Source organism: Pseudomonas sp. FFUP_PS_473, assembly GCF_002858665.1.
GTDB lineage: Bacteria > Pseudomonadota > Gammaproteobacteria > Pseudomonadales > Pseudomonadaceae > Aquipseudomonas > Aquipseudomonas defluvii.
In genome coordinates, this window is sequence record NZ_PJQQ01000026.1 from 1 (window position 1) to 56,024 (window position 56,024).

Annotated in this window: 54 protein-coding genes (1 of these 54 running past the window's edge); 28 read left to right on the forward strand and 26 right to left on the reverse strand. The window is 61.9% G+C overall.

Translation table 11 applies throughout. The features are described 5' to 3' along the window. Positions 1-262: 262 nt before the first annotated feature. Genes CYD26_RS17515 through CYD26_RS17525 form a run of 3 tightly spaced genes read left to right on the forward strand, consistent with a single transcriptional unit; the run spans position 263 to position 4,115 of the window. Positions 263-1,327, forward strand: a complete 1,065-nt coding sequence (locus CYD26_RS17515) for a putative 2-aminoethylphosphonate ABC transporter ATP-binding protein (RefSeq protein ID WP_065757990.1) — start codon at positions 263-265, stop codon at positions 1,325-1,327. 1 nt (position 1,328) lies between these two features. After that, positions 1,329-3,053: a putative 2-aminoethylphosphonate ABC transporter permease subunit gene (locus CYD26_RS17520; protein ID WP_065757989.1), complete on the forward strand. Its 1,725-nt coding sequence runs from the start codon at positions 1,329-1,331 to the stop codon at positions 3,051-3,053. A 36-nt stretch (positions 3,054-3,089) separates the two neighbouring features. Beyond that, positions 3,090-4,115, forward strand: a complete 1,026-nt coding sequence (locus CYD26_RS17525; RefSeq protein WP_099773314.1) for a putative 2-aminoethylphosphonate ABC transporter substrate-binding protein — start codon at positions 3,090-3,092, stop codon at positions 4,113-4,115. A gap of 10 nt (positions 4,116-4,125) precedes the next feature. Here the strand turns inward: CYD26_RS17525 and CYD26_RS17530 are convergent, their stop codons facing one another. Then, the gene (locus CYD26_RS17530; protein ID WP_065757987.1) at positions 4,126-5,490 is read right to left on the reverse strand and encodes a GTPase/DUF3482 domain-containing protein; all 1,365 of its coding nucleotides are present in this window, start codon (positions 5,488-5,490) and stop codon (positions 4,126-4,128) included. Next, positions 5,483-6,874 (reverse strand): DUF2868 domain-containing protein, encoded by a 1,392-nt coding sequence (locus CYD26_RS17535; protein ID WP_102053203.1) that lies wholly within the window; start codon positions 6,872-6,874, stop codon positions 5,483-5,485. Before CYD26_RS17535 ends, CYD26_RS17530 begins: the two co-directional genes overlap by 8 nt. Positions 6,875-6,937: 63 nt before the next feature. On the opposite strand from CYD26_RS17535, the gene CYD26_RS17540 reads away from it, so the two are divergent. Continuing rightward, positions 6,938-7,459, forward strand: a complete 522-nt coding sequence (locus CYD26_RS17540; protein WP_099773317.1) for a dihydrofolate reductase — start codon at positions 6,938-6,940, stop codon at positions 7,457-7,459. Between the two features lie 15 nt (positions 7,460-7,474). On the opposite strand, the gene CYD26_RS17545 is transcribed toward CYD26_RS17540, so the two are convergent. After that, positions 7,475-8,866: an L-cystine transporter gene (locus tag CYD26_RS17545; protein ID WP_099773318.1), complete on the reverse strand. Its 1,392-nt coding sequence runs from the start codon at positions 8,864-8,866 to the stop codon at positions 7,475-7,477. A 453-nt stretch (positions 8,867-9,319) separates the two neighbouring features. Here CYD26_RS17545 and CYD26_RS17555 point away from each other — a divergent pair, with 453 nt between their 5' ends. Next, on the forward strand, positions 9,320-9,640 hold the full coding sequence (locus tag CYD26_RS17555) for a DUF3077 domain-containing protein (protein WP_065757983.1): 321 nt from the start codon (positions 9,320-9,322) through the stop codon (positions 9,638-9,640). A gap of 130 nt (positions 9,641-9,770) precedes the next feature. Here CYD26_RS17555 and rpoH read toward each other — a convergent pair whose 3' ends face one another. From rpoH to ftsY, 4 genes are all read right to left on the reverse strand, one after another. Further along, positions 9,771-10,625: an RNA polymerase sigma factor RpoH gene (gene rpoH / locus CYD26_RS17560; protein WP_065757982.1), complete on the reverse strand. Its 855-nt coding sequence runs from the start codon at positions 10,623-10,625 to the stop codon at positions 9,771-9,773. A gap of 113 nt (positions 10,626-10,738) precedes the next feature. Further along, positions 10,739-11,767 (reverse strand): permease-like cell division protein FtsX, encoded by a 1,029-nt coding sequence (gene ftsX, locus CYD26_RS17565; protein ID WP_065757981.1) that lies wholly within the window; start codon positions 11,765-11,767, stop codon positions 10,739-10,741. Next, positions 11,764-12,435 (reverse strand): cell division ATP-binding protein FtsE, encoded by a 672-nt coding sequence (ftsE, locus tag CYD26_RS17570; RefSeq protein WP_065757980.1) that lies wholly within the window; start codon positions 12,433-12,435, stop codon positions 11,764-11,766. The genes ftsX and ftsE overlap by 4 nt, the downstream gene beginning before the upstream one ends. Next, a complete protein-coding gene (ftsY, locus tag CYD26_RS17575) occupies positions 12,432-13,862 on the reverse strand; it encodes a signal recognition particle-docking protein FtsY (protein WP_102053205.1) in 1,431 nt (476 codons plus the stop codon). The genes ftsE and ftsY overlap by 4 nt, the downstream gene beginning before the upstream one ends. Before the next feature lie 230 nt (positions 13,863-14,092). Here ftsY and CYD26_RS17580 point away from each other — a divergent pair, with 230 nt between their 5' ends. From CYD26_RS17580 to CYD26_RS17605, 6 genes are all read left to right on the forward strand, one after another. Then, positions 14,093-15,448 carry a pitrilysin family protein gene (locus CYD26_RS17580; RefSeq protein WP_065758165.1) on the forward strand — a complete coding sequence of 452 codons (1,356 nt, stop codon included), beginning with the start codon at positions 14,093-14,095 and terminating at the stop codon, positions 15,446-15,448. Beyond that, positions 15,441-16,937 carry a pitrilysin family protein gene (locus CYD26_RS17585; protein WP_102053206.1) on the forward strand — a complete coding sequence of 499 codons (1,497 nt, stop codon included), beginning with the start codon at positions 15,441-15,443 and terminating at the stop codon, positions 16,935-16,937. Before CYD26_RS17580 ends, CYD26_RS17585 begins: the two co-directional genes overlap by 8 nt. Further along, entirely contained in the window at positions 16,937-17,530 is a 594-nt protein-coding gene (gene rsmD, locus CYD26_RS17590) for a 16S rRNA (guanine(966)-N(2))-methyltransferase RsmD (RefSeq protein WP_065758167.1), read from the forward strand. Before CYD26_RS17585 ends, rsmD begins: the two co-directional genes overlap by 1 nt. Before the next feature lie 119 nt (positions 17,531-17,649). Further along, complete coding sequence (locus CYD26_RS17595; RefSeq protein ID WP_102053207.1) at positions 17,650-19,002, forward strand: pitrilysin family protein; 1,353 nt, start codon at positions 17,650-17,652, stop codon at positions 19,000-19,002. Further along, the gene (locus CYD26_RS17600) at positions 18,995-20,428 is read left to right on the forward strand and encodes a pitrilysin family protein (protein ID WP_102053208.1); all 1,434 of its coding nucleotides are present in this window, start codon (positions 18,995-18,997) and stop codon (positions 20,426-20,428) included. Before CYD26_RS17595 ends, CYD26_RS17600 begins: the two co-directional genes overlap by 8 nt. A 59-nt stretch (positions 20,429-20,487) precedes the next feature. Continuing rightward, on the forward strand, positions 20,488-21,486 hold the full coding sequence (locus tag CYD26_RS17605) for a hydrolase (RefSeq protein WP_065758170.1): 999 nt from the start codon (positions 20,488-20,490) through the stop codon (positions 21,484-21,486). Here the strand turns inward: CYD26_RS17605 and CYD26_RS17610 are convergent. Next, the gene (locus CYD26_RS17610) at positions 21,483-22,337 is read right to left on the reverse strand and encodes a sulfurtransferase (protein WP_065758171.1); all 855 of its coding nucleotides are present in this window, start codon (positions 22,335-22,337) and stop codon (positions 21,483-21,485) included. The genes CYD26_RS17605 and CYD26_RS17610 overlap by 4 nt on opposite strands. 51 nt (positions 22,338-22,388) lie before the next feature. After that, positions 22,389-23,054, reverse strand: coding sequence for a TetR/AcrR family transcriptional regulator (locus CYD26_RS17615; RefSeq protein ID WP_065758172.1), 666 nt, complete (start codon positions 23,052-23,054; stop codon positions 22,389-22,391). Positions 23,055-23,208: 154 nt separating this feature from the next. Between CYD26_RS17615 and CYD26_RS17620 the strand changes: the two genes are divergently transcribed. The 6 genes from CYD26_RS17620 (at position 23,209) to ggt (ending at position 29,456) form a co-directional block, all read left to right on the forward strand. Continuing rightward, entirely contained in the window at positions 23,209-24,645 is a 1,437-nt protein-coding gene (locus tag CYD26_RS17620; protein WP_102053209.1) for a coniferyl aldehyde dehydrogenase, read from the forward strand. A gap of 59 nt (positions 24,646-24,704) precedes the next feature. Beyond that, positions 24,705-25,196 (forward strand): twin-arginine translocation pathway signal protein, encoded by a 492-nt coding sequence (locus CYD26_RS17625; RefSeq protein ID WP_102053225.1) that lies wholly within the window; start codon positions 24,705-24,707, stop codon positions 25,194-25,196. A gap of 22 nt (positions 25,197-25,218) precedes the next feature. Further along, positions 25,219-26,817 carry a GMC family oxidoreductase gene (locus tag CYD26_RS17630; protein WP_102053210.1) on the forward strand — a complete coding sequence of 533 codons (1,599 nt, stop codon included), beginning with the start codon at positions 25,219-25,221 and terminating at the stop codon, positions 26,815-26,817. Between the two features lie 112 nt (positions 26,818-26,929). Then, the gene (gene coaD, locus CYD26_RS17635) at positions 26,930-27,409 is read left to right on the forward strand and encodes a pantetheine-phosphate adenylyltransferase (protein WP_065758175.1); all 480 of its coding nucleotides are present in this window, start codon (positions 26,930-26,932) and stop codon (positions 27,407-27,409) included. A 107-nt stretch (positions 27,410-27,516) separates the two neighbouring features. Continuing rightward, positions 27,517-27,768, forward strand: a complete 252-nt coding sequence (locus CYD26_RS17640) for a YfhL family 4Fe-4S dicluster ferredoxin (RefSeq protein WP_065758176.1) — start codon at positions 27,517-27,519, stop codon at positions 27,766-27,768. Continuing rightward, entirely contained in the window at positions 27,768-29,456 is a 1,689-nt protein-coding gene (ggt, locus tag CYD26_RS17645; protein ID WP_102053211.1) for a gamma-glutamyltransferase, read from the forward strand. The genes CYD26_RS17640 and ggt overlap by 1 nt, the downstream gene beginning before the upstream one ends. A gap of 6 nt (positions 29,457-29,462) precedes the next feature. On the opposite strand, the gene mutM is transcribed toward ggt, so the two are convergent. Together mutM and CYD26_RS17655 are read right to left on the reverse strand one after the other, a co-directional pair. Beyond that, on the reverse strand, positions 29,463-30,275 hold the full coding sequence (mutM, locus tag CYD26_RS17650; RefSeq protein ID WP_102053212.1) for a bifunctional DNA-formamidopyrimidine glycosylase/DNA-(apurinic or apyrimidinic site) lyase: 813 nt from the start codon (positions 30,273-30,275) through the stop codon (positions 29,463-29,465). A gap of 3 nt (positions 30,276-30,278) precedes the next feature. Then, on the reverse strand, positions 30,279-31,145 hold the full coding sequence (locus tag CYD26_RS17655; protein ID WP_102053213.1) for an HDOD domain-containing protein: 867 nt from the start codon (positions 31,143-31,145) through the stop codon (positions 30,279-30,281). Between the two features lie 181 nt (positions 31,146-31,326). Here CYD26_RS17655 and CYD26_RS17660 point away from each other — a divergent pair, with 181 nt between their 5' ends. Next, the gene (locus CYD26_RS17660) at positions 31,327-32,523 is read left to right on the forward strand and encodes a class I SAM-dependent rRNA methyltransferase (RefSeq protein WP_102053214.1); all 1,197 of its coding nucleotides are present in this window, start codon (positions 31,327-31,329) and stop codon (positions 32,521-32,523) included. Positions 32,524-32,562: 39 nt separating this feature from the next. On the opposite strand, the gene CYD26_RS17665 is transcribed toward CYD26_RS17660, so the two are convergent. Beyond that, positions 32,563-34,179, reverse strand: coding sequence for a DUF4153 domain-containing protein (locus tag CYD26_RS17665; RefSeq protein WP_256588044.1), 1,617 nt, complete (start codon positions 34,177-34,179; stop codon positions 32,563-32,565). Between the two features lie 372 nt (positions 34,180-34,551). On the opposite strand from CYD26_RS17665, the gene ilvD reads away from it, so the two are divergent. Further along, complete coding sequence (gene ilvD / locus CYD26_RS17670; RefSeq protein ID WP_065758182.1) at positions 34,552-36,393, forward strand: dihydroxy-acid dehydratase; 1,842 nt, start codon at positions 34,552-34,554, stop codon at positions 36,391-36,393. A gap of 149 nt (positions 36,394-36,542) precedes the next feature. Here the strand turns inward: ilvD and mtgA are convergent, their stop codons facing one another. Then, positions 36,543-37,265 carry a monofunctional biosynthetic peptidoglycan transglycosylase gene (gene mtgA, locus CYD26_RS17675; protein WP_065758183.1) on the reverse strand — a complete coding sequence of 241 codons (723 nt, stop codon included), beginning with the start codon at positions 37,263-37,265 and terminating at the stop codon, positions 36,543-36,545. An 84-nt stretch (positions 37,266-37,349) separates the two neighbouring features. On the opposite strand from mtgA, the gene CYD26_RS17680 reads away from it, so the two are divergent. The 4 genes from CYD26_RS17680 (at position 37,350) to trmB (ending at position 39,602) form a co-directional block, all read left to right on the forward strand. Continuing rightward, positions 37,350-37,721, forward strand: a complete 372-nt coding sequence (locus CYD26_RS17680) for a DUF423 domain-containing protein (protein WP_065758184.1) — start codon at positions 37,350-37,352, stop codon at positions 37,719-37,721. 103 nt (positions 37,722-37,824) lie between these two features. Next, positions 37,825-38,025: a sulfur carrier protein ThiS gene (thiS, locus tag CYD26_RS17685; RefSeq protein WP_065758231.1), complete on the forward strand. Its 201-nt coding sequence runs from the start codon at positions 37,825-37,827 to the stop codon at positions 38,023-38,025. A 50-nt stretch (positions 38,026-38,075) separates the two neighbouring features. Further along, positions 38,076-38,870: a thiazole synthase gene (locus CYD26_RS17690; protein ID WP_065758185.1), complete on the forward strand. Its 795-nt coding sequence runs from the start codon at positions 38,076-38,078 to the stop codon at positions 38,868-38,870. A gap of 9 nt (positions 38,871-38,879) precedes the next feature. After that, a complete protein-coding gene (gene trmB, locus CYD26_RS17695) occupies positions 38,880-39,602 on the forward strand; it encodes a tRNA (guanosine(46)-N7)-methyltransferase TrmB (protein ID WP_102053216.1) in 723 nt (240 codons plus the stop codon). Between the two features lie 36 nt (positions 39,603-39,638). On the opposite strand, the gene CYD26_RS17700 is transcribed toward trmB, so the two are convergent. From CYD26_RS17700 to CYD26_RS17740, 9 genes are all read right to left on the reverse strand, one after another. Next, positions 39,639-39,962, reverse strand: coding sequence for a DUF3392 domain-containing protein (locus tag CYD26_RS17700; RefSeq protein ID WP_065758187.1), 324 nt, complete (start codon positions 39,960-39,962; stop codon positions 39,639-39,641). Positions 39,963-39,971: 9 nt separating this feature from the next. Beyond that, positions 39,972-41,186, reverse strand: a complete 1,215-nt coding sequence (gene hemW / locus CYD26_RS17705) for a radical SAM family heme chaperone HemW (protein ID WP_065758188.1) — start codon at positions 41,184-41,186, stop codon at positions 39,972-39,974. Beyond that, complete coding sequence (rdgB, locus tag CYD26_RS17710) at positions 41,183-41,779, reverse strand: RdgB/HAM1 family non-canonical purine NTP pyrophosphatase (protein WP_065758189.1); 597 nt, start codon at positions 41,777-41,779, stop codon at positions 41,183-41,185. The genes hemW and rdgB overlap by 4 nt, the downstream gene beginning before the upstream one ends. Beyond that, entirely contained in the window at positions 41,776-42,210 is a 435-nt protein-coding gene (locus CYD26_RS17715) for a DUF4426 domain-containing protein (protein ID WP_065758190.1), read from the reverse strand. The genes rdgB and CYD26_RS17715 overlap by 4 nt, the downstream gene beginning before the upstream one ends. Positions 42,211-42,236: 26 nt before the next feature. Then, the gene (gene metW, locus CYD26_RS17720) at positions 42,237-42,857 is read right to left on the reverse strand and encodes a methionine biosynthesis protein MetW (protein WP_065758191.1); all 621 of its coding nucleotides are present in this window, start codon (positions 42,855-42,857) and stop codon (positions 42,237-42,239) included. Between the two features lie 7 nt (positions 42,858-42,864). Next, entirely contained in the window at positions 42,865-44,004 is a 1,140-nt protein-coding gene (locus tag CYD26_RS17725) for a homoserine O-acetyltransferase (protein ID WP_065758192.1), read from the reverse strand. 152 nt (positions 44,005-44,156) lie between these two features. Beyond that, positions 44,157-44,747 carry a YggT family protein gene (locus CYD26_RS17730; protein ID WP_065758193.1) on the reverse strand — a complete coding sequence of 197 codons (591 nt, stop codon included), beginning with the start codon at positions 44,745-44,747 and terminating at the stop codon, positions 44,157-44,159. 10 nt (positions 44,748-44,757) lie between these two features. After that, positions 44,758-45,576 (reverse strand): pyrroline-5-carboxylate reductase, encoded by an 819-nt coding sequence (gene proC, locus CYD26_RS17735; RefSeq protein WP_099773330.1) that lies wholly within the window; start codon positions 45,574-45,576, stop codon positions 44,758-44,760. Positions 45,577-45,612: 36 nt separating this feature from the next. Beyond that, the gene (locus tag CYD26_RS17740; protein WP_099773331.1) at positions 45,613-46,299 is read right to left on the reverse strand and encodes a YggS family pyridoxal phosphate-dependent enzyme; all 687 of its coding nucleotides are present in this window, start codon (positions 46,297-46,299) and stop codon (positions 45,613-45,615) included. Positions 46,300-46,364: 65 nt separating this feature from the next. Here CYD26_RS17740 and CYD26_RS17745 point away from each other — a divergent pair, with 65 nt between their 5' ends. Beyond that, positions 46,365-47,399, forward strand: a complete 1,035-nt coding sequence (locus CYD26_RS17745; RefSeq protein ID WP_102053217.1) for a type IV pilus twitching motility protein PilT — start codon at positions 46,365-46,367, stop codon at positions 47,397-47,399. Here CYD26_RS17745 and CYD26_RS17750 read toward each other — a convergent pair. Then, positions 47,396-48,019, reverse strand: a complete 624-nt coding sequence (locus CYD26_RS17750; protein WP_065758197.1) for a C40 family peptidase — start codon at positions 48,017-48,019, stop codon at positions 47,396-47,398. The genes CYD26_RS17745 and CYD26_RS17750 overlap by 4 nt on opposite strands. A 155-nt stretch (positions 48,020-48,174) precedes the next feature. On the opposite strand from CYD26_RS17750, the gene CYD26_RS17755 reads away from it, so the two are divergent. Beyond that, a complete protein-coding gene (locus CYD26_RS17755; RefSeq protein WP_065758198.1) occupies positions 48,175-48,594 on the forward strand; it encodes a TM2 domain-containing protein in 420 nt (139 codons plus the stop codon). A 21-nt stretch (positions 48,595-48,615) separates the two neighbouring features. Here CYD26_RS17755 and CYD26_RS17760 read toward each other — a convergent pair whose 3' ends face one another. The 3 genes from CYD26_RS17760 to CYD26_RS17770 form a co-directional block, all read right to left on the reverse strand. Beyond that, entirely contained in the window at positions 48,616-49,311 is a 696-nt protein-coding gene (locus tag CYD26_RS17760; protein ID WP_065758199.1) for an SPOR domain-containing protein, read from the reverse strand. Between the two features lies 1 nt (position 49,312). Next, on the reverse strand, positions 49,313-51,049 hold the full coding sequence (gene argS, locus CYD26_RS17765; RefSeq protein WP_065758200.1) for an arginine--tRNA ligase: 1,737 nt from the start codon (positions 51,047-51,049) through the stop codon (positions 49,313-49,315). A gap of 165 nt (positions 51,050-51,214) precedes the next feature. Beyond that, positions 51,215-53,434 (reverse strand): primosomal protein N', encoded by a 2,220-nt coding sequence (locus CYD26_RS17770; RefSeq protein WP_102053218.1) that lies wholly within the window; start codon positions 53,432-53,434, stop codon positions 51,215-51,217. Positions 53,435-53,601: 167 nt separating this feature from the next. Between CYD26_RS17770 and rpmE the strand changes: the two genes are divergently transcribed. The 3 genes from rpmE to CYD26_RS17785 form a co-directional block, all read left to right on the forward strand. Next, the gene (rpmE, locus tag CYD26_RS17775; RefSeq protein ID WP_065758202.1) at positions 53,602-53,817 is read left to right on the forward strand and encodes a 50S ribosomal protein L31; all 216 of its coding nucleotides are present in this window, start codon (positions 53,602-53,604) and stop codon (positions 53,815-53,817) included. A gap of 35 nt (positions 53,818-53,852) precedes the next feature. After that, positions 53,853-54,641: a thermonuclease family protein gene (locus tag CYD26_RS17780; RefSeq protein ID WP_065758232.1), complete on the forward strand. Its 789-nt coding sequence runs from the start codon at positions 53,853-53,855 to the stop codon at positions 54,639-54,641. Between the two features lie 180 nt (positions 54,642-54,821). Next, positions 54,822-56,024: the 5' portion of a malic enzyme-like NAD(P)-binding protein gene (locus CYD26_RS17785; protein WP_065758203.1), read on the forward strand. The gene runs 66 nt beyond the window's last position; the window shows 1,203 of its 1,269 coding nt (coding positions 1-1,203); the start codon lies at positions 54,822-54,824; its stop codon lies off the right edge, out of view.

Below are 56,024 nucleotides of genomic sequence, written 5' to 3' on the forward strand. Positions count from 1 at the left end.
TCGCATCGGAACATCCTCTGATATGGGCGCCATCATAGCGCCCGATCAAAGTGTCCAAAATCATTAGGCCAGTTCAGGCTTGCCCGCGATGCAGGCGCTGCGCACCCACGGGCACCCCGCCGCTGCAAAAGGTGCGGCTTTGCTGGCAATGGCAGTTAACCCAAATCTGCCTATACCACTATCGGTAGCTTTTGCCTGGGCGCCACAGAAGCTTCGCATTCGCCTCCTAGCATGACCCTCATCTGCTCGGTGAGGCCCTGCCATGAACAACCCACTCGTAAACCCTGGCGCACAGATGAAGGTGCGCGGCATCCACAAACGCTTCGGTGCTTTCACGGCACTGCAAGATGTATCCCTGGATATCGCCGCAGGCGAACTGGTCTGCCTGCTTGGCCCTTCCGGGTGTGGCAAGACCACGTTGCTGCGTTGCATCGCCGGGTTGGAGCGTCAGGACCGTGGCACGCTGTACATCGGTGATCGTGACATCTCCGACCTGCCACCGCAGGCGCGGGACTACGGCATTCTGTTCCAGTCCTATGCGCTGTTTCCCAACCTCACGGTCGAAGCCAACATTGCCTATGGCCTGAGCGGTAGTGGCCGTGATGAAGTGCGCCAGCGTGTCGCGCAGATGCTGGAGCTGGTTGGCCTGTCGGGCAGCGAGAAAAAGTACCCCGGCCAACTCTCTGGCGGGCAGCAGCAGCGCGTTGCCTTGGCGCGTGCCCTGGCGCCAGCCCCCTCACTGTTGCTGCTCGATGAACCAATGTCGGCGCTCGACGCCCGTGTGCGTGAGCACTTGTGCAGCGAGCTACGCCAACTGCAGCGTCAGCTTGGCATCACCACCCTGATGGTGACTCACAATCAGGACGAGGCCATGCTGATGGCCGACCGCATTGCCGTGATGAACAACGGGCAGGTTGAGCAGTACGCCTCCCCGCAGGCGATTTATGACAAACCGGCCACTCCGTTTGTGGCCGAGTTCGTCGGCCAGGGTAACTGGCTGCCGTTCCAGCGCAGCAGCGACAGCCATGCGCAGGTCGGTTCGATGAACATGCGCCTCGACCAAGGCGCTAGCCAGGCCCGCAGCGGTCGGTTGTTCTGCCGCCCCGAGGCGATCAGTGTCAACCCGCCGACCCACGAAGAAAACCTGTTCCCGGCCCGGGTGCGGGAGATCACGTTCCTCGGCAACCGCTGCCGCATGAGCTTTGAGTTCAACGAACTGCCTGGCCATCCGCTGTTGGCGGAAGTCGCGCCGGAGGCCATGCCGCGCCTGGGTTCACAGGACATCTGGGTCGCCCTGCCACCGCGCAGCTTGCAGGTGTTTGCCTGAGATGGCTGCGCCAATCGCACTGCCGGGCGCTCAGGCGTCCCGCACTCAATCGGCCCGCATCGCACGGGGTGATCGCCTGTTCGTGGTCGGCGGTAAGGTGGTGTTGCTGCTGCTGTTGACCGTCGCTGTCCTGCTGCCGCTGCTTGCTATCTTCTGGCGTGGTTTCAGCAGCGAGGCCGGGCAGGGCGGTGGCCTGACGGCGGCCATTGAGCTGGTGACCAGCGCCAATTTCCATTGGTTGCTGGGCAACAGTCTCAAGGTATCGCTGAGTGTGGCAGCCATCGTCGTGCCCGTGGCCTACCTGTTCGCCTATGCCCTGCAGCGCACGCTGATTCCGGGCAAGTCGATCTGGCGCGGGATTTCGCTGTTGCCACTGCTGGCGCCGTCGATGTTGCCTGCCATTGCGCTGGTCTACCTGTTCGGTAACCAGGGGCTGCTGCGCGGTCTGCTCAACGACAACATCTACGGTTTCTGGGGCATTGTCCTTGGCGAGGCGATCTACACCTTTCCTCATGCCCTGATGATCCTGCTGTCGGCACTGTCGCTGGCCGATGCACGGTTGTTCGATGCAGCCTCCAGTATGGGCGCAGGCCCTTGGCGGGCGTTCCACAGCATTACCTGGCCTGCAACCCGGCAGGCGGTCTTCGCTGCATTCTGCCTGGTATTCACCCTGACCATCACGGACTTCGGTGTGCCGGTCGTGGTGGGCGGCGACTATCAGGTGTTGGCGCTGGAAGCCTACAAGGCGGTAGTGGGGCAGCAGCAGTTCGGTCGCGGCGCACTGATCGGTATGGTGCTGTTGCTGCCAGCGCTGTTCAGCTTCGCGGTCGATGCCTGGTTGCGCCGCCGTCAGGGCGATGCAATGAGTGGCCGGGCACAGGTGTTCCTGCCGGCGCCATCGCGGCAGCGCGATGGCTGGTTCCTGGCGCTGGTACTGCTGGTGTGCGCGATTCTGTTGCTGGTGGTAGGTATGGCGGTTTACTCGTCGCTGGTGAAGTTCTGGCCTTACAACCTGTCGCTTTCGCTGAAGCACTACCAGTTCGACGACACCGCCGGTGGCGGCTGGCTCGCTTATCGCAACAGCCTGACCATGGCCCTGGGTGTGGCACTGATTGGCAGTGTGGTGATCTTCACCGGTGCCTACCTGATGGAGAAAACCCGCGGCCAACGCAGCCTGAACCTGCTGCTGCGCCTGCTCAGCTTTGTGCCGATGGCTGTGCCGGGGCTGGTGCTGGGTCTGGGCTATGTCTTCTTCTTCAACTTGAGCGGCAACCCGTTGCATGTGTTCTACGGCAGCATGACGCTGCTGGTGGTGTGCACCATTGCACATTATTTGACCACCGCTCAGATGACCGCGACCACCGCACTGCGCCAACTCGACGGCGAGTTCGAGGCCGCCGCACTGTCGCTCAAGGCGCCGCTGTACCGGCATTTCCTGCGGGTGACTGTGCCGATCTGCCTGCCCGCACTGCTGGACATCATTCGCTACCTGTTCGTCTCGGCGATGACCACGGTGTCAGCGGCGATCTTCCTCTACAGCCCCGACACCATCCTCGCCGCCGTCGCTGTGTTGAACATGGACGATGCCGGCAACGTCGGCGGCGCGGCGGCCATGTCCACCCTGATTCTGCTGACCAGCGCGGCCGTCTCGTTGCTGCTGGCCTGGGCCTCGCGCGGCCTGCTGCAACGCTCCCAAGCCTGGCGCCAGCGTGCGCCAGGCCACTGATCACCCTCTAACCTGTACCGCTCAAGGAACCGCACCATGTTCAAGCCACTTGCTCTTGCCGCTGCCGTCCTCACTGCCATGACTGTGCAGGCCCAGGCCGCTACGACTCAACTGACGGTGTACACCGCACTGGAGGCCGAGCAGTTGAAGACCTACAAACAGGCCTTCGAGAAGGCCAACCCGGATATCGAGATCAAATGGGTACGTGACTCCACCGGCATCATTACCGCCAAGCTGCTGGCGGAAAAGGATCGCCCGCAAGCCGATGCGGTCTGGGGCCTGGCGGCCTCCAGCCTGGCGGTTCTTGACCAGCAGGGCATGCTGCAGCACTACGCCCCCAAAGACCTGGAAAAGATCGGTGGCAACTACCGCGACGCGGCCAATCCACCGGCCTGGGTTGGCATGGACGTCTGGGCGGCGACCATCTGCTTCAACACCATCGAGGCCGAGAAGCAGGGCCTGAGCAAGCCTCTGAGCTGGCAGGACCTGACCAAGCCGGAATACAAGGGCAAGATCGTCATGCCGAACCCTGCGTCCTCCGGCACTGGCTTCCTGGACGTCAGCGCCTGGTTGCAGACCTTTGGTGAACCACAGGGCTGGGCGTACATGGATGCTCTGCACCAGAACATCGGCCAGTACGTTCACTCCGGTTCCAAACCCTGCAAGTTGGCCGCGGCCGGTGAATTCCCGATTGGTATTTCCTTCGAGTACCCGGCGGTTCAGCTCAAGCGCCAAGGTGCGCCGTTGGACATCGTCTTGCCAAAAGAAGGCCTGGGCTGGGAGATCGAGGCTACTGCCGTACTCAAGGGCAGCCAGCATGAAGCAGCCGCCAAGCGCTTGGCCGACTTCTCCGCCAGCCCGGCGGCGATGGAGTTGTACAAGGAAAACTTCGCCGTGCTGGCTCAGCCGGGCATCGCCAAGCCGCAGACCGAACTGCCAGCCGACTATGAACAGCGCCTGATCAAGAACGACTTCGCCTGGGCCTCGAAAAACCGTGACGGTATCCTGGCTGAATGGCGCAAGCGCTATGACGGCAAGTCGGAAAAGGTGGCGCAGCAGTAAGTGACAGGGCCTACAGCTCTTGCACCAAGGCTTCAAGCTGCTCCAGGCGCTCTGCCTGGCTCAGCCGCGCCCCCGCATTGAGCGATGACCACTGCGGGTGCGCCCGAGCCTTGTTGAGGGCTTCGGGTAGCTTGCCGTCACGCCAGCTGTTGTCCTGTGGTGTGCCCAGTGTGATGCGCGCCTGTGCTGCGTGCCCACGGTGGTCCAATGCCTGGGCCAGCTGGCGCTGACGCAAGGCCAGCAGGCGTAACACACCATCGTCCACTGTCAGTTCACGTTGCCCTTTGAGCTTGCCCAGCAAGCGCGAGCCATAGTTGCGTGCGGTCTGCAGCGCGCCGCCGGCAATGGCGCCAGCCAATGCTGCCGCGCCCAGGGTCAGGCCACCTACCAGCAAGTCAACGCCCGCACCTGCGGCAGCCCCTGCCGCCACGCCGCTACCCAGGCGAACACCCAGCAGCTTGAGGGTTTCCGGGTTGAACAGGTCATCGCCCCAGCGTCCGTCGAGCAACGGCAGGTCCTCGGCGCTGGCATCCTGGCTGCGGAACGCATAGAGCTTGAGCAAGGCGTCGACGCAACGTTGTTCACGTTGGCGTATGGTCTGGCGCAACTGCTCGATAGCCGCCGCCTCCTGTGCGGGGTCTGCCACTACACTGCGGCGACAGGCTGCGCAGTCGAGCAGCAATTCGGCGATCAGTTGGCGGGCGCTGTGACGACGCGCTTCGCGCTGCGCCTGTTGGTCGTCGATCAAGCGCTGCAGGGCCGGGCGGGCACTTTCCAGCAGAATGCCAAGGCTCTCATAAAGCCTGCGTTCGCCATCTTCCGGTGGGGCCACGCTATCGAAGCGCACCAGCGCATGCAGCCCCAAACGGGCCAGCGCTTCGCGCCAGTCCGGTTCACGATGGTTGCTGCTGGCGACGAAATTGAGCACCGGCAGCAGCGGTTTACCGCAGCCTGCCAACACCTCCAGTTCATCGCGGTATTTGGCCAGCACCGGCTCGCGGGCATCGATCACGTATAGCCCGGCATCGCTGGCCAGTAACTGGCGCAGCACCTTGGCTTCCTGTTCAAAACGCTGGTGGGCTTCGCTGCCCTGCAGAAAGCGCTCCAGTCGTGCCGGGCCGTCGAGGCGTTCGCCGGGCCGCTCCAGGCGTTCGAGGTAGTCGAGCAGGGCGATGGCGTCTTCCAGGCCCGGTGTGTCGTAAAGCTCCAGCAGGGGCTCGCCCGCCACCGACAACCGTGCGCCTTCCACGTGGCGGGTGGTGCTGGGCCGGTGTGACACTTCACCAAACCCCACATCGCGGGTGAGGGTGCGCAGCAGCGAGGTCTTGCCGACGTTGGTGTGGCCGACCACGGCCAGCTTCAAGGGCTCAGTCATGGCCATGCTCCAGCCAGTGCAAGGGCGCCGTGTCGGCGAACCTCAGGTCAAGTTTTTCCAGCGCCTGATGCCAGTCGCCCAGTCGCTCGCTGTCCAGTGCTTGCCCAGGCGGCGCTTGCATCAGCCAGATCCGCGTGGCCCCGGCGCTGCGCGCCAGTTCGGCGATCAACGCCAGGCTGCCACGGTCCGGCGAGCGGCGTGGGTCGCAGGCTATCGCCAAGCGTGCAGGGGGGAAGCGGCTCAGTTGCTCCAGCAGCCGGTTGCGCGACTCGCGGCTGTCGAGGATGCCGGCATCCACGACGCTGGCGGGTAGTGCGGGTGGCCACGGGCGCTGGTCGTCCAGCTCAAGGCCCACCAGCAGGGCGCCTGCGCTGTGTTCCGCGTCGGCCAGACGAGTGACCTCTGGCATGGCCGCGGGTTCTGGGTCGTTGATCCCCAAGCGTTCGCTACTGGGCATCAGGGCCTCACGCAGGGTGCTGTAGCCGGGCAGTTGCAGGTCCAGGCTCAGGTGCTGACGGCCGCGTCGCCAGCGCCACAGGCAGGTCGCGGCCAGCAGCAGGCGCGGCAGCAGGCCGTAGACCACCAGCACGCCCAGCAACCAGCCGGCCCACGCCTGACGGGCCAGTTCCAGCACCGGCTGGCTGACGCCGCTGGCGCGGATCATGGCCACGTCCGGTACGCTGAAACCCAGCAGTGCCGGCAAGGCACCGAGTGCCTGGGTCAGGTCAATGAAGGTCTGGTCGCCGAGGATGGTGGTCTCCCAGACAAAGCCATAACGGCGGGTTGCCAGCAGTACCAGCAGCACCAGCAGGGCGCTGCCCAGTGCCAATAGCCAGAGGCCGTTGACCAGTGCCCCGAGCAGCCAGCGGTTGAGCCGCTGGCGTTGCAACAACAGCAGTAAGGCCGGCGCCAGATGCACCGCCTGCGCGTCACGGGCGAGCTTTTCGCTCAGCCATAGCCACACACGGCCCAGGCTTGCACCTTGCTCGCCAGCCAGGGAAAAGCTCATGGCCCAGCTCAGCAACAGCAGCAGGTTGACCCCGAGCAGGCTGCCCACGGCCCAGAACACATTCACCGGTCGCTGGCCGTCGCCCAGCGCGGCAAAGGCCAAACCGGCACCGCTCAGCACAGCCACCGCCAGCAGCACCAGCAGTGCCAGTCGCGCGCCCTGTTTCCAGTGCAGCAGCGCGGCACGCATGCCGTCACGTTCAGCCAGCCAGAGCGCACGGTTTTCGATCCGCGTTGCGAGGTCGCCCCCCAGTTGGCGGGCACGGCGATTAGCCTCCTGATCGTCCAGAGGGCCGGCGTGTTCTTCGCGCAAGCGTACCGCTTCGGTAAGCCAGCGTTTGTCCAGGTCTGTCAGTCCAGTCACGCAAAAGTCCATTGATCACGTCAGTCCAGAGCATAACCCAGGCGTGGCACAGCGGGCTTTGCTATCCTCGCCGACATGAAAACATCACTTCCCCTCAGCCTGATCGCGGCGCTCGCCGAGAACCGTGTGATCGGCATCGACAACCGCATGCCCTGGCACCTGCCGGGGGATTTCAAGTACTTCAAGGCCACCACCTTGGGCAAGCCGATCATCATGGGTCGCAAGACCTGGGATTCGCTCGGTCGACCATTGCCGGGGCGGCTCAATCTGGTGGTCAGCCGCCAGCCCGGGCTGACACTGGAAGGTGCCGAGGTGTTCGATTCGCTGGAGGCGGCCATCGCCCGTGCCGACGCCTGGGCGCGTGAGCAAGGTGTGGACGAGCTGATGCTGATCGGCGGTGCGCAGCTCTACACCCAAGCGCTGGCGCGTGGTCTGGCAGATCGCTTGTACCTGACCCGGGTCGAGTTGAGCCCGGAAGGGGACGCCTGGTTCCCTGAGTTTGATGCTGCGCACTGGCGCTTGGCATCCACCCAGGAAAACCCGGCCAATGAACAGACCCCGGCGTATCACTTCGAGGTCTGGGAGAAGGCCTTGTAGGCGCTGACGCCCAACTCAGGTATTTGACAGCGCCGCGTGTTCATCCGCTGCCAGCAGTGCCTTGTCGGTCTGCTGCATCATCTGGCTGGTAATCACGCCCGCTGTCATTGAGCCACTGACGTTCAGCGCTGTGCGGCCCATGTCGATCAGCGGTTCTACGGAAATCAGCAGCGCCACCAGTTCCACAGGCAAGCCCATCGCTGGCAGCACGATCAGTGCGGCGAAGGTAGCCCCGCCCCCAACGCCCGCCACACCGGCCGAACTCAGGGTCACAATCGCTACCAAGGTTGCGATCCACAGAGGGTCGAGCGGGTTGATGCCCACTGCAGGCGCAACCATTACCGCCAGCATTGCCGGGTACAGGCCGGCACAGCCGTTCTGGCCAATGGTGGCGCCGAACGAGGCAGCGAAGCTGGCAATCGACTGCGGCACGCCCAGGCGCTGGGTTTGCGCTTCGATATTCAGCGGAATACTGGCTGCACTGGAGCGGCTGGTGAAGGCGAAGGTCAGCACCGGCCAGACCTTGCGCAAGAAGCGCAGCGGGTTGATGCCGCTCAGCGACAGCAACAGGCCATGCACCACGAACATCAGCCCCAGGCCGATGTAGGACACCACCACAAAGCTACCCAGTTTGAGGATGTCGTCCAGGTTCGAGCTGGCCACCACCTTGGTCATCAGTGCGAGCACGCCGTAGGGGGTCAGCTTCATCACCAGGCGAACCAGGCGCATCACCCAGGCTTGCAGGGTGTCGATGGCCGCCAGGGCACGGTTGCCTTTCTCTGCATCGTCCTTGAGCAGCTGCAGCGCGGCCACGCCGAGGAAGGCCGCGAAGATCACCACACTGATGATCGAGGTTGGCTTGGCCCGGGCTAGATCACCCACCGGGTTCTGCGGGATGAACGACAGCAGCAATTGCGGGATATTCAGGTCGGCGACCTTACCGGCGTAATCGCTCTGGATGGCCTGCATGCGCGCCATTTCCTGAGTGCCGGCGACCAGCCCTTCAGCACTCAGACCGAACAGGTTGGTCAGCACGATGCCGATCAGCGCGGCAATGGCCGTGGTGAACAGCAGGGTGCCGATGGTCAGGAAGCTGATCCGGCCCAGTGACGAGGCGTTGTGCAAACGGGCCACAGCGCTGAGGATCGACGCGAAGATCAGCGGCATGACGATCATCTGCAGCAACTGCACATAGCCGTTACCGACCAGATCGAGCCAACTGAGGGTGGCCTTGAGCACCGGGTGGCCGGCGCCATAAATGGCATGCAGAGCGGTTCCGAACAGTACGCCGAGGATCAGGCCCGCGAGGACCTTCTTCGCCAGGCTCCAGGTGCTGTTACGGGTTTGTGCCAGGCCTAGCAGCAATGCGAGGAACGCCAGCAGGTTAAGGGTTAACGGCAGATTCATTGAAGCTCCAGAACAAAGCAGGGGCATCGCTTCTGTGTGCGATTGCGAACAGAAATGCTAACAGCATGAAAACTGACGAATTTATATCGAAATGGAATTTGCTTAGTTGTTTTTGGAATAAAAAGTGTTGCGAAGCGTTGAAGCGCTAGTTAACCGGTGTCACGGGCTACTGTAATTCTAGAATTTAGGAACTATCCTACGAGCGCTGTCGAACTCGAAAGGTTGTTCGGGGGGAATCGTGAGATTACTTTCGTTCAGTCGCCGCTCCATCGGCGATCGGGCGTGAGAACCCGCGAGTTTTCGTGTAGCAGCGTCTTTATGGTAGCTGTGCGCGGGCAGGCTTATGCCTGGCCGGTCTCCAAACTCGCCGGTTTCTCACCCCGCGCATGGCTGCCACCCATTCTGTGAGAAGGAGGGGTGGTCAGCTTCAATAATGAGTTTGGAGGCTGCACCATGAAAAAAATCGTCCCCGATCCGCCGCCCGCCCTTGGCACCACTGCCGCCATCCCTTTTGGCACCTGCCAGTCCAGTCATCCTCCGATGTTCAGCGTTTGCAGCGGTGTCCAGGCCGAAGACGCGCTGGTTCATGCGACCCTATTGCTGCGTGGTATCCGTGACGTTACCGACTACTACTGTCAGCACCATGCCGAAGAAACCGGGCGTGGGATGTTGTGGTCGGTGCTGCATTCGGCGGAAATGGCCAAGGCATTGGTTGAAGGCGTATTGGATGGGATGCCGGTGTCGTCGGCAGGGCCGGCGCCTACGTCAACGTAGCTAGCGCATGATTCTGCAGGGCAGTCGGTTCGCGGCGCCTGTATCGCAGGCAAGCCTGACTTCCACTGGATTGCACAAGGCGGTGTGGGAGTTGGCTTGCCAACGATGGGTTTGGGCCGCTAAGGCGGTCTCAGGCGACGATCAGCGCCTTGACCTTGTTCATCGCGTTTTTCTCCAGCTGGCGAATACGCTCAGCCGACACGCTGTATTTCTCAGCCAGGTCATGCAGGGTGGCCTTTTCCTCGGCCAGCCAGCGCTGGTAGAGAATGTCGCGGCTACGCTCATCCAGGCCTTGCAGGGCTTCGTGCAGGTTGCTGGTGGAGTTGTCGCTCCAGTCGGCATCCTCAAGCTGACGGGCCGGGTCGTAACGGTGGTCTTCCAGGTAGTTGGCTGGAGACTGGAAGGCGCTGTCGTCGTCCGCTTCAGCGGCTGGGTCGAAGGCCATGTCCTGACCAGTCAGGCGGCTTTCCATCTCGCGGACTTCACGCGGCTCTACACCCAGGCTTTCGGCTACACGATGCACTTCATCGTTGTTCAGCCAGGCCAGACGTTTCTTTTGGCTGCGCAGGTTGAAGAACAGCTTGCGCTGAGCCTTGGTGGTCGCGACTTTGACGATCCGCCAGTTACGCAGGATGAATTCGTGGATCTCGGCCTTGATCCAGTGCACGGCGAACGACACCAGACGAACGCCCATTTCCGGATTGAAGCGTTTGACCGCCTTCATCAGGCCAACGTTACCTTCCTGGATCAGGTCAGCCTGGGCCAGCCCGTAACCCGAGTAACTGCGGGCGATATGCACGACAAAACGCAGGTGGGCGAGCACCATTTGCCGAGCCGCCTCAAGATCCTGCTGGTAGTAGAGACTCTCGGCCAGTTCACGCTCCTGCTCGACGGTCAGCAAAGGGATGCTGTTGACCGTGTGTACGTAGGCCTCCAGGTTTGCACCGGGGACCAGGGCATAAGCAGGTTGCAACGAAGTGGTCATACGAAAAAACCTCCGACTCACTGAATTCGTGCCCGTGGGCACTGCCAACATTGACCGGGGAACCCAGAACAAGTTCCCCCAAACGCTACGTCAATGCAGGCAAAAAGACACTTTTATCGCGGTGCGAGCTCGCTCAAGTGACGAGCGACCGCAATCCAAGCACCGATATACCCTAACAACACTGCACCAAGCAAGAGCGATAGACCATCGGCTGGCGGCACACCTGCCAGTGCGAAATCGCTACCGTAGAGGCCAGAAAGCCCGATCACCGCATCATTCAGCCAGTTCAAGCCAAATGCCAGCACGCCCCAGGACAGTACACCTGCGCCAAATCCGTAGAGTGCGCCCATGTACAGGAACGGTCGACGGACATAGCTATCGGTACCGCCGACCAGCTTGATGACTTCAATTTCGATGCGGCGGTTCTCGATATGCAGACGAATGGTGTTACCAATTACCAGCAGCAACGCCGAGACCAGCAGCACGGTCAGACCGAACACAAAGCGGTCACCCAGCTTCAGGATCGCTGCCAGGCGCTCGACCCAGACCAGGTCCAGTTGGGCCAGTTCAACCCGTGGCAGTTCGGCCAGACGCTGACGCAAGGCCTCGAGCGCCGGTTTGTCGACTTCTTTGGGGGTGACCACGATTACACCGGGTAACGGGTTTTCGGGCAGCTCGCGCAGGGCTTCGCCCAGGCCGGACTGCTTCTGAAACTCGTTGAGGGCTTGATCACGGCTGACAAACTCTGCCTCGGCGACACCCGCAATGCCTTTGATCTGGTCGCGCAAGGCTTCGCCGTCACGGCTGCTGGCGTCCAGCTTCAGGTACAAAGAGATTTGCGCTGCGCGCTGCCAGGAGCCGCCGAGCCGCTCGACATTGCTCAGCAGCAATGACAGGCCCATGGGCAGACTCAGGGCGACGGCCATCACCAGGCAGGTGAAGAAGCTACCAATCGGTTGTTTGCCCAGGCGACGCAGGCTGTCGAGCAGGCTCGAGCGGTGGCTTTCCAGCCACGCATGCAGCAGGGTGCCGAAGTCCGGGCCGTCATCGTCGTCGTTGCCGCGTTTTTTCTTCTCCGGGGCAGGGTCGGCCGGTTTCGGTGCCACCCGCTCGGAAACCTTGGGACTACGTGTTGCACTCATTGCCCGGCCTCCCCATCGCCGATCAGACGGCCGCGCTGCAAGGTCAGCATGCGGTGACGCATGCGTGCGATCAGTGCCAGGTCGTGGCTGGCGATCAGCACGCTGGTGCCCAGGCGGTTGATGTCTTCGAAAACACCCATGATCTCTGCCGCCAGGCGTGGGTCAAGGTTACCGGTCGGTTCGTCAGCCAGCAGCAAGGCCGGGCGGTGAACGATGGCCCGGGCGATACCGACGCGCTGCTGTTGCCCTGTGGACAAGTCGCCGGGGTACAGCTCGGCTTTGTCCGACAAGGCCACGCGTTCAAGTGCGGAGTCGACCCGCTTGGCCACCTCGACCTTGGACAGGCCAAGAATCTGCAGCGGCAGGGCGACGTTGTTGAACACGGTGCGGTCGAACAGCAACTGGTGGTTCTGGAACACTACGCCAATCTGGCGGCGTAAGAACGGGATCTGTGCGTTGCTGATCTGCCCCAGGTCCTGGCCAGCCAGCAGCAACTTGCCGCTGGTCGGACGTTCCATGGCCAGCAGCAGGCGCAGCAAGGTGCTCTTGCCGGCGCCGGAATGGCCGGTGACGAACAGGAATTCGCCCCGACGTACCCGAAAACTCAATTCATGCAGGCCAACGTGACCATTCGGATAGCGTTTGGCGACCTGTTCGAATCGGATCATGGATGCTCCCGCTCGGCAAACAGTGCTTTCACAAAGGGTTCGGCCTCGAAGGTCCGCAGATCGTCGATGCCTTCGCCCACACCAATGTAACGAATTGGCAAGCCAAACTGCTTGGCCAGGGCGAAGATCACCCCGCCTTTGGCGGTGCCGTCGAGTTTGGTCAATGCCAGGCCGGTCAGCTCAACGCTCTGGTTGAAGTGCTTGGCCTGATTGATGGCGTTCTGCCCGGTGCCGGCGTCCAGCACCAGCAGGACTTCGTGTGGGGCAGCCGCATCGAGTTTGCCCATTACCCGACGGACCTTCTTGAGTTCTTCCATCAGGTTGTCTTTGGTATGCAGGCGGCCTGCGGTGTCGGCGATCAGCACGTCGATACCGCGGGCTTTCGCGGCCTGCAGTGCGTCAAAGATGACCGAGGCCGAGTCGGCGCCGGTGTGCTGGGCAATGACCGGGATATTGTTGCGCTCACCCCACACCTGCAACTGCTCGACGGCGGCGGCACGGAAGGTGTCGCCTGCTGCCAGCATGACTTTCTTGCCTTCAAGCTGCAGTTTCTTCGCCAGTTTGCCGATGGTGGTGGTCTTGCCCGCGCCATTGACACCGACGACCAGAATCACGAAAGGCGTGCTCTGCGACTGGATGCGCAACGGTTGTTCAACAGGCTTGAGCAGGTCGGCCAGTTCGCCTTGCAGCGATTTATACAGGGCATCGCTGTCCGCCAACTGCTTGCGCGCGACCTTCTGGGTCAGGCTCTGGATGATTACCGATGTGGCTTCAACGCCGACGTCGGCGGTCAGCAGACGGGTTTCGATTTCGTCGAGCAAGTCGTCGTCGATAGCCTTCTTGCCCAGGAACAGGCTGGCCATGCCTTCGCCGATGCTGGCGCTGGTTTTCGACAGGCCTTGCTTGAGGCGGGCAAAGAAACCGGTTTTGGTTTCTTCGGTACGCTCTGGTGCCGGCTCGACTGGTGCAGCCACAGGCGCAGGTGGCGCTGCCTGAGTGATCGGCGCAGTTACGACCGGCGCAGGTGCAGGTTCGGCGGCTGGCGCAGGCGCTGCAACCACCGGCGGGGTCGATTCGAGCGGCGCAACCGGTGCATCGCGATGGGGAATCGGGGGCGGCGAATGCGGCTCGAGGTCAGCCATCAGTGCCACCGGTTCCTCTGGAACCGGCAAGGTCAACCCGGCAGGCGGTGTTGCCGGGGCCGCAGCGGGGGCAACCTCTGCAACAGGCGTTGCGGGTGTCGGGGCCGAAACAGGGGCGACGTTGATCGCCGGCTCGGCGACGGTTGGCGCGACCTGCTCAGGTACATCCTGGGCGGGCGGCTGTGGCTGTTCGACAACCGGCTGCTTCTTGCGCAGCCAACCGAACAGGCCCTTCTTTTCACCGGCCGGGGCCGGGTTCTTTTTGTCGTCGTTGGAACCAAACATGGAAGACGGCTATCTCAGGGTAGCGATGCGCCACTGTGGCGCCTCAAAAAATTCTTTCAACGCAGAACAGACTATGTTTAAACCGGCTTGTTCATGCGCACATTTTGTCGAGAAGCCTTCGGGCTTGAACCCCGACAGGCATGGTCGTCTGGCAACCGGATCAGTATCCTAGCACCTCCTCGCCCGCAGACGCTAAGACCAAGCGGGCAGTCCTACAGGTTGAACAACGAATGAATGCTCTAGCCCGCCGTGCCACTGGCCTGCTGCTCAGCACAGTTATTCTGCCGTTCGCGGCCTTTGCCGCCGATCCGCAGCCCACTCACGAGTTCACCCTCGACAACGGCCTCAAAGTGGTCGTGCGCGAGGACCACCGCGCGCCCGTGGTGGTTTCGCAGGTCTGGTACAAGGTGGGCTCCAGCTATGAGACGCCGGGGCAGACCGGTTTGTCCCATGCCTTGGAGCACATGATGTTCAAGGGCAGCGAGAAACTTGGCCCTGGCGAAGCTTCTCGCATCCTGCGTGACCTGGGCGCCGAAGAAAACGCCTTCACCAGCGATGACTACACCGCCTATTACCAGGTGCTGGCCCGCGACCGTTTGCCGGTGGCCTTTGAGCTGGAAGCCGACCGCATGGCCAGCCTGCGCCTGCCTGCCGACGAATTCAGCCGTGAAATCGAAGTCATCAAGGAAGAGCGCCGCCTGCGCACCGACGATCAGCCGACTGCCAAGGCGTACGAGCGGTTTAACGCGATGGCTTACCCGGCCAGTGGCTACCACACACCGACCATCGGCTGGATGGCCGACCTTGAGCGCATGACCGTCGAAGACCTGCGCCATTGGTATCAGTCCTGGTATGTGCCGAACAACGCCACCTTGGTCGTGGTCGGCGACGTCACCCCGGACGAGGTCAAAACCCTCGCCCAGCGCTTTTTTGGTGGTATTCCCAAGCGTCCGGTGCCCTCGGCCAAGCTTCCGCTGGAACTGGCCGAGCCTGGCCTGCGCCAGCTGACGCTGCATGTGCGCACCCAGTTGCCGAGCCTGATCTACGGCTTCAACGTACCGAGCCTGGCAACCGCCAAGGACCCGCGTACCGTACACGCCCTGCGCCTGATCTCGGCCCTGCTTGATGGGGGCTACAGCGCCCGCCTGTCTACCCGCCTCGAGCGTGAGCAGGAACTGGTTTCCGGGGCGTCTACCAACTACGACGCCTTTGCCCGTGGTGACAGCCTGTTCGTGATTTCGGCCACGCCCAATACCCAGAAGAACAAGACCCTGGCCGACGTCGAGGCCGGTATCTGGAAGCTGCTCGAAGAGCTGAAGACCACGCCGCCGTCGGCTGAAGAGCTTGAGCGTGTTCGAGCCCAAGTGATCGCTGGGTTGGTCTACAACCGCGACTCTATCAGCAGCCAGGCCACCACCATTGGCCAGTTGGAGACGGTTGGCCTGTCCTGGAAGTTGATCGACAACGAACTGGACGAGCTGAAAAACGTGACCCCGGCTGACATCCAGAAGGCCGCGAGCACCTACTTCACCCGCGAGCGCCTGAGCATCGCCCACGTATTGCCCGAGGAAAAGGCTCATGAGTGAGCGCACGACTCCCCGTTACACCCTGATGGGCCTGGGTATCCTGCTGGCGGTGGCACTGCTGGCATTCTTCCTGGCCCGCCCTGCCCAGTCCGATAACGCTGCAGTCGCAGAACAACCGGCGGCAAAGCCAAGCAATACCTTGCAGTCGCTGGCTGAGCTCGACGACAAGGCGCCGAGTCGCCGCCAACTGGATATCCAGACCTGGAACACCGCTGAGGGCGCCAAGGTGCTGTTCGTCGAAGCCCGCGAGCTGCCGATGTTCGACCTGCGCCTGACTTTCGCTGCAGGCAGTAGCCAGGATGGCGATGCCCCTGGCTTGGCGACCCTGACCAATGCCATGCTCAATGAAGGCGTTGCCGGCAAGGACGTCAGTGCCATTGCCGAAGGTTTCGAAGGCTTGGGGGCCGATTTCGGTAACGGCGCCTACCGCGACATGGCTGTTGCCACTTTGCGTAGCCTGAGCAGCACGAGCAAGCGTGAGCCTGCGCTCAAACTGTTCGCTGAGGTGGTCGGCAAGCCGACGTTCCCGAGCGATGCACTGGCGCGAATCAAGAACCAGTTGCTGGCGGGTTTCGAGTACCAGAAACAGAACCCCGGCAAACTGGCGAGCCAGCAACTGTTCGAACGCCTCTATGGCAGCCACCCCTACGCTCACCCGAGCGATGGCAATGCCAAGAGCATTACCCCGATTACCGTCGAACAACTGCGTGCTTTCCATGCCAAGGCCTACGCCGCAGGTAACGTCGTGATCGCACTGGTGGGTGACCTGAGCCGCGAAGACGCCGAAAAGATCGCTGCCCAGGTATCTGCCGCGCTGCCTAAAGGCCCGGCACTGGCCAAAGTCGCCGAGCCGAGCGAGCCCACGCCGGGCGCCAGCCATATCGACTTCCCGTCCAAGCAGACCCACCTGCTGCTCGCCCAATTGGGCATCGACCGCAACGATCCGGATTATGCCGCGCTGATGCTGGGTAACCAGATCCTGGGTGGCGGTACATTCGGCACGCGGCTGATGAGCGAAGTACGGGAAAAACGCGGCCTGACCTACGGGGTGTACTCCGGGTTCACGCCGATGCAGGCACGTGGGCCGTTCCTGATCAACCTGCAGACCCGCGCCGAACTCAGCGAGGGCACCCTGAAACTGGTTCAGGACATTCTGCGTGACTACCTGAAAACCGGCCCTACCCAGCAAGAGCTGGACGACGCCAAGCGTGAGTTGGCCGGCAGCTTCCCGCTGTCCAATGCCAGCAACGCCAGTATCGTTGGCCAACTGGGCGCTATCGGCTTCTACAACCTGCCGCTGACCTACCTGGAAGACTACATGCAGCAGTCCCAGAGCCTGACCACCGAGCAGGTCAAGGCGGCGCTGAACAAGCACCTGGTGGCTGACAAGATGGTCATCGTTACGGCGGGGCCGAGTGTGCCGCAAAAGCCGTTGCCACCCCCTACAAACAAACCCGCCGAGCAACCGCTCGGTGTTCCGGAGCATTAATGGCCAGTCCATCCGCAAAACCGGCCCGTGCCCACAATGGCCAGGGCCAACTGCGCATCATTGGCGGCGAATGGCGTAGCCGTCGTCTGAATTTCCCCGACGGCCCAGGCTTGCGCCCGACCCCGGACCGGGTGCGAGAAACCCTGTTCAACTGGCTGGCTGCCTACATCGAAGGCGCGCGTGTGCTGGATGCTTTCAGTGGCAGCGGGGCGTTGTACCTTGAGGCGTTGTCGCGCGGTGCCGCCTCTGCGGTAGCGCTGGACAACAATCCGGCTGCGATTGCCAGCCTCAAGCAGAACCTGGAACTCCTGCGTTGCTCGCTTGGCCAGGTGATCCAGAGTGACGCCCAGCGTTACCTGCAGGGCGAGCCAGGTGCTCCCTTTGATGTGGTGTTTCTCGATCCGCCGTTTCACCAGGACCTGCTGAGCACGACCTGCAGCCTGCTTGAAGAGCGCCAATGGCTGGCGCCACGCGCGTGGATCTACACCGAGAGTGAGACCGCGCCGTCGAGCCTGCACATGCCCGGCAACTGGCGGTTGCACCGGGAGAAAAAGGCCGGCCAGGTGCACTACGCGTTGTGGCAGCGCAGCTGATCGCACATCAGGCCCGCCGCTCGGCGGGCCTGACACCTCAATAACTATCTACACCCATCCCCTTTGGCAGAACACAGAAGCTACTCCGGCAATTGATGCCACTTTATGGAGTACTTCCCATGATCAAAAAAACCTTGCGATGGGCGCTCGCCTGTCTTGCCCCCGGCCTGCCGCTATTGGCAACGGCCAGTGAACCCGCCCCCTTGCAGCACTTCACCCTCGACAATGGCCTGCAGGTTATTTTGCGAGAAGATCGCCGTGCCCCTCTCGTTGAATCGCAGCTGTGGTACCACGTCGGCTCCAGCTACGAATACCCCGGCCAATCGGGATTGTCCCATGCACTGGAACACTTGATGTTCGAGGGCAGCAGCAAAATCGGCCCCGGCCAGATTGCAAAGATATTCGGCCGCATCGGGGCCACGGAAAACGCCTTCACTACACATGACGCCACGGTTTTTCACCAGACCTTGCCCAGCGACCGGCTTGCAATCGCCCTGGAGGCAGCCGCTGACGCGATGGAAACTGCGCGTTTGGGCGCAACGGAATATGCGCGTGAGATCGAGGTAGTAAAGGCTGAGCGCCGCCGCCGCGTGGACAACGCGCCGATCATGTTGGCTCAGGAACGGGTCCAGGCCCACGCCTATGCACAGAGCAGCTACCGGACGCCGACAATTGGTTGGGCAAACGACCTTGAACAGATGCGCGTCGAGGAGCTGCGGCAGTGGTATCGCGACTGGTATGTCCCCAACAACGCCACCCTTGTGGTGGTGGGTGACGTAAACCTTGAAACGCTTAAACCCTTGGTTGAGCGCTATTTCGGCGCCATTGCGCGCCGAGACACTCCGGTGAAGAAAGTGCCTCGCGAGCAGGGTAGCGTGGGCGAGCGTCGCCTGGACCTGCGCCTGCCCCAGTTGGAGCCTGGCCTGATACTGGCCTTTAACGTCCCCAGTGCTGCAACGGCTGAAGCGCCTCATCTGCCCCTGGCATTGCGCCTGATTCCTCAGATACTCACGGAAGGCTTCAGTTCACGCATGAACGCCCAACTGATCCGTCATGAAAAAATGCTGTCCTATGTACAGTCTTCCTACGAGCCCTACCGGCGCGGCGACACACTGCTGACGCTGGATGCGTTCCCAAACCCGACCACCCAGCCCGCATTGGCTGACGTCGAAATGCGGATCTGGGAAATGCTCGAAGCACTCAAGTCCACGCCACCTACAGCAGCCGAACTGGCACGTGCCAAAGCGCGTTTGATCGCTTCGCAGGTGTATGTCCGCGACGAATTGGGTGCACAGGCCGACGCCATCGGCGAGTTCGTCGGCAGCGGTTTACCGCTGACCTACCTCAACGACGAAATCCAGGCACTGCAAGCTGTCACCGCCGAGGATGTTCAGCACGCCGCCCAAAGCCTGTTGACGCGTGAGCGTTTGACCATTGCCCATCTGCAGGCCAAGGAGGCCGACCATGAATAACCTCAAGGCACGTATGCGTCATGGCGTATTAAGCGTTGCGCTCTTCACCCTGATGAGCTCTACCGCCGCAACAGCAACGGACGAACTGTTCGGTGGGCTTACCTCGCCTCATGAGATTGATCTGCTCAGCCACCCCGAGATAAAGCAGGACATTCAGACCTGGCGTACCGATGCAGGCACTCAGGTGCTATTCGTGCATTCGCCTGGCCTGCCCATGTTTGATCTGGTGCTGAAGATTGATGCCGGTGGCGTCCGGGATGGCGACACGCCCGGGTTATCAGCGCTTACCGTGAGCATGCTCAACGAAGGAACCAAGGACTACAACACCGACGAAATTGCCGAACTGTTCGAGCGGCACGGCGCTAAGTTCTCGACCCGTTACGAAGCGGACTCGGTCTCTGTTTCGCTGCGCAGCCTGAGCGCTGCCGAGCACCGTATACCGCTGGTTGAGCTGTTCGCCGAGGTGGTTGGCAAGCCCGCACTGGGCGCCACTCAGTTGCAGCGGTTGAAAGGGGAGATGCTCAATCAGTTGAACGATGACAACAATTGGATGCCGTTTTTCCTGAAGAACGAGTTATATGCCCAGCTCTTTCGTGGCCACCCCTACGCCCAGCCGTCAGGGGGCACGCCAGAGGGTATTGCAGCGGTTACCCGCGAAGCCTTGCACAGGTTTCACAGCCAGACCTACACCCCCCAGAACATGGTCATTTCACTGATCGGTGATCTGGCGCTGGAGGAGGCCAAGGCCATTGCCGAAACCGTTAGCCAGGCGCTGCCCGAGGGGCCGGCTCAACCTCCGATTGCCAGTACGCCAGAAGCTGAGCCTGAGGTTCTGCATTTTGAGCGCCCGAATGCACAAACCGATGTCATGCTGGCATTTCCGAGCGTCACGCTAGACGACCCGGATTACGTTGCCATGGAGATTGCCAGTATTTTATTGGGCAACCATCCCAACGCACGTCTGACGAATGAACTGCGCCATAAACGTGGGCTGACCTATGGTGTTGTGGCCACGTTCATGCCGTTCAAGGCTGGCGGGTCGTTGCAGATCAAATGGGATGTAGAGCCTCGCTACAACGAGGCTTCTCAAGCGTTGGTCAGTGAGATGCTGGAGACATTCCTGCGTAACGGCCCCACCCAGGAAGAGCTGGACCTGGCCAGACAGCTATTTCGTAGCGAAGCGCTCAACTCAATTTCGGTCAACGCCCTCGCGGTGCGGAAAATTTCTGCCATAGGCTTCAACGGTAGGCCGCTTGATTACATTCAGCGGCAACAGGAAGAGGCTTTCGCCTTGACGCCAGAGGCTGTCAGGCTTGCCGTAAATCGCAACTTAGACCTTAAGAAGTCGGTGTTCATCAGTGTTGGTCCCGAGGTGCCTCAGGAGCCGTTGCCCGAGCTATTGTTGATTACACAAGCCGACGAATAGTGGCGGTACAACGATTATGGTTTGTGGCAACTTAGTTGACGCCAGAAGAGGAATCGACGTTGCCCCAGAGCCTCAATACACCCGTATTTCGCCCAGCCCCCGGGCTGGGCAACCCCCATCTGCAAACCTTGTGGGGGCCGCTATGGCGCAAGCTCGCCCAGCCGTCACGCAGCCGTGAGCGACTTTGGTTAAAGGACGGTGATTTTCTCGACCTGGACTGGTACGGCCCGCACCGCATTGATGCTCCCCAGGTACTGCTGCTACATGGCCTGACGGGGTCCTCATCATCGCCCTATATCCTCGGCTTGCAGCAGGCACTCGCGGAGCAGGGCTGGGGCAGTGTTGCGGTGAACTGGCGAGGCTGTTCAGGCGAGCCGAACCTGTTGCCGCGCAGCTACCACTCTGGCGCCAGCGAGGACCTGGCCGAAGTCATTACTCATGTGCAGGTTCAACGTCCCGTCGCACCGCTCTACGCTGTCGGTTACTCCTTGGGTGGCAACATACTGCTCAAGTACCTTGGGGAAACCGGCACGTCCTGCCCTTTGCAAGCCGCCGTGGCGGTTTCGGTACCGTTTCGCCTGGATCAGTGTGCCGACCGAATTGGCCAGGGCTTTTCGCGGGTGTATCAAGCCCATTTCATGCGCGCGATGCGGGCTTACGTGAAAGACAAGCAGCGGCATTTCCAGCGCCACGGCCATCAGGAGGGGTTGTCGGCTATCGAGCGCCTGGGGTCACTGGAGCATTTGCGCACGTTCTGGGATTTTGACGGCAAGGTCACTGCGCCGCTGAACGGCTTTGCCGACGCCCATGACTATTACCGGCGTTCATCGAGCCGTTACTTTCTCGGGGAGAATCGGACGCCAACGCTGATCATCCAGTCCAGCGATGACCCCTTCGTGTTTCGCCACAGCCTGCCGGGTAACAACGAGCTGTCGACGCAGACCACTCTGGAACTGCATGCCCACGGTGGGCATGTCGGTTTTATCGACGGGAGCCTGCGCCACCCCGGCTATTACCTGGAGCGGCGCATTCCGCAGTGGTTGGCCAGCGGTGCTTAATCGCCGGTGGCGACAGCGTTTTGCGGGTCGGTAATCCACTCGCTCCAGGAGCCGGCGTACAGCGTTGCCAGCGGGTAACCGGCCAGGCACAGGGCAAACAGGTTATGGCAGGCGGTCACGCCTGAACCGCAATAGGCCACCAGGTTTTCTGGCTGACGCGCGCCCAGAACAGCAGCAAAGCGTTGGCGCAACTGCTCGGCCGGCAGGAAACGGCCATCAGCGCCCAGGTTATCGGTGAAGGCTGCGCATTGGGCGCCCGGGATATGCCCTGCGACCGGGTCGATAGGTTCTACTTCGCCACGGAAACGCGGCAAGGCACGGGCATCAAGCAAGGTCAGTTCCGGTGAACCCAGACGTTTGTTCAGTTGCTGCGCCGAAACCAGCATGGCCTGATCCGGTTTGCCGGAAAAATGTCCTTCTCGTTTTTCTGCGGGGTCCAGGCTCAACGGCAACCCTGCGGCGTGCCAGGCCTTGAGCCCGCCGTCGAGCACGTAGACGCCACTGCGCTTGCCCAGCCAGGCCAACAGCCACCAGGCTCGCGCGGCAAAGGCGCCCGGGCCATCGTCATAAAGCACGACGTCACTGTCGTTATCCACGCCCCAGCTTTGCAGGCGTTCAATCAACCGCCCTGGCTGGGGGAGCGGGTGACGTCCACTCACGCCCTTGACCACCGGGCCGCTAAGGTCGCGCTCCAGATCGGCGAAATGCGCACCGGCGATATGCCCTCCGGCATAACTGCGCTGACCGTAATCGACATCGTCCAGGGCAAAGCGGCAATCGAGCACCACCAGCTTTGGCTGTTCGAGCCGTTCGGCCAGTTGCTCAGGGCTCATCAGTTGCGCGAGGGGCATGACCATCTCCTTATTGTTCAAACTAGGGGTGAGTAGCAAAGGCTGGGGGCGTCACTGCTCCAGTGCCTTGTTCAGCGAAACGTAGAATTCTTCACACAGGGCATCCACTGCCGGGCGCGCCTGGGCGGTGACGAAGCCCAGCTCAAGTACCAGCACCTGATAAACGCCACGCTTGAACGCTTCCTCACTCAGGTGCGCGGAATGCTCGCGGGTCGTGCAGAGAAACCGCACCCAGGAGGTCAGCACGATCCAGGCGTTGAGCGTCAGCGACTCGATCTGTACGGCGTCCATCGCAACGATGCCGGCTTCGACGAAACCGCGATAGATCGCCTGCCCCTGCAGCAGGCAGCGTTGAGAAAAGCGGCGGTAACGCGAGGCCAGTTCCTGATCGCTGTCGAGCAGGTGCTCAAGGTCGCGGTGCAGGAAGCGATAGTTCCACATCGCGGCCAGCAATTCCTTGAGGTAGAAGCGCTTGTCTTCCACGGTCGCCATCCGCCCTTCGGGCGGGCGCAGGAAGCTGTCCACCTGTTCTTCGTACTGCGTGAACAATACGGCGATGATTTCCTGCTTGTTGGCAAAGTGGTAGTACAGGTTTCCGGGCGAAATCTCCATGTGAGCGGCGATGTGGTTGGTACTCACACTGCGCTCGCCTTGCTGGTTGAACAGCTCCAGGCTGTTCTGCACGATGCGTTCGCGGGTATTGATTCGTGGGGCCATGGGTCAGCTCCCAAAACATGAGCTTGAATGATTAGGCCCATCTTACGGTTTATCGACCGCAGGATGTACCCGGCCAGAGGCTTTTAAAATTGGTACAACAGTGCAATATTAGAGCATTAGCTCTATTCATATTGCCCCTGTCGTGGAGCACTGCATGACCGTCGACACTGCCAGTACGCTACCGCTAGCCACTGCACTTGATGCAATGAACGCGACCTTTGCCGCTCAACGACAGGCCTTTGCCGGTAACCCGATGCCGCCTGCGGCCCAGCGTCGGCAGTGGTTGAAGCACCTGCGCCTGGCGCTGTTGGAGCATCAGGACGAACTGGTCGAGGCGATTGGCTGCGATTTTTCCACGCGCAGTGCCGATGAAACCCTGCTGGCCGAACTGATGCCCAGTGTTCAGGGCCTGCGCCATGCCGAGCGACACCTGCAGCGTTGGATGAAAGCGGTTCGGCGCCCGGTCGGCCTGGCGTTCCAGCCTGCCCGTGCGCGGGTGGAGTACCAGCCATTGGGCGTAGTCGGGGTGATCGTGCCCTGGAACTACCCGCTGTTTCTTGCCATAGGCCCGCTGACCGGTGCTCTGGCAGCCGGCAACCGGGTGATGCTCAAGCTTAGCGAAGCCACGCCGGCCACTGGCGAACGGCTCAAAGGCCTGCTGCAGAAGGTCTTTCCCGATGACCTGGTCAGTGTGGTGTTGGGCGAGGCCGAGGTTGGCGAGGCGTTCTCACACTTACCGTTCGACCACCTGCTGTTCACGGGCGCGACCTCCATCGGGCGCAAGGTCATGCAGGCCGCCGCACAGAACCTGACCCCCGTGACGCTGGAACTTGGGGGTAAATCCCCGGCGATCGTCTCGGCGGATGTACCACTGGAGGCTGCAGCCGAACGGATTGCTTTTGGCAAAACCCTGAATGCCGGGCAAACCTGTGTTGCCCCGGACTATGTACTGGTGCCTGAACAGCGCTTGGCCGGGTTTGTCGACGCCTACCGCAAGGCGGTACAGCGGTTCTATCCACAGATCGCAGGTAACCCGGACTACAGCGCCATCATCAACCCGCGCCAGTTGGCCAGGCTCAACGACTACCTCAGCGATGCGCGCGACAAGGGCGCGCAGGTGCTTGACCTGTACCCCGGCGAGCACAGCGAGGGCCGGCAGTTGGCACCTCACGTGCTGCTGCAGGTCAACGACGACATGCGGGTCATGCAGGACGAAATCTTCGGCCCGCTGTTGCCCGTTGTGCCCTATCGCCAGCTTGACGATGCCCTGGCCTACGTCAATCAGCGGCCTCGCCCGCTGGCGCTGTATTACTTCGGCTATAACCGCCGAGAACAGCAGCGTGTGCTGGAGCAGACGCACTCCGGTGGGGTGTGCCTGAACGACACCCTGTTGCATGTTGCTCAGGATGACCTGCCGTTTGGTGGCGTCGGCCCTTCTGGCATGGGCCATTACCACGGGCATGATGGTTTCCTGACCTTCAGCAAGGCCAAGGCAGTGCTGGTCAAGCAGCGATTGAATGCGGCGCGGCTGATCTACCCGCCTTATGGCAAGGCCCTGCAAAAGCTGGTGTACAAACTGTTCATCCGTTAATTCGGCGATCACCTCCAGGCCCAATAACAATGACGACATGCCTGCCTGACCTGCACACACTGAACCGGCGCAGCCTGCTCAAGCTGGGGCTCGGCGCCACCGCGCTGTTTGCCACGGTTGGGCTGGGTGGTTGCACACCGGCGCCGTCGGCCAAGGGCTTGCAGGTACTGCGCGACAGCGACCTGCCAATGCTGCGGGCGCTGATTCCCGTGGTTCTGGAAGGCACGGCTGCAGTGCACACGGTGGAGGCGGTGCTGCGCAGCCTGGATGACAAGCTCGCCTACCTCTCCCCAGCCATGCTGAAACTGACCCGGCAGCTACTCGATGTGCTCAGCCTGCCCCTGACCCGAGGCCCGCTCACCGGCGTATGGGGCGCGTGGGACCAGGCGAGTAGCGAGCAGATCCATGCCTTTCTGAAACGATGGCAGCACAGCACCTTCAACCTGCTACGCATGGGGCATGGCTCGCTGCTTCAACTGTTACAGATGGCGTGGTACAGCCTGCCCGATGCGTGGGCCGACTGTGGCTACCCCGGCCCGCCGAAAATCTGACCCCCTTATCCAGAGCACCGACATGCCCGTACCCGATCTGTTCCGCGAAGGCCTGGCCCGCGGCTGGAAGACCTACGACGGTTCGACACTGAGCCATGATCTGACGCTGGAAGCCGATGTGGCCATCATCGGCAGCGGTGCCGGCGGCGCTACCACTGCCGAGTTGCTCAGCGCCGCCGGGCTCAAGGTGCTGCTGATCGAAGAGGGGCCGTTGAAGACCAGTAGCGACTTTCACCTGCTCGAAGACCAGGCCTATGCCAACCTCTATCAGGAGGGCATCGGCCGCATGAGCAAGGACGGCGCCATTACCATCCTGCAAGGCCGGGCGGTCGGTGGCACGACGCTGATCAACTGGACCTCAAGTTTTCGCACGCCGGCGCAAACCCTGGACCACTGGGCCACCGAGCACGGGGTCAAAGGCCACAGTGCCGAAGCACTGGCGCCATGGTTCGAACGCATGGAAAAGCGCCTTGGCATTGAGCCCTGGGCCATGCCGCCGAATGCCAACAATGAGGTGCTGCGCCGCGGCTGTGAGCAGTTGGGTTACGCCTGGAAGGTCATTCCTCGCAATGTGCGTGGCTGCTGGAACCTGGGCTATTGCGGTATGGGGTGCCCGGTCAACGCCAAGCAGTCGATGCTGGTCACCAGTATTCCGGCGACGCTGGAGCGCGGCGGCGAGCTGCTGTACCTGGCCCGTGCCGAGCGGCTGGTGCATAACGGCGAACGTATCGCACAGTTGGAGTGTGTGGCCATGGACAGCCGCTGCGTTTCGCCCACGGGCCGGCGCATCACCATCAAGGCGCAGCACTATGTGCTGGCCGGTGGCGGTATCAACAGCCCGGCCTTGTTGTTGCGCTCCGATGCGCCAGACCCACATCAACGTCTTGGCAAACGCACCTTCTTGCACCTGGTCAATTTCAGCGCCGCGCAGTTCAAGGACACAGTGAACCCGTTTTACGGCGCCCCTCAGTCGATCTACTCCGACCATTTTCAATGGCGTGACGGCGTTACCGGGCCAATGGCCTACAAGCTGGAGGTGCCGCCCCTGCACCCGGCGCTGGCCAGTACCCTGCTAGGTCACTTTGGTCGCGAGAATGCCCTGCGCATGGCGCAACTGCCGAACACCCATGTCATGCTGGCACTCATGCGTGACGGCTTCCATCCACAGAGTGTCGGTGGCGAGGTGTCGCTGCGTGATGATGGTTCACCCGTGCTCGACTATTCGATATCCGATTACACCTGGGATGGCCTGCGTCGCGCCTTCCACAGCATGGCCGAGATCCAGTTCGCCGCTGGGGCCGAGGCGGTGCTGCCGCTGCACAGTGACGCGCATTACGTGAAAAGCCTGGCCGAAGCCCGGCTGATGATCGACGGCCTGAACCTCGAACGCTTTCTTGTCCGCTTGGGCAGCGCCCATGTCATGGGTGGCTGCGCCATGGGTGAAGACCCGCGCCAGGCGGTGTGCAATAGCCTTGGCCAGCATCATCAGTTGGCCAATCTGTCGATTCACGACGGCTCGTTGTTCCCTACCAGCATTGGCGCCAACCCACAGTTATCGGTGTATGGCCTGAGCGCCAGGCTCAGTGATGCCTTGGCCAAGCGCCTGTCGAAAGGCGGGTGACAAGCCTTATTCATGCTGTCTATAGTGCCATCAGCCTGTGCATGCGACTTGGCCGACTGCAGAGGCTGCGCTACCATCCGACTCCCCAACGCACTCCTGCCAGGACGACGCGATGAACCGAGTGTTGTACCCAGGGACATTCGACCCTATTACCAAGGGCCATGGCGATCTGGTCGAACGCGCCTCGCGCCTGTTCGACCACGTGATTATCGCGGTTGCCGCCAGTCCCAAGAAGAACCCGCTGTTCCCACTGGAACAACGGGTCGAGTTGGCGCGCGAGGTCACCCGTCATCTGCCCAATGTCGAAGTCATCGGCTTCTCCACGCTGCTGGCGCATTTTGCCAAGGAGCAGCAAGCCAATGTCTTCCTGCGAGGTTTGCGCGCAGTGTCCGACTTCGAGTACGAGTTCCAGCTGGCGAACATGAACCGCCAATTGGCCCCGGATGTCGAGAGCCTGTTCCTGACGCCCTCCGAACGCTATTCGTTTATCTCCTCCACCTTGGTGCGTGAAATCGCAGCCTTGGGTGGAGACATCAGCAAGTTCGTTCATCCAGCGGTGGCCGACGCCCTGACCCAACGCTTCAAGAAGTGATTCTTCCGGCCTGAACCGAGCGCCCGCGTGCATCGCGGGCGCTAATGCGGCACAATTACGCCATTGGTTTTCACATGCCAGGGCCAGATGCCCAGGCCGGAGTCCCCATGTCCCTGATCATCACCGACGACTGCATCAACTGCGACGTCTGCGAACCCGAGTGCCCGAACGCCGCTATTTCCCAGGGCGAAGAGATCTACGTGATCGACCCGAACCTGTGCACCCAGTGCGTCGGTCACTACGACGAACCGCAATGCCAACAGGTTTGCCCGGTTGACTGCATCCCGCTGGATGAAGCCCACCCGGAAACCCATGAAGAACTGATGATCAAGTACCGCAAGATCACCGGCAAGGCCTGATGCCCGGTAGCGCCGCGCTTCGCTCACTGTTGCTTGGCGCCGCGCTGGCGCTGTGTGCCACGCAGGCCTTGGCCGACGGCCCGGGGCGTGCGGCGATTGCCAGCCCGCACCCGGAAGCCACGGCAGCCGCCCGGGAAATGCTGGAGCAAGGCGGTAACGCGTTCGATGCGGCAATTGCCGTGAGTGCCGCCCTGGCGGTGGTTGAGCCTTATGGTTCTGGGCTGGGTGGCGGTGGGTTCTTCCTGCTGCGCCAACCCGGCTCACCGGCCCGCTATCAGTTCATCGATGCCCGCGAGCGTGCGCCGGGCAAGGCCACCGCGACCCTGTACCTCAAGGACGGCAAGGTTCAACCGGGCCTGTCGATCAATGGGCCGCTGGCTGCCGCTATTCCAGGCCTGCCTGCCGCGCTGGCCGACCTCGCTGCCAACTACGGCAGGCTGCCGCTAACCCGCTCGCTGGCGCCGGCCATTCGCCTGGCCAATCAGGGTTTTGCTGTCGACCGGGTTTACCGCGACCGTGCCCAGATGCGCCTGGCTGCCCTGCGTGACGACCCGGAAAGTGCGCGCTTGTTCTTGAAAGACGGTGACGTCCCGGCGTTGGGTACGTTCATCCGCCAGCCTGAACTGGCCGTCACCCTGACACGCTTGGCCGAGCAGGGTCATGACGGCTTCTATGCCGGCGCCACGGCCAAGGCACTGCTCAGTGGCGTGCAGGGTGCAGGCGGTATCTGGCGCCAGGACGACCTGAACGACTACCGCGTCGTTCACCGTGAACCGTTGCGCTACCCGCTGGCCGAGCACCGCGAGCTGATCAGCGCACCACCGCCGTCTGCCGGTGGTGTGGCCCTGGCACAGAGCCTGGCCATGCTTCAGCGCCTGCCCTGGCAGAGCGCCGACAGCGTACAGCGCAGTCATTACGTGCTTGAAGTGCTGCGCCGCGCCTACCGAGACCGTGGCCTGCTGGGCGATCCAGATTACGTCAGTAGCCCGATCCCCCAGTTGCTTTCGCGCGGTTACCTGCAGGGGTTGGCCGATGGCATTGATACCTACAAGGCGACCCCCAGTGCCGATTTGCCGCCAGCGCCGGCCTGGCGCGAAGGCGACCACACCACTCATTTCGCGGTGATCGACGCCGAAGGCAATGCGGTAGCGGCTACCTTGTCGGTCAACCTGCCGTTTGGTGCCGCTTACAGTGCCCCAGGTACGGGTGTGGTGCTGAACAATGAAATGGACGACTTTGCAGCAGACCCCAACGGCAGCAACAGCTACGGGCTGGCCGGCAGCCAGGCCAATGCGGTAGCCGCTGGCAAGCGCCCGCTGTCGAGCATGAGCCCCACGTTTATCGAGAGCCCCAGCCAGTTCGCCGCCTTTGGTACGCCTGGCGGTAGCCGCATTCCGAGCATGGTGCTGTTATCGGTCATGGCGTTTCTTGATGGCCGCCCCGTGGCCACGTGGCCAGCGGTACCGCGCTACCACCACCAGTACCTGCCGGACGTGGTCGAACACGAGCCGGGGGCGTTCAGTGCCGAGCAGCAGCGCGAGTTGCAGGCGCGTGGTTACACGCTCAAGGACGTGGGCCGCGCCTATGGCAATCAACAGGTGCTGTTCTGGGACAAGGCCGGGCATACCCTGGAGGCGGCCAGCGATCCACGCGGGCTGGGCACCTCCGAGGTATTCAGCCCGCGCTGAGGCGGCTCAGCTCTGGCAGCGTGGGCAGTACACGCTGGCGCGCTGCCCGAGGCGTACTTCTCGCAAGGTGCTGCCACACACCTTGCACGGTTCTTCCCCGCGCCCGTAAACGAACAGTTCCTGCTGGAAATAGCCAGGCTGGCCGTCGCCACCGATAAAGTCACGCAAGGTGGTACCGCCACGTTCGATGGCACTGGCCAGGATTCGTTTTATTTCGATAGCCAGTTTCAGGTAGCGCGCCCGGGAAATGCTCCCCGCTTCGCGTCGAGGGTCAATGCCGGCGGCAAACAACGCCTCGGTCGCATAGATATTGCCGACGCCCACCACCACCGCGTTGTCCATGATGAATGGCTTGACCGCCATCGAGCGTCCCCGCGATAGCTGGAACAGGCGCTCACCGTCAAACAGATCGGTCAGCGGCTCAGGCCCCAGCTTGATCAGCAGTTCATGGTGCAGCGGGTCGAGGCTCCAGAGCATCGCACCAAAGCGCCGGGGGTCGGTGTAACGCAGTGCCAGCCCAGACTCCAGCTCGATGTCCACGTGCTCGTGCTTGAGCGCTGGAAGGCCGATTTCTACCAGCCGCAGGTTGCCGGACATGCCCAGGTGACTGATCAATGTACCGACTTCGGCGTTGATCAGCAGGTACTTGGCCCGCCGTTCGACGCTGACGATACGCTGGCCGGAGAGGCGAACATCAAGGTCTTCGGGGATCGGCCAGCGCAGGCGCCGGTCACGCACGATCACCCGTTTGACCCGCTGACCTTCCAGATAGGGTGCGATCCCGCGTCGTGTTGTTTCGACCTCTGGCAATTCAGGCATCGATCAATGCCCACCCAGGTCGCGGATGGTTTGCTTGAGGTTTTCGAAGTCGTACTCAGGCAAGCCGACGTAATCGAGCACCAGATGGCTGATGGTGTTCCACTCATGGTCTTCGCTCTGGCCACCCAGCACCCGGTGCGAAGCGCAAATATGCTCGGCCATCTTCAGGATCGACAGCAGGTTCTTCAACTGGCTGTTACGCGCCGATTCATCACTGAATACCGCCAGGGCGTTGTGATGATTGGCAATGGCATTGCTCAGGTGTTCCGGCAGGCGCCACGACTTTGCGGTGTAGTAGCCGACCACGGCATGGTTGGTGTTGAACACCTGGTTTTCGGTATCGACCACCCGCTGGCCGGGCCCGGCGCTGGCGTAGGCGTCTTCGACCACGCTCATGTACTCAGGGAAACGCTTGAGCATCAGCGGGATGCCACAGTCGTGGAACAGCCCCAGGGCATAGGCCTCGTCCACCGCTTGTGAGCCCAAGCGCTTGGCCAGGGTCATGCAGGTCATGGCCACGTCCTGGGCGTTGTCCCAGAAACGGGTCAAGGTGACGATGGTTTCATCGCTCATCTCGCCCTTGATCGACTGCGCATTGATCAGGTTGATGATCGAACGGCTACCGAGCAGATTCACCGCGCGCTGAATCGAAGCGATCTTGTTGGTCAGGCCGAAATGCGCTGAGTTGACCAGCTTGAGCAGTGCCCCAGAAAGCCCCGGGTCCTGGGAAATCAGCTTGGCGATCATCTCCAGGTCTGGATCAGGCATGTACTGCTCCATTTGCAGATCAACCATGATTTGCGGCTGGGGCGGTACACTGATGCCCTGCAGGGCCTGCTGAATCTGTTCGGAGGAGAGCTCTTGGGACATAAGTACACACTCGGGGCTGAGCGGCGATTTTAACCTTGCCCTGCGCCCAAGGAACACCGGCAGATGGCGCAATTGCAACTAATTGCCACCTCGGTTCACCACTTGGCGGCTATTTATCCTCGGCCACGCGTTGAACCTCGTCGACGCGTTATACTCCCGCTCTTTTTTCCGGAGCGACGTCATGTCCCTGCCCAGCCTTCGCCTCAAAGCCAACGCCGACCGCCGCCTGCGCGCCGGCCATCTATGGGTTTACAGCAACGAAATCGACGTCGCCGCGACCCCGCTGCATGGCTTCAAGGCCGGTGATCAGGCCGTGCTGGAAGCCGCGGGCGGTAAAGCCCTTGGCATCGTCGCGATGAGCCCGAACAACCTGATCTGTGCTCGCCTGCTGTCGCGTGATGCCAAGCTGCCGCTGGACAAGTCGCTGCTGGTGCACCGCCTGAATGTGGCCCTGTCGCTGCGTGAGCGCCTGTTCGACAAGCCTTACTACCGCTTGGTCTACGGTGATTCCGACCTGCTGCCGGGCCTGGTGGTCGACCGTTTCGGCGACATTCTGGTCGTGCAACTGGCTTCGGCCACCATGGAACTACACCGCGACGACATCCTTGCTGCGCTAATCCAGGTGCTCAAGCCAAGTGGCATCCTGTTCAAGAACGACTCCGCTGCACGTGATGCCGAAGGGCTGAATCGCTATGTGGAAACCGCATTCGGCCTGGTGCCCGAGTGGGTTGCACTGGAAGAAAACGGCGTGAAGTTCGAAGCGCCGGTGATGGAAGGCCAGAAAACCGGCTGGTTCTATGACCACCGCATGAACCGTGCGCGCCTGGCGCCGTACGTCAAAGGCAAGCGTGTTCTCGACCTGTTCAGCTACATCGGTGGCTGGGGCGTGCAGGCCGGTGCCTTTGGCGCCAGCGAAGTGTTCTGCGTCGACGCTTCGGGCTTCGCCCTGGACGGCGTTGAGCGTAACGCTGCACTCAACGGTATTGCCGAGAAGGTCACTTGCGTCGAAGGTGACGTATTTGAAGCACTGAAAGAACTGAAAGCTGCCGAAGAGCGTTTCGACGTGATCGTGGCCGACCCACCGGCGTTCATCAAGCGCAAGAAAGACCTGAAGAACGGCGAGGGCGCCTATCGTCGCCTGAACGAGCAAGCCATACGCCTGCTCACCAAGGACGGCATCCTGGTCAGCGCGTCGTGCTCGATGCACCTGCCTGAAGACGACCTGCAGAACATTCTGCTGACCAGCGCCCGCCACCTGGACCGCAACATCCAGTTGCTGGAGCGTGGCGGCCAGGGCCCGGATCACCCGGTACACCCGGCGATTCCGGAAACCCGCTACATCAAGAGCCTGACCTGCCGTTTGCTGCCTAACAGCTAACATGCGGTGCCGGTGTTGGGCTGCTCGGCAGCCCAACACCTAGTCGTGCGTTGGCACTGCGCTCAGTTCCACACCGTCGATGTTGAACGTGTTAAAGCGTGGTTTGACCGGCTTTAGCGCACCCTGGCGGATCAACTCAATCACGCGCGCCGGGTCGTCCTGCCCCTCCAGGTCTGCAGCCGCTCGCCACTCGCCGTGCTCATCACGCTCCAGAATGTAAGCCTTGAACGCCCATTCCTCCTTGGACACGAGCAGCACCTCGTTGCGACCGTCGTCGTTCAGGTCCATGGCGTGCAGTACGCAACCAGCCCCCTGGCAATGCATGCCGATGAACGCGCCTTTCAGCATCGTCTCGACACCGTCCTCGGTATTGCCGATCCACTCGATTTTCAAGGCGTTATCACGGCCGTCAAATTCTGCCGAGTTCGAGCGGTAGGTCGGCTCTTTCAAAATCTCACGCAGCTGCTCGCGCCTTTGAGCGTCCAGAATCTGCCCGCGGTCCGCTTCGGCCGTGAGCCATTCGAGCTGCTCGATTCCAGGCGCACCAAGCCGGTAGCGCAGGGTCCAGGCATCGAAGTCCGCCACCGCTGTACGCCCACTGAGCAGGCGTTGTACCTGGTGCTTTGCGCTCCAGGTTTCGGGGCTCACCAGTGGTGTATGCACCAGTACCAACACCACACAGCCGAACAGGGCAATGAGCGGGTTGCTGGTACGCAGATGCCCCAGCCACACCGACTGCCGGCGAACAACCGCCCACACCGCCGCAAGGCTATACAGCAGCGCGACCAGCAGCAGTGGGATCGCCATGAAACGCTGTGGCGTCAGGCCGTATTGCTCAATGCGCAGCCAGGTCGAGTAGCCTGCCAGTACGACCAGCACCGGCAAGCAGAGCAGGGACAACTCCACCAAAAGCCGCAAGCCTCTGGCGTATGGTGCGCTGTCGTGACCGTCCTGGAACACACCATTGACCAGAAACAGGTTAAGCCCCACCAGGCACAGCAGGATCAGGGTCGAAGAACCGGTATCCCAGACAGGTTGCAGGCCACTGAATGGCAAGGTCAGGATGAACAGCACGGTCATCAGTGCTCCGAATGGCAGCAGGAAGCGGCACACCGCCAGAAGCACGCCACGCAGCAGCCCAATGACCGTCTCTTTCTCGCGGCCTATGCGCATGCCGAGGGAAAACACCAGTGTCAGGGCGATCGCGAGGAACAGCGGTGACTCGAGCACCGCCTTGACCTGCGGCACGCCCAGCATCTTGAACAGCGCACCACATAACAGCACCAGCAGCATCACCACCATGATCAGCTGCTGGGCGAGGAGCACGATGAAAATGTTGTTCCAGGCATGCCTGAACAGGTCTTCATAGCGTGGCCAGCGGCCTTCACGGGTTGGCCAACTGGCGATGAAGGCGCAGCCGATGTAGCCCAGCAGGCTCGCGCAGACCACCCAGGACCCTTGCAACCACTGCGAGCCGTTGTCGGAAAAGACCCAGCCGCTGATCGCCGTCATCACCAATGTCATCAGTGCAACCAGTACCCAGGTGCCGCGCTGCAGCACTGAACGCCCGAGCAGTTGCAGGTTGATCCCGCCGACGGTAGCCAGTGTCACCAGCATGGTGCTGATCCAGGGGATCTCCAGCCAAAGTGCGCTCAAGAGCAACAGCCCCTGAAGGGCGCCAACGAGCAGATAAAAATATAACGAAGGGGATAACGCGGGCATGCCAAGTCCTTTTGCCGGGGGAGCTGCGAAGGGCGGCAGTCTAACCAAGTGCCGCCAGATTTTCCCCTTGGAGGCACCGCTGACGCACCAACCCGCTATAGCGCCATTCCTTCCCGCGGCCAGCCGTGTAGAATCGGCCTATTCATCGCCAGTCATCCCCGGCGGGTTTATGAGCTCTGGCCGAGCGCACGGCGATCCCGCGGCGTTCTCGGCTTCATCCGCACCAGCGGCCACCTGCCTTCGGTGCAAAGGACAAGAGACGCTCACTCCCCTTTTTGTTACCTGCTTAGCCGCCAGGAGTGCTCCATGCCAGATTACCGCTCGAAAACGTCCACCCACGGCCGCAACATGGCCGGCGCACGCGCCCTGTGGCGCGCCACGGGTATGAAAGACGACGATTTCAAGAAACCGATCATCGCCATTGCCAACTCGTTCACCCAGTTCGTACCGGGCCACGTCCACCTCAAGGACCTCGGCCAACTGGTCGCCCGTGAGATTGAACGCGCCGGTGGCGTGGCCAAGGAATTCAACACCATCGCGGTCGATGATGGCATCGCCATGGGCCATGACGGCATGCTCTACTCGCTGCCAAGCCGCGAGATCATCGCCGACTCGGTCGAGTACATGGTCAACGCTCACTGCGCTGACGCCATTGTCTGCATCTCCAACTGCGACAAGATCACCCCCGGCATGCTGATGGCCGCCCTGCGCCTGAACATCCCGGTGATCTTCGTTTCCGGCGGCCCGATGGAAGCCGGCAAGACCAAGCTGGCCAGCCACGGCCTGGACCTGGTCGACGCCATGGTCATCGCAGCCGACTCCTCGGCCTCCGATGAAAAGGTCGCCGAGTATGAGCGCAGCGCCTGCCCGACCTGTGGTTCCTGCTCCGGCATGTTCACCGCCAACTCGATGAACTGCCTGACCGAAGCCCTGGGCCTGGCCCTGCCGGGCAACGGCTCGACCCTGGCCACCCACAGCGACCGCGAACAACTGTTCTTGCAGGCTGGCCGGACCATCGTCGAGCTGTGCAAGCGTTACTACGGCGAGAACGATCAGAGCGTTCTGCCGCGCAATATCGCCAGCTTCAAGGCGTTCGAGAACGCCATGACCCTGGACATCGCCATGGGTGGGTCGACCAACACCATCCTGCACCTGCTGGCCGCGGCTCAGGAAGCCGAAATCGACTTCGACCTGCGCGACATCGATCGCCTGTCGCGCAAAGTGCCGCAGTTGTGCAAAGTGGCGCCGAACATCCAGAAGTACCACATGGAAGATGTGCACCGCGCCGGTGGCATCATCAGCATCCTCGGTGAACTGGCCCGTGGTGGCCTGTTGCATACCGACCTGCCGACCGTACACAGCAAGACCATGGCCGATGCCATCGCCAAGTGGGACATCACCCAGAGCGATGACCCCGAGGTGCATACCTTCTTCCGCGCGGGCCCGGCCGGCATTCCGACCCAGACCGCCTTCAGCCAGTCGACCCGTTGGGAAACCCTCGACGCCGACCGCGAAAACGGCTGCATTCGCAGCGTTGAGCACGCCTACTCGCAAGAAGGCGGTCTTGCTGTGCTTTACGGCAACATCGCCCTGGACGGCTGCGTGGTGAAAACTGCCGGCGTCGATGAGTCGATCCACGTGTTCGAAGGCAACGCGAAGATCTTCGAAAGCCAGGACAGCGCGGTACGCGGCATCCTCGCGGACGAAGTGAAGGAAGGTGACATCGTCATCATCCGTTACGAAGGTCCGAAAGGCGGCCCGGGCATGCAAGAGATGCTCTACCCGACCTCGTACCTGAAGTCCAAAGGCCTGGGCAAGGCTTGCGCGCTGCTGACCGACGGTCGTTTCTCTGGCGGTACCTCGGGCCTGTCGATTGGCCATGCTTCGCCAGAAGCGGCAGCCGGTGGTGCAATTGGCCTGGTACGTGATGGCGATAAAGTGCTGATCGACATCCCGAACCGCTCGATCAACCTGCTGGTGGACGACGCCGAACTGGCTGCACGCCGGGTTGAGCAGGACAAGAAAGGCTGGAAACCGGTTGAAGTGCGCCCACGTAAAGTGACCACTGCGCTGAAAGCCTACGCCCTGCTGGCCACCAGCGCCGACAAGGGTGCGGTACGCAACAAGGCCCTGCTCGACGGGCTGTAAGGCGCTGCGCCAAGCCCTACAAACAAAGCCCCTGACCGAAAGGCCAGGGGCTTTTGTTTTTCAGGCGTTTGCTCAATAGGGCGACCTGTACTGCATGGCCTTGTTCACATCGTGTGGCAACTGGCTTGCCCGTGATACAGGGCAGCGGCTTACTGATTCCAGGGCGCCGCACGTCGGCTGTCGAGCAAGCTCAGGTAACTGCTGCCGCCCAACTGGCGCATTTGCTGGCGTATCCAGCTGGCACGTCGCGCGACGTAGCTGCTGGGGTGGCTGGCGCTCCATTTGCGTGGGCTGGGCAGCACGGCAGCGAGCAGGCTGGCCTGTTGCTGGGACAGGTTACGGGCGTTGACACCGAAGTGGTGTCGGGCGGCGGCCTGTGCGCCAAACACCCCGTCATCCCATTCAGCGCTGTTGAGGTACACCTCAAGGATGCGCTCTTTCGACCAAAACACTTCGATCAGCGCCGTGAACCAGGCTTCCAGCCCCTTGCGCAACCAACTGCGCCCCGACCAGAGAAACAGGTTCTTCGCCACCTGCTGGCTCAGCGTACTGGCCCCGCGGATGCTGCCACCACGTTCGTTGTGGGCCAGCGCGGCCTGGATTGCCGTGAAATCGAAGCCCCAATGCTCAGGGAATTTCTGATCTTCTCCGGCGATCACCGCCACTTTCAGATCGTCAGAGATCTGTTCCCAGGGTTGCCAGTCGCGCTGCAGGTCTATCGGTTGGCCGTTGAACCAGGAGGCAACCTTGCGCTCGACCATCAGTGCAGTGCCCGGTGGCGGCACCCAGCGAAAGAGCAGCACCAGCAGGGCACTGCCGGCCGCGAACCAGAGCAGGGCACGAGTGAGGCGACGCAGTAGGGATGACAGCATAGGAGAGATGGCTTGGCCGAACCGATGGAGCGGGCCATTATACAGACCCTCTGCCTCGCCATGGTCCTGACTGGGAGTTGTCTTATGCTTCGTAGTTTCTTGTTGCTCGCTGCCTTTTTCGGTTTTACCGGTGTCGCCCTTGGCGCCTTTGCCGCGCACGGCCTGAAAGCACGCTTGAGCAGTGAGTACCTGGCGATCTTTCAAACCGGGGTCACGTATCAACTGATTCACACCCTGGCCCTGCTGGCGGTAGCGTTGCTTGCCACGCAGCTCCCCGGGCGCCTGGTGGGCTGGGCCGGCGGCCTGTTCAGCCTGGGTATCGTGCTGTTCTCTGGCAGCCTGTACCTGCTGACACTCACCGGCGTCGGCAAGTTGGGCATCATCACGCCACTGGGCGGTGTGGCGTTCCTCGCGGGCTGGTTGTGCCTGGGGCTTGCCGCCTGGCGCCTGAGTTGACTGATCGGTCGAAAACCGGGACGAATGGCGCTGCTTTGCCTTGGTCATCCGCGTGGATCGGGGCTAGAATGCTGGCCCCCTGAAAATAATGGCTGCCGTCCGCATGCGCATTCAATTGAACGGTGAACCCTATGAGCTGCCTGACGGTACGACCGTCGAGGCATTGTTGACCCGGCTGGAGTTGGTCGGCCGCCGGATTGCAGTGGAACTCAACCTGGATATCGTGCCGCGCAGTCAGCACGCCGCCACCGCCCTGCGCGAAGGCGATCAGGTCGAAGTCGTCCACGCCATTGGTGGCGGCTAGGCCGCCCCGCGATTCACCTGCAAGCCCCTCAACCCCCAAGAGGATTTCCGATGAGCAATGTTCGTAGCGACAAGCCTTTCACCCTGGCTGGCCGTACCTTCCAGTCGCGCCTGCTGGTGGGTACCGGCAAGTACCGTGACATGGAAGAAACCCGTCTGGCCATCGAGGCCTCGGGGGCTGAGATCGTCACCGTCGCCGTGCGCCGTACCAACATCGGCCAGAACCCGGGCGAGCCGAACCTGCTCGACGTGCTGCCGCCAGACCGCTACACCATCCTGCCGAACACCGCCGGTTGCTATGACGCCGTCGAAGCCGTGCGTACCTGCCGCCTGGCCCGCGAACTGCTCGATGGGCACAACCTGGTGAAGCTGGAAGTACTGGCGGACCAGAAGACCCTGTTCCCCAATGTGATCGAAACCCTGAAGGCCGCCGAAGTGCTGGTCAAGGACGGTTTCGACGTGATGGTGTACACCAGCGATGATCCGATCATCGCCCGGCAACTGGCTGAAGCTGGCTGCATTGCCGTGATGCCGCTGGCGGGCCTGATTGGCACCGGCCTGGGCATCTGCAACCCGTACAACCTGCAAATCATCCTGGAAGAAGCCAAGGTGCCTGTGCTGGTCGACGCCGGTGTCGGTACCGCGTCGGACGCGACCATTGCCATGGAGCTGGGTTGCGAGGCCGTGCTGATGAACTCGGCGATTGCCCATGCCCAGCAGCCGATCATGATGGCCGAGGCCATGAAACATGCAATCGTTGCCGGCCGCCTGGCGTACCTGGCCGGTCGTATGCCGAAAAAACTCTATGCCAGCGCCTCGTCGCCGCTGGATGGTCTGATCAAGTAAGAGCACCCGATGACTGAATCGCAACAACCGCCGATCTCTCCTGAAGGCGAAGAGCGTCAACACCGCCGCATCAAGAGTTTTGTGATGCGTGCCGGCCGCATGACTGAAGGCCAGCAGCGTGGCCTGGACCAGGGCGCGCCGCTGTTTGTCCTGCCGCTGAGCGACAGCCCGGTGGATTTCGACCAGGTTTTCGGTCGCGCCGCTCCGCGCACGCTGGAGATTGGTTTCGGCATGGGCCATTCCCTGCTGGAAATGGCCGCTGCTGCGCCTGAACAGGACTTCATCGGTGTCGAAGTGCACCGGCCGGGTGTCGGTGCGCTGCTCAATGGCGTGCTGACCCAAGGCCTGAAGAACCTGCGGGTGTATGACTGCGATGCCATCGAAGTGCTGAACAAGTGCGTGGCCGACAACAGCCTTGATCGCTTGTTGCTGTTCTTCCCGGACCCTTGGCACAAGAGCCGTCACCACAAGCGGCGCATTGTTCAGCCGGCATTCGCCGAACTGGTACGCAGCAAGCTGAAGGTCGGTGGTGTGCTGCACATGGCCACGGACTGGGAGCCCTATGCTGAGTACATGCTGGAAGTCATGAACGTTGCACCGGGTTACCGCAACCTGGCAGCAGACGGCAAATGCGTACCGCGTCCTGAAGAGCGCCCGGTTACCAAGTTCGAGCGTCGCGGTGAGCGGCTCGGGCATGGCGTCTGGGACTTGAAGTTCGAGAAGCTGGCGTAAGCCTCTGCGCGAGCCGGCACTGCCGGCTCCTGCAGGTCAGCGGCGGTCGGCGACAACGCCGATCAGCACCAGTACCACCAGCAGTACCGGTGCCAGGGCATAGTTGTTGAACTGGCTCAGGCCGCGCACCACCCAGGGTGTGGCATAGATCAGCGCTGCACCACTGCCGATCAGGCACAGCAGGGCCATGAACGGGACGCGCAAGGCGCCCGCCAGATTGCCGATCCGTTGTTCGATCCAGCCCTTGATATCCGTGCCGAACAGCACCAGCAGGCAGCCGACCAGCGCCAAGGAAATCTCCGACAGGTTACTGCGGCTCCAGCGGGAAACGGTTGAGAGCAGGTCGAGTACCAAGTCCATTCGCAATCCTTAGGTCAAGAAATACTGCAGCAGGTCGTTGAGGAACAACTGGCCGCGTGGCGTGGCTACCAGTCGCGTCGGTTCGACCTGCAAAAGTCCCTTTTGTTCGGCTTCGCGACGTGCCGCCGCCAACTGTTCCATCGGCAGCCCGGTACGCTGGCTGAACAGCTCCGCGTCCACCCCTTGAGTCAGGCGCAGGGCGTTCATCAGGAACTCGAACGGCAGCTCGTCTACGGGCAACAGCTTTTCACCCGCCTTGAAGGCTTTGGCCGGGTTCAGGTAGTCCTTGGGCAGGCGAGTCTTCCAGGTGCGCACGATGCGCCCGTCCGGGTGGCTGAGCTTGCCATGGGCGCCCGCGCCAATACCGATGAAGTCGCCGAAACTCCAGTAGTTCAGGTTGTGCCGCGCAGCACGCCCGGGTTGGGCGTAGGCGGACACTTCGTACTGGGCGTAGCCATGCTCGGCAAGCAGGGCCTGGCCGGCTTCCTGGATGTCCCAGAGGATGTCGTCTTCGGGCAGCACCGGTGGCTGGTTCCAGAACACCGTGTTCGGCTCCAAGGTCAGCTGGTACCAGGACAGGTGGGTCGGGCCCATGGCGATGGCTTGGCGCAGGTCGCTCAGGGCGTCATCCAGGGACTGATCGGGCAAACCGTGCATCAGGTCCAGGTTGAAGTTGTCGAACCCGGCCCGTCGTGCCATGTCGGCCGCACGCACGGCTTCTTCACCGTTGTGGATACGCCCCAGGGCTTCGAGCTTGGCCTGTTGGAAGCTCTGGATGCCGATCGACAGGCGGTTGATGCCCAGTTGCCGGTAGGCGGTGAACTTCTCCTGCTCGAACGTTCCGGGGTTGGCCTCCAGGGTGATTTCAATGTCACTGGCGAACGGGATGCGCTGTTCGACACCGGCCAGCAACCGGCCCAGTGCTTGTGCGCTGAACAGGCTAGGGGTGCCACCACCGAAGAAGATCGAACTCAGCGGCCGGCCATAGACGGCAGGCAACTCCTGCTCAAGGTCGGCCAGGAGTGCGTCGACATAGGCCTCTTCCGGCAGCTCGGCACTGGCCGCATGAGAGTTGAAGTCGCAGTACGGGCATTTGCGCACGCACCAGGGGATGTGGATATACAGCGCAAGGGGTGGCAGCTGTGGCAGCGCCAGCCGAGGTGCCTGGGAGCTGAACCCAGCCTCGCTCAGGTGCAGAGGCTGTGCTGGTGAATGCTCGGTCATGCCAAGCCCAGGCGCTGTCGCAGCAGGCTCATGGCGCGAGCACGGTGGCTCAGCTGATTTTTCTCGATTGGGTTCAGCTCGGCGCTCGAGCAGTTGCGTTCCGGCACCCAGAACAGCGGATCATAACCAAAGCCGTTGGCACCGCTGGCTTCGGTCAGGATGCGACCGTGCCAGAGACCTTCGCAGAGAATGGGTAGCGGATCGTCAGCGTGCCGTACCAGTGCCAGCACGCAAACGAACTGGGCCGTGCGCTGGTCGTGCGGAACGTCCTTGAGAACGTCGAGCAGCTTGGCGTTATTGGCTGCGTCGCCCTGGCCATCGGCGTAGCGTGCCGAGTAGATGCCTGGGGCGCCACCGAGGGCGTCCACGGCCAGCCCTGAATCGTCGGCCAACGCCGGCAACCCGGAAATACGCGCCGCATTACGGGCCTTGAGGATGGCATTCTCAACGAACGACAGGCCGGTTTCCTCGGGCTCTACGCTACTGAATTCACCGATTGAACGCAGTTGAACCGAGTCGCCGAGCATGGCCTGGAGTTCTTTCAGTTTGCCGGCGTTATGGCTGGCCAATACGAGCTGTGGAAAAGTCATCATTCGCCTGGGAATACTTCCTGGTTAAAGCTGAAACTGTTGGTTTTGCCAGCGGCACCGACAGTGACCGTGAAGGTATAGGTTTCTGGCTGCTGCACCGGGAACTGGGCAATGTAGTACGTCGCGCCCTGATCATTGATCTGCTTGAAGGTCAGGTCGGTCTTGCGGCTGGTCAGGTCACTGACCGTGCCGCTGACCGAGGCGGCGCTGGGCTTGCCGTCCTTGAGAACGGTGATGTTCAGCACGCCCTGGTTCTTGCTGCGTACAAGGCCAGCAGCCTGGGCCGTCGCCGGTTGCAGGAAGCCGGAGTTGAAGACGCTGTAGTGAACGGTCACATCACCGAAGACTTCCTTGCGCTCGGGCTTGGCGGCATCGGCAGCCAGGACCGGGATGGCCAGGCACAGGCTGCATAGAAACAGGACTAGACGGCGCATGATCGTACTCCTCGAAAAGGGCGGGGTTAAACCGCGACCTGATGTTCCTGCAGGCCCGGGCTGTTGACACGGTAAATGCCGATCTCACCTAGTAGATTAGGCCAAAGCTTGCTTGCCCACCCGTGGCGGTGCAAGTGGTCTACTGCCAGGCGGTCGAGTACTTGTGCCCGGCGCTCGCGGCACAGCGCCTCGAAGTCTTCAAAGGTGCAGAAGTGGATGTTCGGCGTGTTGTACCAGGTATACGGCATGAAGTCCGACACCGGCATGCGACCTTTGGTCGCCAGGTACCAGCGGCAGCGCCAATGACCGAAGTTGGGGAAGGTGATGATGCACTGGCGACCGACCCGCAGCATTTCGTCGAGAATCCGGTCCGGGTATTCGACAGCCTGCAGGGCCTGGGTCATGACCACGACATCGAAGCTGTTGCTGGCAAAGTTGCCCAGGCCCTTGTCGAGGTCCTGTTCGATGACGTTGACACCCTTGGCCACGCACTCGGCGATGTTGTCGGGGTCGATTTCCAGGCCGTAGCCGGTTACCTGTTTGTTGGCGCGCAGCGAAGCCAGTAGCTCGCCATTACCGCAGCCAAGGTCGAGTACCCGGCTGCCAGCGGGGATCCAGTCTTGGATGATTTCCAGATCGGCTCTCATGGGGTCCTCAGAGGGCAATGCGGTTCATGTAGCGGGAGAAGGCCTGCAGGTACCGTGGGATCGGGATCAGGAAGGCATCGTGGCCTTGTGGTGCATCGATCTCCAGGTAGCAGACGTTTTTCTTCGCGGCCATCAGTGCGTCGACGATCTCCCGCGAGCGGGCGGGCGAGAAGCGCCAGTCGGTGGTGAACGACATCACGCAGAAATCGGCTTTGACGCCGGCCAGGGTCGCGGCCAGGTCACCCCCGTGGGCGGCGGCCGGGTCGTAGTAGTCCAGGGCCTTGGTCATCAACAGGTAGGTGTTGGCGTCGAAACGCCCCGAAAATTCTTCGCCCTGATAGCGCAGGTAGCTTTCAACCTGGAATTCCACGCTGTGGAAGTCGTAGTTGAGCTTGTCGCTTTTCAGTTCGCGGCCAAACTTCTCGCCCATCGAGTCATCGGACAGGTAGGTAATGTGCCCGACCATGCGCGCCAGCATCAGGCCGCGCTTGGGGATTACCCCGTGCTCCTGGAAGTAACCGCCGTGAAACTCCGGGTCGGACAGGATGGCCTGGCGCGCCACTTCGTTGAAGGCGATGTTCTGTGCCGAGAGTTTCGGTGCCGAAGCGATAGTCAGGCAGTGGCGTACCCGCTCGGGATAACTGATGGTCCACTGCAGCGCCTGCATGCCGCCGAGGCTGCCGCCAACGACCGCCGCCCAGGTGCTGATGCCAAGCCGGTCGGCCAGGCGTGCCTGGCTGTGTACCCAGTCTTCCACGGTGAGCACCGGGAACTCGGCACCAAAAGGCTTGCCGGTCGCCGGGTTTATGCTGCTTGGCCCGGTGGAACCGTTACAGCCGCCGAGGTTGTTCAGGCTGACGACGAAGAAACGGTTGGTGTCGATAGGTTTGCCGGGGCCGATGCAACTGTCCCACCATCCGGGCTTGCGGTCGTCGGCGCTATGGTAGCCCGCCGCGTGGTGGTGCCCCGACAGGGCATGACAGATCAGCACGGCGTTGCTCGCGCTGCTGTTGAGTGTGCCGTAGGTTTCGTACATCAGGTCGTAGGCGGCCAGCGAACGACCGCAGGCCAGGGCCAGGGGATCGCTGAAGTGCGCCAGTTGCGGTGTTACCAGACCGACCGAATCTTCGGGAAAGACAGTGGACATCGACCCTGCTCACGCTTAAATGAGGCGTAAGTCTAAAGACCGCTGGGGTGGGGGGCAAGCCGCGTGGTAGATGGCTGGCCTTGCCGACGAAGCCATGTGAATTCATCGTCGGCAAGGCCGCCTCTGCGGGCGTGGTGTCGTCAGGCCTGAAATCAGACCAGCAGGCGCAGGATCTCTGGCATTGCGGTCATGGCTGCCAGGTTGTTGATGACCAGCATGTCGATCAGTTTCAGCGCCATGAACGCCAGGATCGGCGAAATATCCAGGCCGCCGAGGTTTGGCAGCAGGCGACGGAACGGGGCCAGGAACGGATCGCAGATCTGGTTGACCAGTTCGGCACCAGGGTTGTGGCTGCCCGGTGCGACCCAGGACAGGATCACGCTGACGATCAGGGCGAAGAAGAAGATCTTCAAGAACAGCGCGGTGACGCCAATGATCGACCAGATCAGCAACTGTACCGGGTTGCCGGTGGTGCCGTAGGCCAGCAACAAGGTCAGGCCCATCAGCAGCAGCTGCACGGCCAGTGCCAGCAACAATGACGACATGTCCAGGCCGAACAGGCTGGGGATGATCCGGCGCAACGGTTTGAGCAGCGGCTGGGTGGCGCGTACGGCAAACTGGCTGAGCGGGTTGTAGAAGTCTGCGCGAACCAGCTGCAGGATGAAGCGCAGCATCACGACCAGCAGGAACAGGCTGCCGAGGGTCTGCAGAATGTAGATTGCAGCGGTGTTCAGTCCGATCATCTTCGGCTCCTTAGTTGCCTAGTTGTTCGGCCAGTTCGGCCGAGCGGTGCGCAGCTGCGCCCAGCGCTTTTTCCACCAGCGCTTCGAATCCATCAGCCTGGAAGGACTTGATCGCCGCCTCCGTGGTGCCGGCTGGCGAGGTCACCCGACGGCGCAATTCAGCTGCGTCGACATCACTGGTAACTGCCATTTGCGCGGCACCCAGTGCGGTCTGCAGGGTCAGGCGTGCTGCGGTTTCACGTGGCAGGCCAAGTTTCTCGCCGGCTGCAGTCATGGCTTCGATCAGCAGAAAGAAGTAGGCCGGGCCGCTGCCGGATACGGCAGTGACGGCGTCCAGTTGCTGTTCCTGTTCCAGCCACAGTGCGATGCCTACGGCCGAGAGCAGTTGTTCGGCCTGCTGGCGCTGTTCGGCACTGACCTGGGCGGTGGCGAACAGGCCGCTGACGCCCTGGCGCAGTAGCGCTGGGGTGTTGGGCATGCAGCGTACGATCGGCTGGGCGCCAAGCCATTGGTTCATGCTGGCGCAGGTGATGCCGGCAGCAATCGAGACGACCAGTTGGTTCGGCTTGAGGCTGGGTTGCAGGGCCAGGCAAACGGCTTTCATGGCCTGCGGTTTGACGGCCAGCACGATCACGTCGGCGCCGTCGATGGCCTCGGCATTGTCGGCGAACATCTCGATGCCGTGTTCGGCGTGAACTTTGGCGCGTTGTTCGGCGCCAGGGTCGCTGGCGCGAATCTGCGCAGCCTCCAGGCCCTGTGCGCGCAGGCCGCCGATCAGGCTGGCGGCCATGTTGCCGGCACCGATAAAGGCAATACGAGTCTTGCTCATGTCAGGTCCTTGTCGAAAAAGGTGAGTAAAGCAGGGTCAGGGTTGGCCGTAGTCACGGGCGCCAAACAGCGCGGTACCGATGCGCACCCAGGTTGCACCCTGTGCAATCGCCGACTCCAGGTCGTGGCTCATGCCCATGGATAACGTGTCGAGTGGCAAGCCCAGGCTGGCCTGCAGGTCGCGTACCTTGGCAAAGGCTGCATCCTGCGCGGTGCGGTCTTCGGTGGGCTCGGGTATCGCCATCAAGCCGCGCAGCCGCAGCCGTGGCAGCACCGCTATAGCAGCGGCCAGCGCGGGCAGTTCCTCCGGGGTGCAGCCGGACTTGCTGTCTTCGCCACTGACATTGACCTGAATACAGATGTTCAATGGTTCCAGCGATTCAGGGCGCTGCTCGGAAAGGCGTTGAGCGATTTTCAGGCGATCCACGGAATGTACCCAGTCGAAGTGCTCGGCGATAGCGCGCGTCTTGTTCGACTGAATGGGGCCGATGAAGTGCCAGGTCAAGGGCAGGTCGGTTAATTCGGCCTGTTTGCCCAGGGCTTCCTGCAAGTAGTTCTCGCCCATGTCGCGCAGGCCGGCAGCGAAGGCTTCGCGCACGGCGGCGGCAGGTTTGGTTTTGCTCACGGCCAGCAGCTTGATGCTGGCCGGATCTCGCCCGGCAGCCTCGGCGGCACGGTGGATGCGCTCGGCGAGGGTGGAAATGTTGTCTGCTATGGTGGACATGATCGATGCCAGCGGCTCTTTGGGTCTGCGGCATTCTACCTGCTTGGCGGTGTTTGGGGAGTCTTATGGATGTGACTGAACTGCTGGCCCTTGCTGCCAAGGAGGGGGCCTCGGACCTGCACCTGGCGGCGGGTGATGTGCCAATGATCCGCCTGGATGGCGAGATGCTGCGACTGGATTTACCGTCGCTTGAGCCTGATCAGGCGCGGGCGTTGATCGCGCAAATCATGACGGATCAGCAAAAAAAGGATTTCAAAACCCTTCAGGATCTCGATTTCTCCTTTGCCATGGCGGGGGTAGGGCGCTTCAGGGTAAATGCCTTCGAGCAGTTGCAGGGCGTGGGGGCGGTATTCCGGTTGATCCCCTCATCGGTACGTGGCCTGGCTGAGTTGGGGCTGGGTGCTGTTTTCCGGCAAATCGCCGAACTGCGTAGTGGGCTTGTATTGGTGACCGGCCCCACCGGCTCGGGAAAGTCCACCACCCTGGCAGCCTTGATTGATCACCTGAACCGCGAGCGCGCCCTGCATATTCTCACGGTTGAAGACCCGATTGAGTTTATCCACAGCCCGGTGCGTGGACGGATCAGTCAGCGTGAGGTACAGCGTCACAGTCACAGTTTTGCGGCGGCGCTACGGGCCGCCCTGCGTCAGGACCCGGATGTGATCATGCTGGGGGAATTGAGGGACCTGGAGACGATTCGCCTGGCCCTGACGGCGGCCGAAACCGGGCATCTGGTGCTGGCCACCCTGCATACGGGCTCGGCAGCGAAAACCGTTGACCGGATCGTCGATGTATTTGCTGCCGAGGAAAAGCAATTGGTGCGCGCGATGCTGGCGGAGTCCCTGCAGGCGGTGGTCTCCCAGGTGCTGGTGCGCAAACCAGGTGGTGGCCGGGTGGCCGCGCACGAGATCATGCTGGCGACGCCGGCGATTCGCAATTTGATCAGGGAGGGGAAAGTGGTGCAGATCCAGTCTGCAATCCAGACCGGCGGGGCGCTGGGCATGCAGACCCTGGACAGTTGTCTGCAGGGTCTGATGGCAAGGGGGGAGATCAGTGCTGATACGCGCCGGGCGGTGGGATGCGCGCCCGGTGGGTTTTAGCGCTTGGCCAGGTTCAGCTGTTGCTGGTCCTTGGGCAGTACGCGCTTTGCAACCACATAATGGTTCTGCCAGTAAGGCTTGTTCAGCGTATCAATGCTGACGCGCTTGCCGGTGCGTGGCGCATGGATGAAGCGGTCGTTGCCCAGGTAAATGGCAACGTGGTTGACCTTGCGGCTCTTGATGTTGAAGAACAGCAAGTCGCCCGGTTTCAGGTCTTTTTTATCGACCTTGATGCCGTGGCCGCTGGCCATGGCGTTGGAGGTGCGAGGCAGGTCGACTTCATCGATATCGTTGAAGGCGTACTTGACCAGGCCGCTGCAGTCGAAGCCTTTGCTTGGGCTGCTGCCACCCCAGCGATAGGGGGTGCCCAGCGCGTTGACGGCGCGGCTCAGCACATCGCTGCTTTGCTTGGCCGACAGGTTGGCCGTTGATTTTGTCGGTTTTGCACTACGGTTGGCATAGTGGATCGGTGATGCCGAACCTTTGTTGGCGTGTACGCCGGTGGCATTGGCGGTATAGCCAGAGAAGCCATTAGGAAGACGTTGCTCACGATTGGTGGCGTGGGCGGCCAGGGGCAATAATAAGCAAATAGTCAGCCATGTCTTGAAAAGGGGACGCATAGGCAGGGCTCTTGTTGGTTAGCGCGCAACTTTATAACAGCTTTTTTGCGCGGATCTGCCCCGTTGGTCGATTTCGACGGCACCATACGTCGGCTTGCTACTGAAAAGTCACATTTTTGTTTAGAAAATTTTCACATAACCCGCTGAGGCTACGAATGAACAGTTATCAACAGAGCCCACCCTTCCATGACACGCACAGCAAGGTTGTAGGCTATCTGCTGTGGTGCTTCGGTTTTCTCGGTGCGCACCGCTTTTACTATGGCAAGCCAGTCACAGGCACAATCTGGTTCTTTACCCTGGGGTTGCTCGGCATCGGCTGGTTGATCGACCTGTTCCTGATCCCGTCGATGGACCGTGAAGCCGACTTGCGCTTTCACTCTGGGCCTTTGGATTACAACATCGCCTGGATTCTGCTGACGTTTCTTGGGGTGTTTGGCGTGCATCGCATGTACCAGGGCAAATGGATCAGTGGCCTGATCTACCTGGTGACGGGCGGTCTGTTTCTGGTGGGCGTGCTGTACGACTTCTGGACCCTGAACGACCAGGTGTCGCTGAGAAACGCCCAACGGCGCTAAGGCGCCGCTGGGCGAGGGGGCTTACTGGCGGTTTTGGCGCTGCTGCAAGAGCAGGTTGTTGAAGCCGCTACCGGCCAACTGCTTTTGGGCCACGGTCAATTGTTCGCGGTTGCTGAACGGGCCCACCAGCACGCGGTACCAGGTTTCGTCGCGGACCATGCCGGACTCGACCTGCACGGCCTGGCCGAGCAGGATGATCTGCGCACGGACCTTGTCGGCGTCAGCCTGCTTGCGGAACGAGCCGGCCTGCAGGAAGAACTGGGTGGTCGCTGCCGGTTTCACCACGGGAGGTGGCGGTGGCGGCGTTTGCCCCAGCAGTGCGGCCTGGGCCCTGGCGGTGTCGATCTTCGCGGCTTCAGCCGGTGTCACCGGCTGCTGTGGCTGGGCGGGTACCGGCGGGGTTTTCTCCGGTACGGCTTCCGGCGGCACGATGACTTCCGACTCTGGCAGCAAGGTGTAGAAGTCGTATTTCGGCTTCACCGGTTGCTGTGGGCTGGGCGGTGTCTTGTTCGCTTCGGCAGCGCGCTCGGCTTTCTGCTGTTCGGGCTTGCTCCGCTTGACCTCGTCGGTGCTCGGATCAAGCTTCATCAGAAAGACAATGAACGCGCCCACGGTCAGGCCGACAGCCAGCCACAGCCAGCCGGGGATCGGTTTCTTCTCCGGTGCCTGATAGCGGCTGGCGCCGCGCTTGGGGGCGGGCTTTTTCTTGGCTGCCACCTTACATGCGCTCCAGGGTTTCCAGGCCCAGCAGTTCCAGGCCCTGCTTGAGGGTGCGACCGGTCAGTGCGGCCAGGCGCAGGCGGCTCTGTTGCTGTTCGGCCGTTTCGGCGGCCAGGATCGGGCAGTTCTCATAGAAGCTGGAGAACAGGCCGGCGACGTCGTACAGGTAGCTGCAAAGCACGTGCGGCGTACCTTTTTCAGCAACGTTGTTCAGGGTTTCGCCGAATTGCGCCAGGCGTGCCGCGAGGTCGTGTTCCTGGGCGGCTTGCAGGGTGATATGGCCGTCAACTTCGCTGAAGTCCTTGCCCAGCTTGCGGAATACGCCCGCCACGCGGGTGTAGGCGTACAGCAGGTAAGGCGCGGTGTTGCCTTCGAAGTTGAGCATCAGGTCGAAGTTGAAGCTGTAGTCGCTGGTGCGGTGCTTGGACAGGTCGGCGTATTTCACCGCGTCGATACCGACAACCTGGGCGATGGCGCGCAGTTCATCTTCCGCCAGTTGCGGGTTCTTTTCCTTGACCAGGGTGTACGCACGTTCCTTGGCTTCGGTGAGCAGGTCGATCAGCTTGACCGTGCCGCCGTCGCGGGTCTTGAACGGGCGGCCATCGGCGCCGTTCATGGTGCCGAAGCCCATGTGCTCCATGATCATGTCGTTACCGACGAAGCCAGCGCGGCGGGCGACTTCGAACACCTGCTGGAAGTGCAGTGCCTGGCGCTGGTCAACGAAATACAGGGCGCGGTCGGCCTTGAGGACGTTGCTGCGGTAGCGCACGGCTGCCAGGTCAGTGGTCGCGTACAGGTAGCCGCCATCGGCCTTCTGCACGATCACCGGCAGTGGGTCGCCGTCGGCGGTCTTGTACTCTTCGAGGAATACGCACTGGGCACCGTTGCTTTCGACCAGCAGGCCCTTGGCCTTGAGGTCGTTGACCACGTTGATCAGGTCGTCGTTGTAGGCGCTTTCGCCCATGACGTCAGCCATAGTCAGTTTGACGTTGAGCTGCTCGTAGGTCTTCTGGCAGTGCGACAGCGAGATGTCCTTGAAGCGGGTCCACAGCTTCAGGCATTCGGCGTCACCGGCTTGCAGCTTGACCACCAGGCCGCGCGCGCGGTCGGCGAAGGCTTCGGACTCGTCGAAGCGCTTTTTTGCGGCGCGGTAGAAGTTTTCCAGGTCCGACAGCTCGTCGCTGGTGATCGGGTTTTCTTCCAGATAGGCCATCAGCATGCCGAACTGGGTGCCCCAGTCGCCGACGTGGTTCTGCCGGATCACGTTGTCGCCGAGGAACTCGAGTACGCGGGCGACGGCATCGCCGATGATGGTCGAGCGCAGGTGGCCAACGTGCATCTCTTTGGCCAGGTTGGGTGCCGACAGGTCAACGACCACTTTCTGTTGTGGGCCGGCTTTCTGTACGCCAAGTTTGCTGTCGGCCAGCGCGGCGTCGAGGCGTGACGCCAGGGCCTGGGTATTCTGGAAGAAGTTCAGGAAGCCGGGGCCGGCGATTTCCACTTTGCTGACCTGGGCATCGGCGGGCAGGGCCGCGATGATTTTTTCGGCCAGGTCGCGTGGCTTCATGCCGGCCGGCTTGGCCAGCATCATCGCGATATTGCTGGCGAAGTCGCCGTGGGTCTTGTCCCGGGCGTTTTCCACCTGGATCGCCGGCGTAAGCCCTTCAGGCAGCACACCGTCGGTGACGAGTTGGGTGAGGGCTTGCTGGATCAGCTGGCGAATGGTGTCTTTCATGGGATTCTCTTTCGACCGCAAGCGCGGCGGCGCTTGGATGCGCAGGTGGAAAAACTGAACATTATCCGTTGCTGGCACGAGCTTGCCAACCTTTGGGGCTGTCTTGCGTTCGATCCTCTGCAATACGTACTCAAACCGGCCTCGTCGACGATGAGGCCGGATGGGTCAGTAGAGGTCGACCGGGTCCACATCCAGCGACCAGCGTACCTGCCGCCCGCTGGGCATGTGTTCCAACAATAGCAGCCAGGCATTGATCAGCCGATGCAGCGGCGCGCGTGCGTTGGCCTGCAGCAGCAACTGTGCGCGGTAACGACCGGCCCGACGCTCCATTGGCGCAGGTACTGGCCCGAGCAGCTCGATGCCATGCAGGTTGTGCTCGGCCAGCAGTTGTTCGGCGGCGGCGCAGGCTTCATCGAGAAAGCCCTCGGCCTGCCCCGGCTTGTGGGCTTCGGCGCGCAGTAGGGCAAGGTGTGCGAAGGGTGGCAGGCCGGCTGCACGGCGCTCGCTCAGGGCCTGCTCGGCAAAGGCGAAGTAGCCTTGTTCGGTCAGTTGCACCAGCAGTGGATGGTCGGCCAGGTGAGTCTGGATAATGACTCTGCCGGGCTCTTCTGCGCGCCCTGCGCGGCCCGCAACTTGAACGATCAACTGGGCCATGCGCTCGCTGGCGCGGAAATCGCCGGAAAACAGTCCACCATCGGCATCGAGAATGGCAACCAGCGTGACCCTCGGGAAGTGGTGACCCTTGGCCAGCATCTGGGTGCCGACCAGAATGCACGGCTGACCGCGCTGGATGGTGGCAAACAACTGGTTCATCGCATCCTTGCGCGAGGTGCTGTCGCGGTCGACGCGTAGCACCGGGTAGTCCGGAAACAGGATGCTCAGGCGTTCTTCGGCGCGCTCGGTGCCGGCGCCGACCGGGCGCAGGTCGACCTTGTTGCATTGTGGGCACTGGCGTGGCACGCGCTCGTCATAGCCGCAATGGTGGCAGCGCAACTCGCCGGAGCGCTGGTGAACGGTCATCCGCGCATCGCAGCGCGGGCACTCGGACATCCAGCCGCAATCATGGCAGAGCAATGTCGGGGCAAAGCCTCGGCGGTTGAGGAACACCAGTACCTGCTGCCCCGCTGCGAGTGTCTGGCCGATGGCTTGTTGCATCGGGCCGCTGATGCCGCTGTCCAGTGGGCGACTCTTGACGTCCAGCCGCAGAAAACGCGGTGCCTGGGCACCTCCGGCGCGGTGGTTCAGGCGCAGCAGGCCGTAGCGACCCGTGTAGGCATTGTGCAGGCTTTCCAGCGATGGCGTTGCGGAGCCCAGCACGATCGGGATGTTCTCCTGGCGAGCGCGCACCAGTGCCAGGTCGCGTGCGTGGTAACGCAGGCCTTCTTGCTGTTTATAGGAGCCGTCATGCTCTTCATCAATGATGATCAGCCCCGGGTTCTTCATGGGGGTGAACAGGGCTGAACGGGTGCCGATGATGATGTCGGCCTCGCCATCGCGGGCCGCCAGCCAGGCATCCAGGCGTTCGCGATCGTTGACCGCGGAGTGCAATAAGGCGATGCGGGCATTGAAGCGTTGCTCGAAGCGGGCCAGGGTCTGTGGGCCAAGGTTGATCTCGGGGATCAGAATCAGCGCCTGTTTGCCGGCTTCCAGGGCTTCACGGATCAGTTGCAGGTAAACCTCGGTCTTGCCGCTGCCGGTGACACCAGCAAGGAGGAAGGCGTGGAAGCTGTCGAAACCGGCTCGCACGGCGTTGAAGGCGGCGTGCTGTTCCTCGTTGAGCGGCAGTTCCGGTTGTGCCAGCCAATGCTCATGGCGCTGTTGCGGCGCATGGCGGCGTACTTCAACCTGCACCAGTTCTTTGCTCAGCAGCAGGTCAAGGCTGTCTTTGTTCAGGCCCAGTTTGCCGAGCAGGCCGTGGGCGACGCCGTGCGGGTGCTGGGCCAGGGTCGACAATGCTTCGCGTTGGCGTGGTGCCCGGGCAATGCGCGGGTCGTCCAGGCGTGCGCCAGGTGCAATCTGCCAGAAGCGCTCCTGCCGCGCTTCGGCCGGTTCACCCTGGCGCAGAAACACCGGCAGCGCCCAGCTGAAGGTGTCGCCCAGGCTGTGCTGGTAGTACTGCGCGGTCCACAGGCACAGCTTGAAGAAGGCTGGCGGCAGTGGAGAGACCGGATCGAGCAGCGCGATGGCGGGCTTGAGCTTGTCGGCTGGGACGTCACTGTGGTCGCAGACCTCCACCAGGATGCCGATCATTTCGCGGCGACCGAATGGCACACGAATGCGCATGCCGGGTGTCAGTTCGACGCGGGCCATGCTCGCTGGGGCCCTGTAGTCGAACAGTCGCCGCAGGGGCGAGGGCAGAGCAAGGCGCAGAATGACGTCGGACACGCGGTAATTTCTCTGAAGGGGGATTCCTGGACCGCCGAGCCTAGCAGACGACCGCCGGTGCAAGCGACAACTTGCGTCGACCGTCGGCTCTGGTATTATTCGCCGCCTAATTACGTGCGGTATTCAACAATGGTGTTGGATGGCGGCACGCAGTCGAGGAAGTGACCATGAAGCCAGAAATTCATCCAACATACGAAGCCGTTACTGCCACCTGCAGCTGCGGCGCTGTCATCGAAACCCGTTCGACTCTGTGCAAGCCACTGAGCCTCGACGTGTGCTCGCTGTGCCACCCGTTCTACACCGGTAAGCAAAAAGTACTGGACACTGGCGGCCGCGTACAGAAGTTCGCCGATCGCTTCGGCATGTTCGGTGCCAAGAAGTAAGATTGCGCGCAAGGCTAGCCCCTGTGGGCCTGTCAATGCTGCTGAAGAAGGCGTCCCTCGTGGGCGCCTTTTTTATGGGCGCGATTTGGCAGGGCGTCGCCCTGGCGTTCTGTCCTGCCCCGGCCGGCGTACAGTCGGTCAGCGTCACGCAGGTGGTCGATGGCGATACCGTGCGTCTGGAGGATGGGCGCAGCGTGCGCCTGATTGGGGTAAATGCCCCGGAAATCGGTCGCAAAGGCCGCAGCAGTGAACCGTTTGCCGAAGCTGCCCGGCAACGCCTGCAAGCGTTGGTCAAGGCCAGTGGCGGGCGTATTGGCCTGCAGCCCGGCGTGCAAGGTCGCGACAAGTATGGGCGTACACTTGCACATATCTACACACGCAATGGCGACAATATTGAGGCGCAGTTGTTGGCTGAAGGCTTGGGCTATCGCGTGGCAGTGGCGCCTAACGTTGCGCTGGTGACGTGCCAGCAGGACGCCGAGCGAGTGGCTCGCCAGGCGGGGCTGGGGCTTTGGCGCGCACCTGCAGTGCGTACTGCCGGGCAAATCGAACAGTCGGGCTTTGCGCTGATTACTGGCCGGGTTCGGGGCATTGAGCGTAACCGTGGCGGCGTCTGGATCGAAATCGACGAGGGACTGGTGCTTCAGGTCAGCCCGCGCTTGCAGGGTGACTTCCCATCGTCCTTTTTTGAGGGTCTCAAGGGGCGCAAGGTCGAAGCACGGGGTTGGGTGCTGGATCGTTCCCGCAAAGGCGGGCTGAAATCGGGGCAGGCGCGTTGGTTGCTGCCGCTGACTGACCCAAGCATGCTCGAGCGGGTTGATTAAGTAAAAATTGTGGACATTTTTAAAATAAATTGTACACACTGAAAGCCTTGCAGGACGCGGCTCTTGGCTGAAAGTCGTAGGTTAAAGGCCTTGACACTAGTGACCGGGCAGTCTTGTCGGCCCCTTGCTCTTTGCGTATCCTCGGCGGCTCGTCAGAACAGTAAAAGCGGAATGCCCATCATGTCAGATTTGAAAACTGCCGCTCTCGAATACCATGCTCAGCCTCGTCCGGGGAAACTGAGCGTCGAGCTCACCAAGCCTACTGCGACTGCTCGCGACCTGGCCCTGGCCTACAGCCCGGGCGTCGCCGAGCCGGTACGTGAAATCGCTCGCGATCCAGAGCTGGCCTACAAGTACACCGGCAAGGGCAATCTGGTAGCAGTCATTTCCGACGGCACTGCCATCCTCGGCCTGGGTAACCTGGGCCCTCTGGCTTCCAAGCCTGTCATGGAAGGCAAGGGTGTTCTGTTCAAGCGTTTCGCCGGTATCGATGTGTTCGACATCGAAGTCGACTCGGAAAGCCCACAGGCGTTCATCGACACCGTCAAGCGTATCTCCATCACCTTCGGTGGTATCAACCTGGAAGACATCAAGGCGCCAGAGTGCTTTGAGATCGAACGTGCTCTGATCGAGCAGTGCGACATCCCGGTATTCCACGATGACCAGCACGGTACTGCGATCGTGACCGCTGCGGGCATGATCAACGCCCTGGAAATCGCTGGCAAAACCTTGGGCGAGGCGAAAATCGTCTGCCTGGGCGCCGGCGCTGCTGCCATCTCCTGCATGAAGCTGCTGGTGAGCATGGGTGCGCAGATCGAAAACATCTTCATGGTTGACCGTACTGGCGTTATCCACGCTGGCCGTGACGACCTGAACCAGTACAAGGCGGTGTTCGCTCACGCTACCGAGAAGCGCACCCTGTCCGAAGCGCTGGAAGGCGCTGACGTGTTCGTAGGCCTGTCCGGCCCGAACCTGCTGAGCGCTGAAGACCTCAAGCGCATGGCGGCCAACCCGATCGTGTTCGCCTGCTCCAACCCGGATCCAGAGATCTCGCCGGAACTGGCTCACGCCACCCGCAACGATGTGATCATGGCCACCGGCCGTTCGGACTACCCGAACCAGGTCAACAACGTACTGGGCTTCCCGTTCATCTTCCGTGGTGCCCTGGACGTTCGCGCCAAGCGCATCAACGAAGAGATGAAGATCGCTGCTGCCAACGCCCTGCGTGAGCTGGCCAAGCTGCCAGTGCCGAAGGAAGTGTGCGACGCCTACGGCGGTATCGCGCTGGAGTTCGGTCGTGAGTACATCATTCCGAAGCCAATGGATGCTCGCCTGATCACCGTGATCTCCGATGCTGTGGCCAAGGCTGCGATCGAGACTGGT

Coding starts and splice junctions, on each gene's coding strand:
- CYD26_RS17600 (WP_102053208.1), top strand. CDS start 18,995: ATGAATAACCTCAAGGCACGTATGCGTCATGGCGTATTAAGCGTTGCG.
- coaD (WP_065758175.1), top strand. CDS start 26,930: ATGAACCGAGTGTTGTACCCAGGGACATTCGACCCTATTACCAAGGGC.
- ftsX (WP_065757981.1), bottom strand. CDS start 11,767: ATGAGTGCAACACGTAGTCCCAAGGTTTCCGAGCGGGTGGCACCGAAA.
- CYD26_RS17745 (WP_102053217.1), top strand. CDS start 46,365: ATGGATGTGACTGAACTGCTGGCCCTTGCTGCCAAGGAGGGGGCCTCG.
- rpoH (WP_065757982.1), bottom strand. CDS start 10,625: ATGACCACTTCGTTGCAACCTGCTTATGCCCTGGTCCCCGGTGCAAAC.
- CYD26_RS17580 (WP_065758165.1), top strand. CDS start 14,093: ATGAATGCTCTAGCCCGCCGTGCCACTGGCCTGCTGCTCAGCACAGTT.
- mtgA (WP_065758183.1), bottom strand. CDS start 37,265: ATGCTGTCATCCCTACTGCGTCGCCTCACTCGTGCCCTGCTCTGGTTC.
- CYD26_RS17680 (WP_065758184.1), top strand. CDS start 37,350: ATGCTTCGTAGTTTCTTGTTGCTCGCTGCCTTTTTCGGTTTTACCGGT.
- CYD26_RS17725 (WP_065758192.1), bottom strand. CDS start 44,004: ATGTCCACTGTCTTTCCCGAAGATTCGGTCGGTCTGGTAACACCGCAA.
- CYD26_RS17595 (WP_102053207.1), top strand. CDS start 17,650: ATGATCAAAAAAACCTTGCGATGGGCGCTCGCCTGTCTTGCCCCCGGC.
- trmB (WP_102053216.1), top strand. CDS start 38,880: ATGACTGAATCGCAACAACCGCCGATCTCTCCTGAAGGCGAAGAGCGT.
- CYD26_RS17525 (WP_099773314.1), top strand. CDS start 3,090: ATGTTCAAGCCACTTGCTCTTGCCGCTGCCGTCCTCACTGCCATGACT.
- CYD26_RS17610 (WP_065758171.1), bottom strand. CDS start 22,337: ATGCCCCTCGCGCAACTGATGAGCCCTGAGCAACTGGCCGAACGGCTC.
- CYD26_RS17535 (WP_102053203.1), bottom strand. CDS start 6,874: ATGGACTTTTGCGTGACTGGACTGACAGACCTGGACAAACGCTGGCTT.
- ilvD (WP_065758182.1), top strand. CDS start 34,552: ATGCCAGATTACCGCTCGAAAACGTCCACCCACGGCCGCAACATGGCC.
- CYD26_RS17750 (WP_065758197.1), bottom strand. CDS start 48,019: ATGCGTCCCCTTTTCAAGACATGGCTGACTATTTGCTTATTATTGCCC.
- mutM (WP_102053212.1), bottom strand. CDS start 30,275: ATGCCTGAATTGCCAGAGGTCGAAACAACACGACGCGGGATCGCACCC.
- CYD26_RS17640 (WP_065758176.1), top strand. CDS start 27,517: ATGTCCCTGATCATCACCGACGACTGCATCAACTGCGACGTCTGCGAA.
- CYD26_RS17700 (WP_065758187.1), bottom strand. CDS start 39,962: ATGGACTTGGTACTCGACCTGCTCTCAACCGTTTCCCGCTGGAGCCGC.
- CYD26_RS17730 (WP_065758193.1), bottom strand. CDS start 44,747: ATGATCGGACTGAACACCGCTGCAATCTACATTCTGCAGACCCTCGGC.
- metW (WP_065758191.1), bottom strand. CDS start 42,857: ATGAGAGCCGATCTGGAAATCATCCAAGACTGGATCCCCGCTGGCAGC.
- CYD26_RS17660 (WP_102053214.1), top strand. CDS start 31,327: ATGTCCCTGCCCAGCCTTCGCCTCAAAGCCAACGCCGACCGCCGCCTG.
- CYD26_RS17540 (WP_099773317.1), top strand. CDS start 6,938: ATGAAAACATCACTTCCCCTCAGCCTGATCGCGGCGCTCGCCGAGAAC.
- ftsY (WP_102053205.1), bottom strand. CDS start 13,862: ATGTTTGGTTCCAACGACGACAAAAAGAACCCGGCCCCGGCCGGTGAA.
- rpmE (WP_065758202.1), top strand. CDS start 53,602: ATGAAGCCAGAAATTCATCCAACATACGAAGCCGTTACTGCCACCTGC.
- rdgB (WP_065758189.1), bottom strand. CDS start 41,779: ATGATGACTTTTCCACAGCTCGTATTGGCCAGCCATAACGCCGGCAAA.
- CYD26_RS17555 (WP_065757983.1), top strand. CDS start 9,320: ATGAAAAAAATCGTCCCCGATCCGCCGCCCGCCCTTGGCACCACTGCC.
- CYD26_RS17585 (WP_102053206.1), top strand. CDS start 15,441: ATGAGTGAGCGCACGACTCCCCGTTACACCCTGATGGGCCTGGGTATC.
- ggt (WP_102053211.1), top strand. CDS start 27,768: ATGCCCGGTAGCGCCGCGCTTCGCTCACTGTTGCTTGGCGCCGCGCTG.
- CYD26_RS17545 (WP_099773318.1), bottom strand. CDS start 8,866: ATGAATCTGCCGTTAACCCTTAACCTGCTGGCGTTCCTCGCATTGCTG.
- CYD26_RS17690 (WP_065758185.1), top strand. CDS start 38,076: ATGAGCAATGTTCGTAGCGACAAGCCTTTCACCCTGGCTGGCCGTACC.
- CYD26_RS17740 (WP_099773331.1), bottom strand. CDS start 46,299: ATGTCCACCATAGCAGACAACATTTCCACCCTCGCCGAGCGCATCCAC.
- CYD26_RS17630 (WP_102053210.1), top strand. CDS start 25,219: ATGCCCGTACCCGATCTGTTCCGCGAAGGCCTGGCCCGCGGCTGGAAG.
- CYD26_RS17520 (WP_065757989.1), top strand. CDS start 1,329: ATGGCTGCGCCAATCGCACTGCCGGGCGCTCAGGCGTCCCGCACTCAA.
- argS (WP_065758200.1), bottom strand. CDS start 51,049: ATGAAAGACACCATTCGCCAGCTGATCCAGCAAGCCCTCACCCAACTC.
- CYD26_RS17780 (WP_065758232.1), top strand. CDS start 53,853: ATGCTGCTGAAGAAGGCGTCCCTCGTGGGCGCCTTTTTTATGGGCGCG.
- CYD26_RS17530 (WP_065757987.1), bottom strand. CDS start 5,490: ATGACTGAGCCCTTGAAGCTGGCCGTGGTCGGCCACACCAACGTCGGC.
- rsmD (WP_065758167.1), top strand. CDS start 16,937: ATGGCCAGTCCATCCGCAAAACCGGCCCGTGCCCACAATGGCCAGGGC.
- CYD26_RS17755 (WP_065758198.1), top strand. CDS start 48,175: ATGAACAGTTATCAACAGAGCCCACCCTTCCATGACACGCACAGCAAG.
- CYD26_RS17620 (WP_102053209.1), top strand. CDS start 23,209: ATGACCGTCGACACTGCCAGTACGCTACCGCTAGCCACTGCACTTGAT.
- CYD26_RS17655 (WP_102053213.1), bottom strand. CDS start 31,145: ATGTCCCAAGAGCTCTCCTCCGAACAGATTCAGCAGGCCCTGCAGGGC.
- hemW (WP_065758188.1), bottom strand. CDS start 41,186: ATGACCGAGCATTCACCAGCACAGCCTCTGCACCTGAGCGAGGCTGGG.
- proC (WP_099773330.1), bottom strand. CDS start 45,576: ATGAGCAAGACTCGTATTGCCTTTATCGGTGCCGGCAACATGGCCGCC.
- ftsE (WP_065757980.1), bottom strand. CDS start 12,435: ATGATCCGATTCGAACAGGTCGCCAAACGCTATCCGAATGGTCACGTT.
- CYD26_RS17515 (WP_065757990.1), top strand. CDS start 263: ATGAACAACCCACTCGTAAACCCTGGCGCACAGATGAAGGTGCGCGGC.
- CYD26_RS17715 (WP_065758190.1), bottom strand. CDS start 42,210: ATGCGCCGTCTAGTCCTGTTTCTATGCAGCCTGTGCCTGGCCATCCCG.
- CYD26_RS17615 (WP_065758172.1), bottom strand. CDS start 23,054: ATGGCCCCACGAATCAATACCCGCGAACGCATCGTGCAGAACAGCCTG.
- thiS (WP_065758231.1), top strand. CDS start 37,825: ATGCGCATTCAATTGAACGGTGAACCCTATGAGCTGCCTGACGGTACG.